This is a genomic window from Enhygromyxa salina, from assembly GCF_002994635.1.
Classification (GTDB): Bacteria; Myxococcota_A; Polyangia; order Nannocystales; family Nannocystaceae; genus Plesiocystis; species Plesiocystis salina_B.
Genome location: NZ_PVNL01000030.1, coordinates 57,672 through 115,342, shown reverse-complemented (window position 1 = coordinate 115,342; position 57,671 = coordinate 57,672). Strand labels below are relative to the sequence as shown.

General features: G+C 70.1%; 23 protein-coding genes and 1 pseudogene (2 of these 24 cut by a window edge). 8 read left to right on the top strand and 16 right to left on the bottom strand.

Annotated features, from left to right (window positions below; translation table 11 throughout):
- The 3 genes from ENSA7_RS05445 to ENSA7_RS05435 form a co-directional block, all read right to left on the bottom strand.
- Positions 1 to 1,267: the 5' portion of a right-handed parallel beta-helix repeat-containing protein gene (locus ENSA7_RS05445; protein WP_106088126.1), read on the bottom strand. 323 nt of this gene lie to the left of the window's left edge; 1,267 of the gene's 1,590 nt are visible here — the first part of the coding sequence; it begins with the start codon at positions 1,265 to 1,267; its stop codon lies beyond the left edge, outside the window.
- A gap of 119 nt (positions 1,268 to 1,386) precedes the next feature.
- Positions 1,387 to 2,589: a hypothetical protein gene (locus ENSA7_RS05440; RefSeq protein ID WP_146157363.1), complete on the bottom strand. Its 1,203-nt coding sequence runs from the start codon at positions 2,587 to 2,589 to the stop codon at positions 1,387 to 1,389.
- Positions 2,590 to 2,700: 111 nt separating this feature from the next.
- On the bottom strand, positions 2,701 to 4,188 hold the full coding sequence (locus tag ENSA7_RS05435; RefSeq protein WP_181233209.1) for a hypothetical protein: 1,488 nt from the start codon (positions 4,186 to 4,188) through the stop codon (positions 2,701 to 2,703).
- Between the two features lie 271 nt (positions 4,189 to 4,459).
- Here ENSA7_RS05435 and ENSA7_RS05425 point away from each other — a divergent pair, with 271 nt between their 5' ends.
- The gene (locus ENSA7_RS05425) at positions 4,460 to 4,756 is read left to right on the top strand and encodes a metallophosphoesterase family protein (protein ID WP_106088123.1); all 297 of its coding nucleotides are present in this window, start codon (positions 4,460 to 4,462) and stop codon (positions 4,754 to 4,756) included.
- Positions 4,757 to 4,765: 9 nt separating this feature from the next.
- Here the strand turns inward: ENSA7_RS05425 and ENSA7_RS05420 are convergent, their stop codons facing one another.
- The gene (locus tag ENSA7_RS05420) at positions 4,766 to 5,548 is read right to left on the bottom strand and encodes an SDR family NAD(P)-dependent oxidoreductase (protein WP_106088286.1); all 783 of its coding nucleotides are present in this window, start codon (positions 5,546 to 5,548) and stop codon (positions 4,766 to 4,768) included.
- 317 nt (positions 5,549 to 5,865) lie between these two features.
- The gene (gene ypfJ, locus ENSA7_RS05415) at positions 5,866 to 6,711 is read right to left on the bottom strand and encodes a KPN_02809 family neutral zinc metallopeptidase (protein ID WP_106088285.1); all 846 of its coding nucleotides are present in this window, start codon (positions 6,709 to 6,711) and stop codon (positions 5,866 to 5,868) included.
- A 90-nt stretch (positions 6,712 to 6,801) separates the two neighbouring features.
- Here ypfJ and ENSA7_RS43230 point away from each other — a divergent pair, with 90 nt between their 5' ends.
- Together ENSA7_RS43230 and ENSA7_RS45290 are read left to right on the top strand one after the other, a co-directional pair.
- Positions 6,802 to 7,101 carry a hypothetical protein gene (locus ENSA7_RS43230; protein WP_106088122.1) on the top strand — a complete coding sequence of 100 codons (300 nt, stop codon included), beginning with the start codon at positions 6,802 to 6,804 and terminating at the stop codon, positions 7,099 to 7,101.
- A 52-nt stretch (positions 7,102 to 7,153) separates the two neighbouring features.
- Positions 7,154 to 8,674 carry a flavoprotein gene (locus ENSA7_RS45290; RefSeq protein WP_181233207.1) on the top strand — a complete coding sequence of 507 codons (1,521 nt, stop codon included), beginning with the start codon at positions 7,154 to 7,156 and terminating at the stop codon, positions 8,672 to 8,674.
- Here ENSA7_RS45290 and ENSA7_RS05395 read toward each other — a convergent pair whose 3' ends face one another.
- The 3 genes from ENSA7_RS05395 to ENSA7_RS05385 all read right to left on the bottom strand — a co-directional run bounded on the left by ENSA7_RS05395 (position 8,675) and on the right by ENSA7_RS05385 (position 13,273).
- On the bottom strand, positions 8,675 to 11,380 hold the full coding sequence (locus ENSA7_RS05395) for a cation-translocating P-type ATPase (protein WP_106088120.1): 2,706 nt from the start codon (positions 11,378 to 11,380) through the stop codon (positions 8,675 to 8,677). It abuts the gene before it with no gap.
- A 130-nt stretch (positions 11,381 to 11,510) separates the two neighbouring features.
- Positions 11,511 to 12,020, bottom strand: coding sequence for an O-acetyl-ADP-ribose deacetylase (locus ENSA7_RS05390; RefSeq protein ID WP_106088119.1), 510 nt, complete (start codon positions 12,018 to 12,020; stop codon positions 11,511 to 11,513).
- A gap of 47 nt (positions 12,021 to 12,067) precedes the next feature.
- On the bottom strand, positions 12,068 to 13,273 hold the full coding sequence (locus tag ENSA7_RS05385; protein ID WP_146157361.1) for a beta propeller repeat protein: 1,206 nt from the start codon (positions 13,271 to 13,273) through the stop codon (positions 12,068 to 12,070).
- A 27-nt stretch (positions 13,274 to 13,300) separates the two neighbouring features.
- Here ENSA7_RS05385 and ENSA7_RS05380 point away from each other — a divergent pair, with 27 nt between their 5' ends.
- Positions 13,301 to 14,998 (top strand): CotH kinase family protein, encoded by a 1,698-nt coding sequence (locus ENSA7_RS05380; RefSeq protein ID WP_106088117.1) that lies wholly within the window; start codon positions 13,301 to 13,303, stop codon positions 14,996 to 14,998.
- 1 nt (position 14,999) lies between these two features.
- On the opposite strand, the gene ENSA7_RS05375 is transcribed toward ENSA7_RS05380, so the two are convergent.
- The 4 genes from ENSA7_RS05375 to ENSA7_RS05360 form a co-directional block, all read right to left on the bottom strand.
- On the bottom strand, positions 15,000 to 15,860 hold the full coding sequence (locus tag ENSA7_RS05375) for a poly(ADP-ribose) glycohydrolase domain-containing protein (protein ID WP_181233205.1): 861 nt from the start codon (positions 15,858 to 15,860) through the stop codon (positions 15,000 to 15,002).
- 57 nt (positions 15,861 to 15,917) lie between these two features.
- Positions 15,918 to 16,415 (bottom strand): hypothetical protein, encoded by a 498-nt coding sequence (locus tag ENSA7_RS05370; protein WP_106088115.1) that lies wholly within the window; start codon positions 16,413 to 16,415, stop codon positions 15,918 to 15,920.
- A gap of 46 nt (positions 16,416 to 16,461) precedes the next feature.
- Positions 16,462 to 21,816 (bottom strand): type I polyketide synthase, encoded by a 5,355-nt coding sequence (locus ENSA7_RS05365; protein ID WP_106088114.1) that lies wholly within the window; start codon positions 21,814 to 21,816, stop codon positions 16,462 to 16,464.
- Between the two features lie 110 nt (positions 21,817 to 21,926).
- Positions 21,927 to 23,585 (bottom strand): hypothetical protein, encoded by a 1,659-nt coding sequence (locus ENSA7_RS05360; RefSeq protein WP_106088113.1) that lies wholly within the window; start codon positions 23,583 to 23,585, stop codon positions 21,927 to 21,929.
- 316 nt (positions 23,586 to 23,901) lie between these two features.
- Here ENSA7_RS05360 and ENSA7_RS05355 point away from each other — a divergent pair, with 316 nt between their 5' ends.
- A complete protein-coding gene (locus ENSA7_RS05355; protein ID WP_106088112.1) occupies positions 23,902 to 25,641 on the top strand; it encodes a glycosyl hydrolase family 28-related protein in 1,740 nt (579 codons plus the stop codon).
- A 19-nt stretch (positions 25,642 to 25,660) separates the two neighbouring features.
- Here ENSA7_RS05355 and ENSA7_RS05350 read toward each other — a convergent pair whose 3' ends face one another.
- The 4 genes from ENSA7_RS05350 to ENSA7_RS05335 form a co-directional block, all read right to left on the bottom strand.
- Complete coding sequence (locus ENSA7_RS05350; protein WP_106088111.1) at positions 25,661 to 25,951, bottom strand: PAAR domain-containing protein; 291 nt, start codon at positions 25,949 to 25,951, stop codon at positions 25,661 to 25,663.
- A 157-nt stretch (positions 25,952 to 26,108) separates the two neighbouring features.
- On the bottom strand, positions 26,109 to 26,369 hold the full coding sequence (locus tag ENSA7_RS05345; RefSeq protein ID WP_106088110.1) for a hypothetical protein: 261 nt from the start codon (positions 26,367 to 26,369) through the stop codon (positions 26,109 to 26,111).
- 185 nt (positions 26,370 to 26,554) lie between these two features.
- Positions 26,555 to 31,672 carry a type I polyketide synthase gene (locus ENSA7_RS05340; protein ID WP_106088109.1) on the bottom strand — a complete coding sequence of 1,706 codons (5,118 nt, stop codon included), beginning with the start codon at positions 31,670 to 31,672 and terminating at the stop codon, positions 26,555 to 26,557.
- Between the two features lie 94 nt (positions 31,673 to 31,766).
- Entirely contained in the window at positions 31,767 to 33,305 is a 1,539-nt protein-coding gene (locus ENSA7_RS05335) for a phage tail sheath family protein (protein ID WP_106088108.1), read from the bottom strand.
- Positions 33,306 to 34,229: 924 nt separating this feature from the next.
- Between ENSA7_RS05335 and ENSA7_RS05330 the strand changes: the two genes are divergently transcribed.
- The 3 genes and pseudogenes from ENSA7_RS05330 to ENSA7_RS05320 all read left to right on the top strand — a co-directional run.
- Positions 34,230 to 47,057, top strand: coding sequence for a type I polyketide synthase (locus tag ENSA7_RS05330; protein WP_181233203.1), 12,828 nt, complete (start codon positions 34,230 to 34,232; stop codon positions 47,055 to 47,057).
- Positions 47,058 to 47,071: 14 nt separating this feature from the next.
- Positions 47,072 to 51,967, top strand: a pseudogene (locus tag ENSA7_RS05325) (type I polyketide synthase); the annotation flags it as partial.
- Between the two features lie 39 nt (positions 51,968 to 52,006).
- A protein-coding gene (locus ENSA7_RS05320; protein ID WP_106088105.1) for a type I polyketide synthase crosses the window boundary here: on the top strand, positions 52,007 to 57,671 show its start. The gene runs 5,747 nt beyond the window's last position; 5,665 of the gene's 11,412 nt are visible here — the first part of the coding sequence; the start codon lies at positions 52,007 to 52,009; the stop codon falls past the right edge of the window.

The window sequence follows — 57,671 nt, the reverse complement described above, 5'->3', positions numbered from 1 at the left end:
CGCGCACGGCCTCGCGGATGTTCGGGTAGTTGATGATCCCCCACAGGCCGTTGACGCTGCCATGGGTCATGCGAACCCGATTGTTGATCACGACGGTGTCGGTGTGTTGCCAGAGCACGATCGGACCATCGGTTTGCTTGTCGTTCTCACACGGCAGCGATTCGTCGTACTCGCCCTGGTCGTCGACCTGGCACTGGGTCATCGTGTTGTCCTCGAGCCAGACGTTGCGGCCGGTCGAGGTGACGAAGTCGCCGCCCACGTTGTCGTGAAAGTTGTTCTGGAAGATGAGAATGTCCTGGTCGCGGCGCTTGACACCCTCGATGTCGATCCCGAACTGCGGCGAGGTGCCCTCCATGTGGTGGATATGGTTGTTCTCGATCACCACGTTGTGGCCACCCACGATCGCAACCCCGTTGCGCCGATTGTGGTGAATCTCGTTGTTTCGGATCGTGATATTGGTGCTCGGCACCTCGGCGTTTGGGTCGTCGTCCTGCGGCGCGGAGCCGACGATCAGCACGCCGTCGCCGGTCAGCTCAGTCAGCTCGGTGTCTTCGATGAGCACCCGATTCACGCTGGTCCACGCACACACGCCGTGGCCCTCGTCGTTGGCCCCGCCGCTGTAGTCGTGGTTTGCGCGATCGCCCCGAATCACGCCGCCGCGGATCGTGATGTCGTCGTTCCCCTCGAGGCTGATGACACAGTAGTTGTGCCGGTCGTTGGGCGTCATCTCGATGACCGCCCCGTCCGAGAGCTCGAGCGTCATGTTGCCCGGCAGCACGATGCCGGCGGCGTAGATGTCACTCGTGAGCTCCCCGACCACGTAGCGGCCGGGCGGAACGATGATCTTGTCGAAGCCCTGCTCCACCGCCCAGGCGATGGCCTCGTTCATGCGCTGACGCGTCTCGACGGGGTCGCCTCCGTCGTTGTCGATCATCCATTGCTGGAGATCGATCGTGTACTCGTTGGTGTGGGTCGGGGGCAGCTCCGCGGTCGGGCGCTCGCCCTGCTCCCACCCGCACGCGCCGTCGCTCGGATCGGGCCCCGGTCCGGTGTCGGTCCCCTCGTCGGTCCCCGCGTCCGGGTCGGTGCCTGCGTCCGGGTCGGTGCCTGCGTCCGTGCCTCCGTCGGGCCCCCCATCTGTCGCTGCATCCGCGGCTGTGCCCGGCCCGTCATCGCCGGGGCAGCCGGCGACGCCGAGCACCACGGCGATCGCCAGGACTCCGCCCCCTCGCCGCCGTATGTTCCTGTTGCTCACACCGTCGTGCATGGGCGCACTTTAGCAAGCTGCCCGATCTCCGCTCAAGCGGAGAACCACTTGGGCGTTGAGATCCAGGCGATAGAGCATCGCTGACGACTCACACCCGAAGCCCGTTCCGGGGTGCTGTACTAGCGCGCCGAGATGCTGGTGCACGAGCTCGAGACCTCGATCTCGCGCGTGTTACCCGAGACGGTCGCGCTCGCCAGGCCGTTGCTGCTGTCGTCGATGATCCACATCGTGTCGCCGGGCTTCATCTGCTGGCTCTGGCGCGAGTTGCCACCGAGCGAGGACTGTCGGCCGCTGCCGAACTTGGGATTGTCGCCGAAGAAGACCTTGACGGTGCTCGAGCACGAGTTGCGGACCGTGACCGAGACGACGCTCGGGGCCGTGCTCGTGCTGCCTCCTCCACCGCCACTTCCGCCTCCGCTTCCGCCTCCGCCTCCGCCGCTACTCCAGCTGTCCTGCGCGGCCCGGTCGTCCTCTTCCTGTCGACGCCTGCGCTCGTCCATGGCAGCGATGGCGGCGGCGTCGGCCGCTTTCGCCTTCTCGAGCCTCGTGTCGAGCTGACCGCCGAGATCGGCCGTGAACGCCTTGAGCTCGCCCTTCGTGGCCCACATGGCCAGATCCTCGCGCCAGGTCTCATAGTGGGGCCACTCGCAGGCGAGCATGATCACGTTGCGCTGATGCTTGGCCTTCTTGGGCATCGCGTCGACGGCCTGGCGGCAGGCAGCCTGCGCGGCCTCGCGCCCGTGCTTGACCTCGAGGTGCTCGAGCACGAAGCCCTCGATGGCGTAGATGAAGCTCGTGTCGTCGTGTATGCGATCGACGGTCAGCATCAGCACGAACTCGGGCGTGATGACATCCAGCTCATCGTTGCGGGCGATCATCCACACCACCGTCAGCCCGTGGACCGAGGTCAGGCTGCTGGTCGGACGCTCGCCCCTCTCTTCGGGCATCTTGCCCTCCAAGCCCTCGACCGCCGCGGTCCAGTACGCGCGCTCGACCTCGATGCGCGCCGCGATCGTGGCGTCCCACTCGGCGAGGGGCAGGTCGGTGGCGGCGTCGGGGTGCGTGATGAAGAGCGAGGCGTACAGATCCGCCTGATTGAAGAGCCCGTCCAGCCTCTCTCGGGATCCCTCGGGGTTGTCCGAGTAGCTCGCGTCGCGCTCGGCCCAACCGTCGAGATAGTCGTCGGCGACGGTCCGCGGCTTGGCCGGCTCCTCGACCGGGGCTGTGGCCGCCGTCTGGGTCTCCTGAGGCATGAAGATCCAACACCCGGTCAGCAACAAGGGAGCCAGACACACGGAGGCGATTGCGGTTCTGATCTGCATGCGCCAGCATGCCCACCGCGGCGGTCGACGTCAATCGACGCTCGACCTGCGCACTGGCGTCAACAAATAGCGGGCGGCACGGGGGCCAGAGGGCCCCAGCGCGCCACCTCATCAGCCGGGCGGAGGCACCGGGCTGACGTCGCCCGGGATCGGCAGCTCGACGTCGCCGTACACGGTCTTGTCCTGCTGCGTGATCTCGTGATCCAGGTCGATGAGCGTGCTGACCTCGATGCCGCCGCCGCCGTGTGGCGTGCCTTGCAGGCCATACACCACGTTGGGTGTATAGAAATCCAGCGCGTCGCCGGTCATCCACACGTAGCCGTTCTCGACGAAGTCGTGATCGACTCCGCCCGCGGCGCTGTAGGGCAGCAGCTCGCCCACGATGTAGGTGGTGCCCTGGAAGATCCAGTCACCGTTTTGATAGTCGTACTCGAAGGTGGTCGACTGGTGCGCGCCGGTCTGCATGTCAGAGCTCATGGTCCGCTGCGCGACGAGCATGAAGCCGTTGTGCGCGAAGCTGAGGTCCGACACCGGCTGGTTGCCCGGCGTCTGGAACTCCATCGTCGCGGTCGCAGCGTCGGGCACACCGTTGTCGTTGGTGTAGGCGACCGACCAGATCGTGTTGCCGCCGCCGCCGGCCCAGATGCTGTAGTAGAGCCGACCGGCGTGCGACTGGACCGCCCACGGCCGCTGGCCGAGCGGAGCGAATGCGCCGTTGGGCTCGCCCTGGTCGTTTGCCGGTCCCATCGTCACGTTGCCGGACGTGTGGTGGTAGGTGCTGACGATGTCGCCGTCCATGTCGATCTGGTAGATGCGGCCGTCTTCGTGGTTGGACACGTAGATGGTCTCGCTCACGCAGTCGTAGTTGAGGTTGCCGAACGCGGGCCCGTTGTTTGGCAACGACGCGAACACGCTGATCTCACCGGTGACCGCGTCGATCTTCTTGATCTCGGATGGGGTCGAGTTGGCGCCCCAGACGGTCGTGGCCGCGAGGTACATGTTGCCGTAGGAATCGAGCGTCAGCCCGAAGTTCTTGCCGAGCGCCCCGGTGAGCGTCCACTCCGGCCGGTGATAGAGCGGCGCGAGGTAGTTCATGTTGGGCGGCGGTGGGTCACCCGAGATGTCGACGATCGTCAGCGAGTAGTTATTGGGCGGGCCGTCCCAGTTGTTGTGGGTGACGATCGCCACGGTCCGGTCGAGGAAGTTCGCGTAGGCCGGGTCCTCGTACATCGGGAAGTTGCCGGAGGCGCCGTAGGTCTCCGACGCCCGGCACGAGCCCGGTCCAGTCCAGCCACCTTGACCGTCGCCGAGGTCACCGAGCGGCGGGAGGTCGAACTTCGTGTTTGAACCGCCGTCGCCTGGATCGCCGTCGCCGTCGCCAGGATCCCCGTCGCCGTCACCGGGATCGCCATCGCCATCGCCGCTGTTGCTGTCGCTGTTGCTATCGCTGTTGCTGTTGCTGTCGCCGCTGGTCTCGACGCCGTCGTTGCTGTCGACGCCTGTGGTCGAGCCGTCAGCACCCCCGTCGGGGGCGCACGCGGTGAGCCAGAGCAGCGGGAGTAACGAGGGAATGAACGAACAACGATGCGATGCGGCCATGGAACGATTCCTCTAGAGAGAACGCGGGACAGTACCACGAAGGCACCCCGCGATGTCACGCCGCGAGTCGGAGCGCCTCAGCTGCCGATCCCGCCCAGGCGAGGTCGGTGCGGCCCTGCCGTGTGGGGAAATGACCCCATGCGGGTCGAGGCAGCGTGAACGTCGCGCCGCCGATGCTCGGCGTACGGATCGACAGGCGAAGCAGGCCGCGCGGGCTGGTCTCGTGGCGAAACCGCCGTCAGCCCGAGGCACGGATCGACCCTCACGGCCGGTGCAGCACTGGCCCGCCGGGACCATCGCTCCCGAGGACGAACAGGAGTTCGAGCAGCAGCGCCGGAGTCTTCACTATGAGCGCGTCGGCAATGAGCCGGCGCGGATACTGGTCGACTTGTTGCAGCCTCGTTTGGTGGTTTGTGGGCACACGCACCGCCGCTATCGGGCGAACCATCGGAGGGACGAGCTTCGTTTGCCTCGCGCACTCTTGAGCGGCGCGGACGCGTTCGCCGTGTTCGAGCGCACCCCCGCCGGCGAGATCATCGAGCTGACGGCAGCTCCAACTGCGCGCTAGTCCGTGAGCTCAGAGCGAGCGGATCAGGCCGCCCTCGACACGGATCGATGCCCCGTTGATCGCAGGATTGGCGACCGCGGTCACCACCGCCTGGGCGACCTCTTCCGGCGCGATGAACCGCTGCAGCAACGAGTCCGGCTCGGTTTGGACGAAGTAGTCCTTCGCGGCCTGCTCTGGCGAGATCCCTTGTTGTTCGGCGACGCCGTTCATGTACTCGTCGACGCCCTCGGTCCAGGTCGGCCCTGGGAGCACGCTGTTCACCGTCACGTCGTGGCCCTTGGTCAGCGCCGCGACACTCTGCGTCAAACCGAGCTGGGCAGCCTTGGTCGTGGCGTAGTGAGCCATCGCCCCGAAGCCACGCACGCCACACTCGCTGGAGATGTTGACGATGCGGCCAAAGTTGCGCTCGAGCATGCCAGGCAGGAAGTGTCGGATCAGCCGCACGTTTCCGACCACGTTCACGTTGAAGGAGTGCAGCCACTCCTCGTCGGTGATCTCCACGAAGGGCTTGACGCCGAAGATCCCGACGTTGTTGACGAGGATGTCGAGCGGGCCGATCCGATCGACGGCGGCCGCGAGCGCCTGCGCCGACTCGCCGTCGGACACGTCCCCCGCCACCACGTATGTTCGGTCGGCGCCCAATTCCTGGTGGACCGCCTCGAGGGTCTCGCTGGTGCGCGCGTTGAGGATCACCCGGGCGCCCTCTGCGACAAACGCCGCTGCGATCGCGCGGCCAATTCCCGCGGACGAGCCGGTGATGAGCACGAGTCGGTCGGTGAGCTCGAGGTCCATCACCGCGTACTGACGCGCGTGGCGATTGTTGTCAAGCAGGCGCGCTGTCACCCCTCAGGATTGACGTCCGAAGACGGGGGCCTTTGGCGGCGAGCATCGCGCGGACATCTCCTCGCTTCATGCATGAAACAGGGGGGAGACATGAGCATCAGCCCCGCCACATCCGGCTATTAGAGGGATCACCAATACGATCAATATTACGATGTCGCCTGCGCACCAGGCCGCCACCACCCGTCGATCACCTCGACTGCTCGGACCGCCCGAGGTCGGAGCGCTGCCCCCTGCGCCTGCTCACCAACGACACCCCCAGCCCAGCATCAGATCGCCCCCGAGAAGCTGTCACACACGCGGGGATCTCCGCGCTCAAACCCACGCCTGAACCACGCCACCCGCTGCGCCGACGTCCCATGCGTGAACGTCTCGGGCGACACCGTCCCGCTCCCCATGCGCTGCAGCCGATCATCCCCGATCGCCGCCGCGGCCGTCAGCGCCTCACCAATATCCCCGACCTCGAGCAGCCCATTTTGCTCGGCGTCGTGCGCCCACACGCCCGCGTAGCAGTCCGCCTGCAGCTCGAGCCGGACCGAGAGCCCGCTCTCGCCCCGCTGCCGTGACCGCGCGGCGCGGTGAACTTGATCGCTGGTCCCGTCGAGGTTCTGCACGTGGTGCCCGATCTCATGAGCGATCACATAGGCCTGAGCAAAGTCCCCACCGGCGCCGAGCCTGCGCTCGAGCTCATCATAGAACGACAGATCAATGTAGACCCGCTGATCCGCCGGGCAATAAAACGGCCCGGTCGCGGCGTCGCCGTACCCACACGCAGTCCGCGTCGAGCTGCGAAACAACACGAGCTCGGCCCGGCGGTAGCCCGGCAGCTTGCGCGCCCAGCTGTCCTGCGCGTGGTCGAGCACGAACCCCACGAAAGCCGCCTGCTCGTCGGTCCCGGCCTGGCCCCGACCATCCACGTCGGCCGCCCGCTGGGCCACACCTCCGACCAACTGCAGCGCGCCGTACCCGAGCAAGACCACGATCACCCCGGCCCACCCCCAGCGACTGCGGACCACGAGCATGAGCAGCGTGAACAACAGCCCGCCACCGCCACCGCCGCCCTGGGAGCGACGGTCGATGAGGTCCGAGCTGCGGTGGCTGGGGTCCCAACGCATGGCGCCAATGGTGAGCCGTCGCGGCGCCAATGCAAGCCCCTCCGTCGATCGGCGTGGCGCTCGGCGCGACCGGACCGGTATGCTCCGGGCGTGGACACGCGCGCGACCAAGCGACTCCTGCTGCCGGCGACGCTGGCGATCACGACCTTCATCAGCGCGAGCTCGTGCAAGAATTTCGAGGAGTACTGCGTGGACATCGAGACCGAGGCCAAGTGCAAGGACGGCTGCGGTTGGAATGAGGCGACGGGCACGTGCCACAACACTTGCCATGAGATCCCCGACCAAGCCGACTGCGAGGCGCTCGAGCGCTGCGAGTGGTCCGAGGGCCTGGACGAGACGGACACTGGCGAGACCGGCGGCGGCGAGTCGTGCCACGAACCGTTCACGTGATAGCGCCGCCGCGCTCCGGTCGGAGCGCCAGTCAGTCCCCCGCAGATCGACGATGACCAACCACGACAGCTCACCCACGAGGCTCCGCCGCGCACCCGTCGTGCAGATCTACGACGTCCGCGACACCATGGTGATCCTCGCGCCCGACGGCGAGGTCCGCGAGCTGTCAGGCCTCTCGGCCGAGCTCGCGCGCGCGGTGCTGCAGTGCTGCCTCACCCCGTGTACGCGCGCCCAGATCGTCACTCGGCTCGAACTGCTGACGGGCGGGCCGATCGAGGAGCAAGAGCTCGGCGTCATCGATCAACTCCTGGCCGTGCTCGTGGCGGCCAAGGTGCTGGTGCCCACGTCCGAGCAACCCGCCCCCGCGCCAAGCCGACCTCGGACCCGGCTGGTGCTGTGCCTGTCCGGAGCGATCGCGTGCTCGCTCGCGCCGGGGCTGATCCAGCGATTGCTCGAGCGCGGCTTCGAGGTTCGCGTGGTCGCGACCGAGGCTGCCCTGCGCTTCGTCCAGCCCGAGGCGCTCGAGGCCCTGGTCCACTTCCCCGTGCTCAGCAGCCTGTGGCCCGAGGACTCCGGCCTGCCGGTCCCGCACATCAACCTGGCGCAGTGGGCCGACGCGGTGCTGGTGTGGCCGGCCACGGCAACCACGATCTCGCGCCTGGCGACCGGCTATCACTCGACCCTGGTGTCGGCGATCGCCCTGTGTACGCGGGCGCCGGTCGTGCTGGTGCCGTCGATGAACGCCGACATGTACAGCGAGCCCGCCGTCGCGCGAAACCTGCAACAGCTCGCGGCCGACGGCATGCACGTGGTGCATCCGGGCAGCGGCACCGAGCTTGCCCACGCCCCCGACACGAGGCTGGCAACGCTCGGACCGACGCCGCCCCACGCGGTCGTGGTCGCGCTGCTCGAGACTGCGCTTCGGATCGAGCGAGCGCGTCGGGCCGACGGCCAGCCAGCGACCCCGCGCGACGCCGACGAGTGGGACCGACTGTTTCGGACTCACCAAGATCACGAGCTGGGCTGGCACCGCGATGCCCTGGACGCCGACATGCTGGCGGTGCTCGAGCGCGCGGCCTCGCCCGGCACCAGCGTGCTCGACATCGGCACGGGTCTGGGGGTCGCCGCGATCGCGGCTGCCCGGCTTGGGTGTCGGGTGGTCGCGACAGACATCGCCGACACCGCGCTGCTTCGCGCCCGCGATCGAGCGGGAGACAGCACGGGAGACACGGGGATCGTGTGGCTGCGCGATGACATCGCCGACACTCGGCTATATGGCACATTCGATCTACTGATAGATCGCGGCTGCCTGCACCTGCTCAGCCCCGAGCAGCTGCAGCCCTACGCGAAGGCGGTCGCGCGACTGACCGCGCCCGGCGGTGCGCTGCTGGTCAAGACCCACGCGCTGTCCGAGGGCCGCAGTCGCGGGACCACACCGTGGGATCGGGGCATGATCGAGGATCTACTCGGGGCCGCGTTCACGCTCGAGACCGACGAGGGCAGCACACTGCCGGGGCCAGCGGTGACCACGGCCGCGCGGCTGTTTGTGCTGCGACGGCGTGACCCGGCCTGATCAAGCGCGCGACCGCTTGCGGGCATGGGCGCGTCGACCGGCCAGGTAGACCTGGCCAACCAGCATCGGCACCATACCCATGCCCACAGCCAGCGCCCAACCACGAGCCGACGGCGGCCGGGTATCGAGCAGATCCGAGAGACCCGGCAGATACACGGCCGCGAACATCAAGAGCACGCACACCGCCACCGCACCCCATATCCAGGGATTGCGGGTGATCTCATTGCGCACGAACCCCGATTTGGGGTCACGCAGGCTCAGCGGAAACCACAGCTGGCAGAGCAACAGGGTCAAAAAGGAGATCGTCACCGCGCCGGGCCGGTCGAGCCCCAACCAACCTTGTGCCAGCTGCAAGCTCACCAAGACGCAAGCCCCCATGACGGCGGCGAATCCTACGATCTCGAGCCAGTGGCGGCGGGTCAGCACAAACTCTCGTGGATCTCGAGGCGGCTCATGCATCTCCTCGCCGCTGCCCGGTCCAACCCCGAGCGCGAGCGCCGGGAACACGTCGGTGAGCACGTTGAGATACAGCAGCTGTAACGGCAGCAAGGGCAGCGTCCAACCGGCCAATGTCGCGGTGGTCACGGCGATGACCTCGGCCACGTTGGTGCAGAGCATGAAGATCACCGCCCTGCGAATGTTGGCGAAGATCACCCTGCCCTGCTCGACGGCGACCACGATGGTCTCGAACGCGTCATCGCGCAGGACCATGTCGGCGACCTGCCTGGCGGCCTCGGTCCCGCGCCGGCCCATGGCCACGCCAATGTCAGCTTGTTTCAGGGCTGGCGCGTCATTGATGCCATCGCCGGTCATGGCGACGATCTCGTGTTGGCCCTGATAGATCCGCACGAGGTTGAGTTTTTGCTCGGGGCTGACCCGCGCATAGATGTTGGCTTCGTGGATACGGTCGCGCCCGGCCGCGTCGAGCCGCTCGGGAGGCTTGAGATCTCGGCCGTGCATGACGACGGCGGCAGGGTCACTCGGATCCCCCACAATCCCGACCGCGGCGGCGATCGCCTTGGCTGTCTCGGGCTGATCACCCGTGACCATCGCAACCCGAATTCCGGCGGCCTGGCACTTGTCGATCGCGGTCTTGACCCCCGCGCGGGGTGGGTCGAGCAGCCCAACCAGGCCGACAAAGCGCAGGTCTCGATAGGGCGGCGCGTCCGCTGACTCGACCTGCTTGTCGGCGAGCGCGAGGACCCGAAGACCCTCGCTGGCGAGCGCGGCGGCCTGCTCGCGCCACTCGCTGCGCTGGCCGTCGGTCAGCGGTGTCGCGCCCTCGCCGGTCTCGGTCACGATGTGGGCACAGACGTCCAGAACGGCCGCTGGCGCGCCCTTGACGGCGACGTAGACCTTGCCTTCAATCGCGTGAAACGTGGCCATCTTCTGCAGGCGCGGCTCGAACGGCTCGACCCGGAGCTCGGGCATCTGCGCGAGCACGGTGCTGCGCTCGAGCCCCAGGCGGCGGCCGGCAGCCAACAGCGCGATCTCGGTTGGATCGCCGCGCGGGTTGTCCTCATCGGCGCCCTGATCGAGAGACGCCCCATTGCAGAACACCGCGACCTCCATCGCCCGCAGCGTGCCGGTGTCGAGCCGCGCCCAGGTCTCGCTGGGGCCCTGCGGATCCAGGTCGATCGTGTACTTGCCCGCGGGCGTCACGACCGATCGCAGGCGCATCCGATTCTCGGTCAATGTCCCGGTCTTGTCGGTAAAGATCACACGCGTGGCACCCAGGGTCTCGACGGCCGTCAGTCGATTCACCAGGGCGTTGCGCTGGGCCAACCTGTACATTCCGCGGGCCAGCGCGATTGTAGCGACGATCGGCAGTCCTTCGGGAATCGCCGCGATCCCCAGGGCCAGGGCGGTCTCGATCACCAGGGTGGGATCGCGCTGCTTCACCCAAAAGCCGTGCCACGCGATGAACAGCGCGACAGCCAGGGTCACCCACGCGAGTCGATGCCCGAGCTGGTCGAGGCCGCGCTGCATCGGCGCGAGGCCCGACTCGGCCTGACCCGCGAGCGCAGCGATCCGCCCGAGCTCCGTGCGGCCACCGGTCGCCACCACCACCCCGAGCGCGTCGCCGTCGACCACGCTGGTGCCCTTGTGCAGCATGTCGGTCCGCTCGGGCAGCAGCGCGTGCTCCTCAACGGGATCCGGCAGCTTGTCCACGGGCACCGACTCACCGGTGAGCGCGGCCTCGTTGACCCGCAGGTGCTCGCCCGCGAGCAAGCGAAGATCCGCCGGGACCAGATCGCCGGCCGCGAGTAATACGATGTCTCCTGGCACCAGCTCGGTTGCGACGATCTCTCGCTCGCGTCCGTCGCGCCGGGCCCGGGTGCAGTGCTCGCCAAGCTTGCGCAATGCGGCCATCGAGCGGGCCGCCCGAAGCTCGGTCACGAAGCCGATCGTCGTGTTGATCACGAGCACCGCCAGCACCGCCGCGCCCTCCGGAATCCGGCCGGTCGCAAACGCGAGAATCATGGCCGCGCCGAGCAGCACCACGACAATGCTGCGCAGCTGAGCAAGCAGGATTTGCGGCCACGGGCGCGCCCCCACCTGCTCGAGCTGGTTGGGGCCGTGCTCGCGACGGCGCTGATCGGCCTCGGCGTCCGTAAGCCCGCGCTCAGGGTCCACGCCAAGGATTTCTAGCGCCTCGCCGGGAGTCTGCGCGTGCCAATTTGGGCTCGCGGTGGAGAGTCGCACTGCGAGTTCGTAGGACCGGCGGAGGGCTGGCGCAATCGCCCAGGGCGCCCAATCATCATGCGAATTCTGCTCGCGGGATTATTTGGAGCCGACGGCGCCGTCTGGCACCGCGAAATCCAATGCGGCGAAGTCAGCGCTGCAGCGCGCGCTCGAACGCCTCGAACACGTCGGCGCGTGCGAGCACGAAGCGAATGTCGTCAACGCTACCCCAGCGGCGCCGGGTGACCTCGACGGCGATCCTCGCGGCGGCGTCGAGCGGGAACCCATACGCGCCGGTCGAGATGGCCGGGAACGCGACGCTGGCCAACCCGTGAGTGGACGCGAGCGCGAGGCTGTTTTCATAGGCCGAGGTCAGCACGAGCTCGGGCTCGGGCGTGCGTCCCCAGATCGGTCCGACGGCGTGGATGACCCAGCGGGCCGGGAGGTCGAAGCCCGGCGTGATGCGGGCCTCACCGAAGGGGCAGCGGATCCCGCCGACGGCCGGGCTCTGACGGCAAGCCTCGAGCAGCCGGGGGCCCGCGGCGGCATGGATCGCGCCGTCGACCCCACCGCCGCCAAGCATCATTGGATTGGCGGCGTTGACGATCGCGTCGACGTCGAAGGTGGTGATGTCGCCTCGCTCGAGCGTTGGCTCTGGCATTGGCTGGGAAGATAGCACCCGACGTTGCGGCGAGCGGCAAGCGTCGCTCAGCCCGCTGGCGCCTCGAATTCACGCAACACATACAGCGACCCGCTGCGCGTACCCAAGTAGAGATCATTGAACAGCAACGCCATCGACACGAACGTCTCCCCCTCGACAGCCATGCTAGCGACCTGCTCCCACCCCTGCGCCCCCGCGCCGAGGTCTTCACTGCGGTGCACGCTCACGCTCCCATCGGCCCGCTCCATCAGCACCAGCAGCGCCTCGCCCCGGTCGCCGTCGCTCTCCTGCCGCGCCCAGGTGATCACCTCCGTCACGCCGTCAGCGTGAACCGGCCACGGTTGATCCTCTACCAGCCCCTGCCCGACCACCCGATAGCTCGCGTCATACTCACTGCGCCCCGGCGTGCCCGCGAATGCACCGATCACCAGCTCGTCCCCCAGCGTAATCGGCACCAGCGACCCGCTCGGCGGCTCGTCGAGCTGCTCGAACGCTGCCTCACCCCGGCGGATCCACGCGAACGCCTGCCCCGGGTCAGGTAGATCGCGTCCGCTCACAAACAGCAACTCCGGGGTCGCGCCCAGGTAGTAGAACCGCGAGAACCGATCCGCCGCAGACTCGCGCCGCAGCACCTCGGCCCAGCTCGCCCCGCGATCTTCGGAGGCCATCAACAACGCGGGCTGCCCGTTGAGCGAGCCGGTGCACGCGTACAGCGTGTCGCCCTGCGCGGCCACGTCGTACACATGAACCCCACCCGGGATCGGCGTCTGCACCGACCACGCCGTCGCGCCGCAGTCCAGCCGATACACCCCGCCCGACTCCTGGTGTCCGTCGGGATCCGTGGCTGGGCTGTACAGAGCGCCGTGCGCCGCGAACAGCCGCTGCACCTCCTCGGTCGGCGCGACGCCGAGATCCACGAAGTCCCCCACCCGCGGATCCCAGGCGTGCATCGCGATCGGCCCGGTGTTGTCGCTGTAGTCGCCGTAGCCGAGGTGCAGTCGTCCATCAAACGCGACCAACACCCCCAGCACTTGCCCGCGCGCGGTCGGCTGATCGGCGAGGCCCGGGATCTGATCACGACTCGCGACCCGCTCGAGCTGCTGCGCTCCCGCGCCGCCGATCACGGGCGTGGCGATCGGCTCGCACGCCTTCAGCTCGCCCTCGTCCTCTCCCGTTTCGCCCGCTGGCGCCCCACAGCCGCTCGCCACGAGCAACAGCGCGAACAGCGAGGGCCCTGGTAGAGTCGAGCGCACGTTGATCTCGTATCATGTTCTCGCCCCATGCCCCTCCCCTCCTCGCCCGCCACTGAGATCCGCCGCGCCTGGGCCGTGACGGCGGCGCTGTGCGGGGTGCTCGGGTGCGGCGACCCGCCCCCCCAATTCGACAACGGCCCGGCGACCAACTCCGACGAGCTGTTCTCGATCGATCGCCTGCCCCGGTTCGACCTCACCTTGGATCCGGACTCCTGGGCAGCGCTCGAGGCCGAGCCCAAGGCGTGGGTGCCCGGCAGCTTCGAGTACGACGGGGTCGTCTACGACAACGTGGGGATCCGGCTCAAGGGCAACCACTCGTTTCGGCCGATCGACGACAAGCCAGCGTTCAAGATCAAGTTCAACAAGTACATCCCGGGTGGCAGGTTCTTACAGCTCGAGGGCCTCACGCTCAACAACATGGTCGTCGACAGCTCGATGCTGCGTGAGTGGATCGGGTATCGGGTGTTCCGGGCGATCGGCGTGCCAGCCCCGCGGGTCGGCTACGCACAAGTGTGGGTCAACGGCGAGCTCTACGGGCTGTACCTCGACATCGAGCCCTACGACGACGAGTTCCTCGAGCGGGTCTACGCGGATCCAAGCGGCAACCTGTACGAGTCCGACAAGAACGCCGACCTCGACGAGCCGCTCGACAGCTGGGACCAAGACGAGGGTGAGGATCTCAGCCGGGACGATCTCCTCGCGTTCTCGCAGCTGGCCCTGCTCGACACGAACGAGGTGTTTTATGCCGACGCGGGCGGCGTCGATCTGCCCCGCTTCCTCGCGTTCATGGCGGGCGAGACGATTCTTGGCCACTTCGACGGCCACATCGGTGGCCATAATTTCTTCGTGTATCACGAGCCCACGCTGGATCAGTGGAGCTACCAGCCGTGGAGCCTGGACCAGGCGCTGGTTCGCAAGGTCACCCCGTTCGAGCACAACGGCTACCTCGGGTACAAGTGCCTGCGTGACTCGCAGTGCCTGGTCGACTACCTGCAGGCCTCGCAGCTGGCGTTGGCGCAGTTTCAGACGGTCGACATCAGGGCCGAGGTCGAGCGGGCGATCGCGCTGACCGACGAGGCCATGCACGCTGATCCGCGCCGGCCGTACTCGGCCAAGAGCGTGGAGTCGGGCCGCAAGCGCTCGCTGGACTTCATCACCGCCCGCGCGGCCGAGCTCGCGCCCCAGCTAGACTGCCTGGTCGACGGCAAGGAGCCCGACCGCGACGGCGACGGCTACGGCCCCTGCTTTCAGGACTGTGACGAAGACGACGCCGCGATCAACCCCGACGCCGAAGAGCTGTGCGACGGGATCGACAATAATTGCAGCGGGTATGCCGATGACGTCCCCGCCTGCGAGTGCCCGATGGTCGAGAGCGAAGGGCGTAATTTTTACCTTTGCTACAATTCGATCACATGGCTCGCGGCCCGGGATTTCTGCGTCGCCCAGGGCCACGTGCTGGCGCGCTTCGACAGCGCCACCCAGATGGCCAAGGTCGCCGACGCCGCGCAGAGCGTGCATTCGAGCTACTGGGCGTTTGGGCTCAACGATCGCGACGTGGAAGCAGAGTACCGCTGGCTCGACGGCAGCGCGCCCACGTTCACGGCCTGGGCCAGCGGCGAGCCGTCCCACCAGCTGGGGTGGTTCGACTGTATCTTCATCAATGACGGGGTCTGGTCCGAGCGCAATTGTATTGAGCAGGCGCCGTTCATCTGTAGCGACGAGTAGCTCATCCGCCCGCGAACACCCGCTCGAACGGCGTAAAGTTGTCGGGCCCGTAGCCAGGGTGGAAGATCGCAAACGCCACCCGATCAAACGCGTCTGGGCGCGCGCGCAGGGCCTCCGCGTACAGCCGCGCGACCTGGTCCGCCGGGTTGGCGAACGCGCCGCAGCCAAACGCGCTGAGCACCGCGTGGCGAACCCCGGCCTCGATCAGGGTATCGAGCTGCGCGCGGATCTTCTCGCTGGCGAGCTCGGGATCGAAGCGACGACCATCCCGCAGATCCATCGCGGCCGCGCGCAGCTCGAAGAACGGGAACACCTCGTCCTCGGGCAGCCACGCGTAGCCAAGATCGCCGCGCTCACGGTCCTCCCCGGCTCGCAGGCACACCCGCGGGCGCTGGGTGTCCAGCAGCACGCGGCCGTGCTCGGCGTTGAGCAGCGCGGTCATCCGCGGCCGGTAGCGCTCGGTCACCGGGTCCATGTCGGCGGCGACGACGGCCAGGTGGCAGTCCGTGCGGCGAAACATGTTCTCTTCTTGCGCGGGTGAGCCCTCGACGTAGCCCCCGCCCGGCACATAGGCGTTGGCCATGTTCAAGACCGCGAAGGTGTGGCCGTGGGCCTTCGTGAGCGCGTGGGTGACCTCGCCCCAGTCGCCGGGGATCACCTCCACGATCGGCCCACTCGCAGGCGACGCCGCGGCCCGCCAGCGCGCGAGGTTGGCCTGGGCGAGGCGATGAAACTGATCGGGCGGCTCGGCCTCGAGCAGCGCGGCCACGGTCTCGCGCAGCACCTCACGTCGACGAACGAACGCGGGCGAGGCGTGCACGCCGAACCCAAACACCTGCTCCGATGGAATCGTGCGGCCCACGGACCGCTGCATAACAAATTCTGGGTGTCGGGGGTCCGGGCCAGCGACCGCGGGCGCTCACTCGGCCAGCGCGACGCTCTCGGCAACGACGACGGCCGCCCACGCCTCCCGACGGTGGGGCGAGCCGCCATCGGTCCGCTCGCGGACCCGGCCCTGCACGCGCACGCGATCGCCCGGCCGCACCAGCTCGACGTCCAGCTCGAGCGCGGCCCCGTAGGTGCCGAGCAGCCGCTGGTGGATCTCACCGACGTCGACCCCAGCGTCGAGCTCGATCAGCGCCGTCCCGCTCGAGTCGCGGAGCACGAACGCCAGAGCCTGGTGAGCCTCGATGCCGGTCCCCATGTCGGCGAACGGGGTCTGTCGATCGATGCGGGCGGTGGGTCGGCCTCGATAGCGGATCACCACCGCGGGCTCGTGGTCGAGCGGACTGTGCAGCTCCCCCAGCGACTCGACCCGACCAACGAGCTCCACGCGGTCTCCGATCTCGAGCAGCTCGTCGACGCGGCGCGGCTGGGGGTCGCGCTCCCGCGTGAACAGTCGCAGCAGCCAGTGCACACGGCAGCGTACAGCGCAGCGGGGCTGGAGGCACGGCAGCGAAGGCTCAGATCGTCAGCTCTTCCCAGTCGCACTCGCTCGGCTGGGCCGCGCGGGCGTCGAGCTGGGCGTCGACGAGCTCGATGAGCCGGGCCAGCGAGATCCCCCGCAGCAGCTCGACGACGGCCGGCGCGGCGCCAGTCTCGGCCTCGACCCGGTTGCGCAGCTCGAGCGCCATCAGTGAGTCGATGCCCAGGCGAGTCAGCGCGGCGTCGGGATCGATCGAGTCGAGCGCCGCGCGGGGGATCTGCAGGACCCGGCCAAGTTGCTCGCGCAGGTACACACCGAGCAGCTCGCGGCGCGCTGCGGCGTCGGCCGAGCGCAGGGCGACGAGCGAGTCGGAGGCCCCAGCGAGCGGGCTCGACTTGGCTTCACCCGCGCGCGTGAGCGACTCGAAGTAGGGCAGCTGCGCGAGCGCGGCGTGGCGAGCCAGCCACGCGGGCCAGTCGATCGCCATCACCCCCACGTGCCCGAGCTCGGCCGCGAGCGGGCGCTCGAGCGCGGCGTAGGCCGCAGCGGGATCCATGTCCTCGAAGCCGTCGAGCTGGCCGCGCTGGGCGAGGTGCTGGCTGGCCATGTCACCGGCCCCGAGCAGACCCCACGACACCGCGGTGACCGGGCGACCGGCTGCGCGAGCCAGCGTCGCAAACCCGTCGAGGAACGCGTTGGCGGCCGTGTACGCGCCGAGCAAGGGTGAGGGCAGCAAGGTCGCGGCCGACGAGAACAGCAGGAAGAACTCGAGTGGATCGTGAAACACCCGCGCCAGCGCGCAGGCGCCCGCGAGCTTGGCCTGCAACGAGTCGCGCAGCTGATCCGCGCTCAGCTCGGCGAGCGCCCCCGGCAGCTGAACCCCCGCGGCGTGGACGAGGCCGCGGATCGCCGGACGCTGCTCGCGGGTCCACTGCTCGGCCCAGGCGCGCAGGCTTGGCTCGTCGGCGACGTTCAGGGCGACCACGTGGACCTCGGCGCCGCGGGCCTCGAGCGCGCGCACGGCCGCGACCTGGGCGTGTGCGCGGGTGCCCGCCGCGAGCTCGTGCCACCGCGCGCGCGGTGGCAGGCCCGTGCGGCCCAGCAGGATCAGGCGACGCGCGCCGTGCTCGAGCAGGTGGCCAGCCATGCGCAGCCCGAGTCCGCCGAGCCCACCCGTGATCACGTAGGACCCGCCGGGATCGAGCCGGTTCAGCGGGCTGACACGACCGCTCGCCGACGCAGGCGGGCGCTGCTCGAGGCGGGCGACCAGGCGCTGACCCGCCCGGTAGGCGACCTCGGTCTCTCGATCGTCGGCCCCGAGCTCGTCGGCGAGCAGCGCGGCCATGTCGACGAGACCCGCGGCGTGATCCAAGTCGACCGAGCGCGCGAACCGGAGGCCGCCCTCGATCTGCATGACCCTGCCGAGGCCCCAGACGGCGGAGATCATGGGATCGACGAGGCCTGCCAAGCTCGGCGCGGCAGCCTGCGTCACCAGCCACAGGCGCTGATCGGGCCGCAGCGATCCCTGGCTGAGCAGCGCGCCCTCACACGCACGCGTGGCGCCCTCGAGCGTGGCCTCGGCGGAGCGATCTGAGCTGGAGGCACCTCGATCTGGGCTCGGTGCAAAATGGACGATGTCGGTCGCGTCGGGGAGGTCGACCTGCTCGACGCCTCGCGCGGTCAAACACTGACTCAGCTCGCGCCGCAAGTCCGCGGCCGCCCCCACCAACGCGAACCGACGCCCCGCGTAGGTGGGCTCCGTCTTGACCGCCGGACGCCACGCGAGCGCGTGGTACCAGCTCGACTGCTGCTCGTGCAGGTACTGGATCCGCAGGCCTTCGATCTCGACGATCGGGGCCCCGTCCGTGTCGACGACGACCACGTCGCCACGCAGGCTGCCGCGACGCTGTTGGTTGTCCACGTGGATCCAGCTGGCGTGAACCTGCTCGGCCGGGCCGTACAGCGCGATCCGATCGATCTTGGCCAGCACGAAGGAGCCGCGATCTCGATCGGCCCCACGCAGCAGCGCCTGCCCGCAGGCGTCGAGCAGCGCGGGATGAAAGCAGTGGCGCGAGAGCTCGTCGGCGATCGGCCTGGGGATCTCGAGATCGACCAGCAGATCGTCACCGTCGCGGGCGACCGCGGCGACGCCCGCGAACGAGGGACCCCAGATGTTGCCTGTTTGGTTGAGCCACGCGTAGAACCCCGGCCCGGTCATGCTCGGTCGACAGCGAGCTCGCAGCGACTCGAGCTCGACCGCAGGCCCACGCTCGCGCAGCTCGACCGCCCAGCCATGAACCCGACGTGTCCACTCGCGCTCGGCCTCCGTGCGGGCCCAGATCTCGAACTCGAGCGTGGTTGAGCGCTCGGCGTCGAGGCGCAGCTGCAGCACGAGCGGCTCGCCTTCGCCAAACACGATCGGCCGCTCGAACTCGACGTCGCGCAGCTCGTGGATCGAGCGACCTTGCTGGGCCAGGGCGCTGAGCACCAGGTCGACGCTGCCCATGCCCGGCAGCACGCAGCTGCCTTCTACGAGGTGGTCACGCAAGAACGGGGCGTGGTCCAGGGTCACGCGGCTGGTGAACACGCGGCTCGGCGCCGCAGGTTGCGAGCCGCGGGCCAGCTCGATCGGCTCACCGAGCAGCGGGTGCGCGCCCGCACTCACGGATGTCCGCGGCTGCGGCAGCCAGTGGCTGCGGCGCTGAAACGGGTACGAGGGCAGCGCGGCGTGGGTGCGGGCGCCTGCGTAGACGCGATCCCAATCGAGCGTCGCGCCGGCTTCGTAGAGCGCCGCGAGCCCGCTGTTCAGCTCGACCTGCTCGTCGCAGTCGCGCCGACCCGAGCCGACCAGCAGCCCCCGCACGCCGAGCGCGTCGAGGCCCTCGCGCACGGCTGGCAGCAACACCGGGTGCGGGCCGAGCTCGATGAAGGTGTGGTGTTCGTCGGCCACCGCGGCCTGGACCGCTGGCCAGAACCGGACGGGCTCACGCAGGTTGCGGCGCCAGTACTCGGCGTCCATGGGCGTGTCGGGACCGAGCAGGCGGCCCTCGAGGGTGGAGTAGAGCGCCACGCCTGCGCCAGCTGGTGGGCTCGCGCCGACGCCCGCGAGCGCGCCCAGCAGCTGCTCGCTCGAGCCGTCGACCGCGGGGCTGTGCGAGGCGACGCCCACCGCGATCCGTCGACAGCGAACGCCGCCCGCCTCGAGCTCGGCGACCATCGCGTCGACCGCCGCGAGCGGCCCCGACAAGACCGCCGCGCTCGGGGCGTTGTCGGCCGCGAGCGACTGGGATCCTGGGCCCGCCAACTCGATCCGCCTGGCCAGCTCGACCGCGGGGAGATCGATCGCAACCATGGCGCCCACGGCTGGCAGCGCGCGCATGAGGGCGCTGCGACGGACGATCACGCGGGCGGCATCCTCGAGGCTCAGCCGCCCAGCGAGGTGCGCGGCCGCGACCTCGCCCATGCTGTGGCCGATCACCGCGTCGGGTTGGACCCCAAATCCACGCCACACGGCGGCGAGGCCGAGGCTCAGCGCGAACAACATCGGCTGGACCACCTCGACGCGCTCGAGATCCAGCCCCGGGGCGCGAAGTGTGTCGATCACCGACCACCCCGCGAGCGGGCGAATCACCGCATCGCACAGCTCGAGCTGCGCCGCGAAGGCCGGCTCGCGCTCGAGCAAGCACCGACCCATGCCCAGCCACTGACCGCCCTGACCCGGACACACGAACACGACCCCGCGCCGGATCGCCTGAGTGGTTGCAGGCAGCGTCTCCACCCGCTCGGCAAGGGCCACACGCAGCGCGGTCGCGCTCACGCCCGCGACCGCCACGCGATGCTGAGGATGATGCGTGCGAGCTCGGGCCGCGCTCGCGCAGTACTCGTGGAGATCGGGGGCCCGCGCCAGGGCTTCGCCGGTCGCGTGGATCAGCGCGCGCAGAGCCGGGCCGTTGTGAGCAGACAGCGGCAGCACGAAGCCGCTTCGCTCGCGCGGGGCCAGTTCGGCTGGTGCGGGCGCTTCGGCCAAAATTACGTGGGCGTTCGTGCCACCCATGCCAAACGAGCTGACCGCCGCGTGGCGTGGCCCGTCGCTGTCCCACTCGCGGTGTCGACTCGCGATCTCGACTCGCGCACCGTCCAAATCCATCGCCGGGTTGAGCGTCTCGAGGTGCAAGCTCGCGGGGATCTGGCGGTGCTCGAGGCACGCGATCGCCTTGGCCACCCCCGCCAGACCAGCGGCGGCCTCGAGGTGACCAATGTTGCTCTTGACCGATCCAACCGCGCACACGGGCGCCGACCGGCTCGCCGCCCCGTACTCCGACACGATCGCCTGCATCTCGATCGGATCCCCGAGGGCCGTGCCGGTCCCGTGCGCCTCGACATAGCCGATCTGCCCCGGCTCGAGCTCCGCGTCGCGCAGCGCCGCGCGGATCAACGCGCGCTGGGCCGCTGCGTTGGGCGCTGTCAGGCCGTTGCTGTGGCCATCTTGATTGACGGCGGTGCCGAGGATCAGCGCGCGGACGCGGTGGCCCTGCGCGACCGCGTCGGCCAGCCGCGCGAGCACCAACACGACGACCCCCTCGCCGCGCACGAACCCGTCGGCGCGGGCGTCGAACGGCTTGCACCGCCCGTCGCTGGCGAGCATCCCCCAGCGCGACAGCGCGATCGACTCTTCTGGCGCGAGCATCAAGTTCGAGGCGCCAACCAACGCGCGCGACGACTCGCCGCTGAGCAAGCTGCGGCACCCCAGGTGCAGCGCGACCAGGGAAGACGAGCAGGCGGTGTCGACCACCAGCGCTGGACCGCGCAGATCCAACAGGTACGCCAGGCGCCCGGCGGCCATGCTGTGGTGGGTGCCCGAGGCCGTGTACGCGTCGATCGCAAACCGGTCGCGGGTCGCGAGCTTGGCGTAGTCGCGCTGGTAGCTGGCCAGGAACACCCCGGTCGCGCTGCCCTCGAGCAGGTCGCGGCGCAGGCCGGCGTCTTCGATCGCCACCCAGCTCTGCTCGAGCAGCAGCCGATGCTGCGGATCCAGGGTCGCCGCCTCGCGGGGGCTGATGCCGAACAATTCCGCGTCGAACTGATCGATCTGATCCAGGAACCCGCCGTAGCGCGAGGCGATCGAGCCGCGCCGGTTTGGATCCGGGTGGTGGTAGTCGCCGATCGACCAGCGCGACGCGGGCACCTGCTCGATCGCGTCGACCGAGTTGGCGAGCAGCTGCCAGTAACCGGCTTGATCGGGGGCCCCAGGCACCCGCAGCGCGAGGCCGATCACGGCGATCGGGTCGTCCGCGAGACGGCGCGGCCCTGCGCTGGCGCGTAGGCGACGAAGCAGCTCTTGCTTGGCCGGCGACAAGCTGTGGGTGCCGGGCGTCTCGACTGCGTCGGTCATGGATGGGCTCGACACTCTACCCCCGACGCATCGAGCCGTCGACCGTTCGAGCCGCTAGCCGCAGTGAACTGGTCGAGCCGGGCCGAGGTGCGGGCGAACGTCGAGAGTTGTCAGAGCCGATCGATCTTCTTCAGCTCGATCGAGATATTGTATCGGTTCTTCTTCATCACTCGAGCGGCGTCCTTCGCGAGCGGGTGCTCGCGGGCGGTGAACACCATCAGTCCACCCACGAGCCGCGCGAACGCGCGCTGTTCGTTCTTCGTATATCGATAATCGCTGATCACCGCATCGAGATAATCGTCCATCGTCGACTTGGACTCGAAGTAGCCCTTGGACTTGTAGGTCACTGTCAGCCGCGCGAGCTGCGTGCTGAGCTCTTTGAACATCTCTTTGTGAATCCGCTGAAATCCAAAGGCCCCATCGAGAAGCGGCTGCACGACATCTGCGCCCAGGTCAAACGGCTCGCTGGCGCATGAGAACACCAGAGATCCGTTGGTCAACACGACCTCGTAGGTGCGACGGCCGGCCGCGATGCTCCACGCCTGATTCGCCCTCGTCACTGACACCGTGCAGAGCCTGGGCAACGTGTGTCCCTGCTCGGCGAACAAGTCGATCAGCTCTGGGCGCGGGATCCCGCTGGTCGGTCGCTTGGCGATCGCGTCGCCGACCGAGAACAGCACGTTCTTGGTGAGCCCGGCCGGGAACACCGCCGCGCGAAGTCGCTTGCTGATCTCCAGCGGCAACAGGGTCCAGTAGTCGTAGTCACCGCCGACGCCCAGCGTACCTTCGATGCGAGGCAGGCCCTTGTCTGGGAAACAGATACCCACATCGGCGTGCCCCATCTGCGGAAACAGCCGCGTGCCTTGGTCGCGCGTGGGGACCTTGCCGCGAGACATCAACAGCGTATTGCACTGCAATTCCTCGCTGAAGATCACGTCCTGATCGAACTTCATCAGCTCGTTGGACTGCGGAAGGTGGGAGACCACGAGCTGCAGCTTGTCCTCTTCGTCGAGGAACGGCTCCATCATCAGGCCCACCGGAATCGGCGGTTTGCCCGACATGTGCGAGACAGCGATGATGTCTGGCTTCGGCACGCTATACAGCGCAGCGAACGAGCAGGAGCTGACGCCGTAAGTGACCAGTCGCTCGAGCACCAGCGCAGGCGGCTTGACGACCCGCCACGTGCCGCGCGTGTCGTCGACGATCGGATCGCCCGCGCTCGGCAACTTCACGAGCTCGTCCACCAGCCCGAAGGCCTTGTGCCCCTCGCCCTCCGTGGCGTAGCAATAGATGCGGTGGACGACGTAGCCATCGGGCGTGTCGAGCATCAGCGCAGCGTGGTTCCAGCCGAGCACCAGCGCGTGAAGCTGGATCGTGCGATGGCCAGCCCGGATCTTTCGAGTCGGCACAAAATAGCTGTCTCGATCGTTGTCAAATGAACTCTTGCCGACCGAGATCTTTTTCTTGTCACCCGCGGTCGCTGGTGCTTGACGGAGTTTGTTGACCGGGGGCGCGTTCGGCTCGAGAAACCCGCAGTTGATGAGCTTGGGATCCGCGCCTGGGAGGCTCTGGTGCGTGAGCGGGCTGGGAAGGATCACCCGCCGCGGCGCGAGCGTCAGCGGGCGCTCGGGGCTGACCACCAGGTCGCGGGCCGAGGGCATTGAGCGGTAGGCCCCGCTCAACCTCACGTCGACGGGCAACGTCTCCAGCTCCGACCACGGACGGTCAGTGAGCATCAGCGGCTCTTGTTTGTCCTGGGAGCCGGGCACGACGGTGATATCTCCAGCTCGCCCACGATAGGAGCCAAGTCGGCTCGCATCCAAATTTCAGGACGACGACGGTCCCTCCAACCGCGCCTCGAGATTACGCAGCTGAAACGCTCATTTTGCCGGTGTTTTCGCGCGGAAACAGGCTCACCCGCGGTCCGCTACGGCAGGTGCATCTCCAGCGCCAGGCAGCCGGGCACCGCGAGCTCGCCGTGCAGCTCCCACTTTCCCTCGTCACCGCCGACCTCCCTGGGGCCGCAGCCGAGCGCGAGCGAGCACAGACCGACGACCTACGGCCGTCCGCGGGTAGACTCCGGCCATGCGACGGCTCGCCATCACTTCGGTCACACTGCTCGCGCTCGGCTGCCAGGCGAGCTCGCCCGGGACCGAGGCGGCCGGCGACGAGACGGCGACGACCACCACCGAGTCCGGCTCGAGCACGGGGACCGAGTCGGGGACCAGCTCCGAGACCGAGACCGGTACGGAGACCGAGACCGAGACCGAGACCGAGACCGGCACCGAGACCGACACCGACGGCCCCGACACCTGGCGCAGCTCGCTGTACCCCGACGACTGGACCCCCGGGTTTGGCGACGACGCCGGCCGGTTCCTCCATGACTTTTCATGGGCCGGCTACCACAACGGCGAGGCTCCGATCCCCGACGCGATTGCGGGCGTCGAGCGCTCGGTGCTCGAGGATGGCGCCGATCCAACCGGCGCCGCCGACAGCACCGCGGCGATCCAGGCCACGATCGACAGCGTCAGCCAGGCCGGCGGCGGCGTCGTGTCTGTGCCTGCGGGTTCGTATCGCTGCGACGGGCTGCTCACGCTGACCACCAGCGGCGTGGTGATTCGCGGGGCCGGACCCGACCAGACCTTTGTGTGGTTCACGCGCGATCAAGGCATCACCGACGTCGATCACCTGACGGTCCGCGGCGCGGTCACGAACGGAGACGAGCTCGCGTTGACACAAGACGGTCAGGCGCTCGCCTCCGAGGTCTGGGTCGCCGCCGCGGAAAACTTGAGCGTGGGCGACGACGTCGCGGTGGGCTGGGTAATCACCGACACGTTCGTGGAAGACCACCAGATGACCGGCACCTGGATGAGCTTCAACGGCCAGTGGAAGGCGTTCTTTCGGCGCGAGGTCGTGGCGATCGAGTGCGGCGGTGAGGGCTGCCGCGTGACCCTGGACGTACCGCTTCGCTATCCCGCGCTGATCCGCGACCAGGCCAGCTTGCGGGTCGAGACCGGCTACCTGCGCGAGGTCGGGGTCGAGGATCTCTCGCTGTCGACGGTGGGTGACTGGGACGCGGCCTGGCAGAACAACCGCAGTCACGCGCTCGCGCTGATCGGCGTCGCCGATGGCTGGGTCCGGCGGGTGCGTAGCTTCGAGTCGCCACATTCGAGCGATGATCGAGAGCGGCACCTGAGCTCGGGTGGGATCCTGATCCGCGACGCCAAGCGGGTCACCGTCGCAGACTCGAGCATGGCCCGACCGCAGAACCGCGGCGGCGGCGGCAACGGCTATCTGTTCGAGATCTCGCGCAGCAGCGAGGTCCTGACCCGAGACTGCGAGGCGCTCGCGGGCCGCCACAACTTCATTCAGAACTGGGACTTTGGGACCAGCGGGTGCGTATGGGTGCGGACTCACTCGGCGGGCGGCGTCGCCTACACCAGCGCCAACGAGACCATCAGTACGCTGGGGCTGAGCGAGTATCACCACTCCCTGGCCATGGCGAACCTCGTCGACGACAGCGAGGTCGACGACGGCTGGCAAGGGGCGAATCGTCTCGGGTACAGCAGCGGCGCGGGGCACAGCGCGACGCAAAACGTGTTTTGGAACCTGCGCGGGCGCGGTCAGATTCGTAGCTTTCAGTATGGTTGGGGTTACGTGATTGGCACGGTGGGGTTGGCTGTATATCGAGAATTGGCCGAGGCGACGCTGCTGGGATCGCTGTATACCGAGCCAGTCGATTGGGTCGAGGGCGAGGACGAGGGCGCGACGCTGGAGCCGAGCTCGCTGTACGAGGACCAGCTCGCGCGGCGGCTCGGCGGCTGAGCGAGAGGTCTCGGCCCGCTCACCCGCCGATCAACACCGTCGAACAGCCGGCGACCACCTTGCCCCCGTGGGCGGTCAGGTCACCCACGCGCGCGGCGGCCTTGCTGCCGATCACCACGGTCGTGGACCCGGTGACGATCGAGTTGGGAAGACCGAGCGCACACACGCAGGCGCCCCCTTCGGTCGCGGCCGCCAGATGCCCGATCAACACGGTGGGGACGCCGGGCGCCTGGATCACGCCACCCACGTGGGGCACTGGGCCGGTGATCGGGCAGACGTGGGGGTCGAGGATGCGTGCGGCGGCGGGCATGATCTCACTCGCGGGGGCTACTCTACCGCGTCCAGCAGCCTGTGGGGCAATACATCGCGGCTCCTCGCGCCGGAATTTTCGCCAACCGAGGCGGCGCGAGGCATTGCACCACGGGCGGCAGGCCCGGGTCTACGCTTGGGACTGCGAATGGTCACGGTCACTCGCAGGCCACCTTCCCCTCGCTCTTCGCCCACATCTCAGGGCAGTACAACACGTTGCTGCATGCGTTGATGGTCTCTTTGCTGATGGCGGTACAGCCCTCGCCGGTGAAGTTCTCGAGGTCGACGCTGGCGCAACAAAAGTGCTGATCCTCCTGGACATCTTCTTCAGGCGGCTGCTTCTCGTTGGGGCTGGTTGCGGGGTTGGAGGAGACGCCGCAAGCGGCGAGGAACGCCATGAGCATGGTTTTGGTGAGCATGGCTACAGCATGAACTCGCTCGCAGGATTCCTCCATCATCGCGCATCAATTGCAGGACTCGCGCACCCATATTCTGTCGAGGTGCACCCATGCGTAACTCGCAGCTCCTGAGCTGTCGGTTGGCAGCGGCTGGCACTCGCACGCGTGGGCTCGACAACACTGCCCTCGGCGAACAGGCCAAGTGCTCAAGAGACGCCTCGAGACGAACCGGTCGACGCCGGGGCGATCGCTCGCGTCATCGCCAGGACGTCTTCCTCACTGAGTTCGTCGAGCTGCGCGACCAGGGGGTCGGGCTGATCGGCAGCGCCACGCGGTTCAGCGACGACGCCCGGCTCGGCGAGCTCGTTCACAAAGTGCTCGACCAGCGCGTCGACGCTGGGGTGACGCCAGATCAGGGTCGGGTCGGTGGTCACCCCGAGCACCCGCGCGAGCCGTTCGGCGAGCTCGACGGACATCAGCGAGTCGAGGCCCAGATCCTTGAGCGGCCGCCCCACGTCCACGCGCTGCGGCTCCTCGCGCAACACCGCGGCGACCTCCGCGAGCACGCGATCGCCCACGACGACCCGGCGCCGGGCGGGCACCAGGGCGCGCAGCTCGGCGAGCCGGTCATCGGCGTCGACCGACGCGACCTCTGCAACCTCGGCCGGCGGCATCACGGCGACGACCGGCGCCGCGTCGCTGGTGAGCAAGTGGTCGAGCAGCGAGAGCGCCCGCTCGGCGTCCAGCGAGCCGATCCCGTCGGCGGCCAGGCGGTCGAGCGAGGCCGCCCCCCCAGCGCTGCGGGCAAACCCGAGCCCTCGCCAGCCACACCAGCCGACGCTCACGGCCGGTAGCCCGAGCGCGCGGCGGTGCTCGGCGAGACCATCGAGCGCCGCGTTGGCGGCCGCGTAGCTCGCCTGCCCGGGCAGACCGATCCAACCACCGAGCGAGCCAAACATCACAAAGAACGCCAGCTCGCGCGCCTCGGTGAGCTGGTGCAGGTTCCAGGCGCCGAGCAGCTTGGGTCGCAGCGCCGCGTGCAGCTGCGCGGCGTCGTGCTCGAGCAGCGGCGCGTCGGTGAGCACGGCGGCGCTGTGGATCACGCCGATCACCTGCGCCAGCTCGTTTGCGAGTGCGTCGCGCAGCGCCGCTGCTTCGGCGACGTCGACCGCGAGGTAGCGAAGCTGCGAGTGACCCCCACTCACGAGTTCGTCGATGAACGCTGCGCCTGCGTGATCGAGCGTGCGGCGACCGAGGATCACCACTCGCTCGACCCCGCGCTCGACCAGCCAGGTCACGACCGCGCGACCGATGCCGCCCAGGCCGCCCGTGACGATCACCGCGCCCGCGCGCGGTGGCGCCCACCCGTGACTGGCCACCGGTTCTGGCTCGAGCGTGGCGACGAGGCGGGCGAGCCCGTCCACGCCGGGGCGCAGCGCGAGTGAGCGCTGTCGGTCCGCGCCCGGACCAGCCAGGAGTTCATCGACGAGGCCTGCTCGCTGCGCGGGGTCGCGGAGGTCTCCGAGGTCGAGCGCCCGCAAGCGCAAACCCGGGTGCTCGGCGACGGCCACCCGGGCCAGACCCCACAGCGCGGACGCGCCGATCGTCGCGGGTGCGTCTTCGGTGATCCAGTGCGCGCGCTCGGTGACCACGACCAGCTCGAGCGAGACGCCGCGCTCGACGCAAGCTCGAGCGGCGGCGATCAGCCGCTCGCACGCTGCCACCGTGGCTGCGTGACAGGTGTCGGCACTGCCGAATACGACGATGATCCCCGCGAGCTGCTCAGCACGATCGAGCGAGAGCGCAGCGTCGCCGCGGGCCGGCACACCACGAGCTGCGAGGGCGTCGAGCACCGCCGCGCGCGAGGGCTGATCGGGACCCCACACCACGTAGCCCAGGGTCGAGCTGACCCGCGGCGCCGGGGTGATCGGCCCGAGCGGCCGCCAGCGGCGACGTCGGAGCACGCTGGTCTCGCTGGGCATGAGCGCGAGCCGGATCCCGCTGAGCTCGGCCACCACCGCGCCGTGCGAATCGAGCAACCACGCGTGCCCCTCGAGCTGCCCTGCCCCACCACCGCTGGCGACCTCGGCACGGATCTCGCGCGTGGTCGTGAGCCTCGCGCTGTCCAGCTCGGCCACCCCGAGCGCCGCGGTCACGAACCGGCCGTCCTCACCAACGGCGGCGAGCACAGCTTGAAACGCGGCGTCGAGTAGCGCGGCGCGGGTCTGCTTGCGAGCCACCCTCGCCCGCGCCGAGCCTCGCCCGAGCTGGACCGACTCGACCGCCCGCAAGCTCGGCTGATAGTCGACCCCGCGCTCGGCCAGCGCCCGGTAGTGCTGCGCGGCGTCGTGCTCGGTGACGAGCTCGAAGGACGCGGGCGCGCTCCGGACAGCCTGGTGTGCCGACTTGGCGACACGCCCGAACACGCTCCCCGCAGGCCCCAGCGAGAGCGCCGACCCCCGCAGCTCGAGCCGCACTCGCCGGTCACCAGGGATCGGCGCGGCGAACTCGAGCTGCTCGATCTTCACCCATACATGCGAATCCGACTCGACCATCGCCCAGGCACGCAAGACCAGCTCGAGCACGACCCCGGCCGCGACGATCGACCGCCCACCGACAGCGTGGCCCGCGAGCGCGGCGATCCGGCTCGGCTCGAAGCTTGCGACCACGTCCGGCTCGGCCGCCCGGCGATCCGCGGGCTGCGGCAGCGCGCGCGGCCGCGGCCAGAACCGCCGACGCTGCCACGGGTAAGCCGGGAGCTCGACGAGGGCGCCCGGCTGCTCGAGCGCGACCGTCACCCCACGATTGTGCAGGGCGGCCAGCGCCTCGAGCAGCACCTCGTGATCCGGCCGAGCGCGCCGCATGCTGCCGACTACCGTGACAGGTTCGAGGCCGCGGGCCTTGGCGATCTGCCGCAGCGGCCAGGTCAGCAGCGGGTGCGGGCTGACCTCGACAAACACCGAGTGGCCAGCCTCGAACAGGTGATTCGCGGCTTCGGCAAAACGCACACGATTGCGAAGGTTGCGAACCCAATAGGCCGGCTGCAATTCACGGTAATCCACCTCGCCGCCCGTGACCGAGGAGATCATTCGAACATCGTTCTCGCGCGGGCGAATGTGGGCAATTGCGGCGAGCAGCTCGTCGGCCAGCGCGTCGATCTGCGGGCTGTGAGCGGCGACATCGACGGCGACCGACCGACACTCGATCCCGCGGGCCTCGAGATCTTCACGCAGTCGCGCGAGCGCGTCGAGCCCACCCGACACGACCGTCGAGCCCACGCCCGCGTCCACTGCGACGCCCAGGCCCGCGTAGCGTTGCGGCGACTCGGCGAGCAGTTGCTCGGTCGCGGTCGCTCCGATCGCGACCGAGAGCATGCCCCCTCGCCCGCTGATCCGCCGCAGCAAGGCCGCGCGCGAGCAGGTGATCAAGGCGCCGTCGCTCACGGTGATCGCCCCAGCGGCGACGGCCGCCGCGACCTCGCCCATGCTGTGCCCGACCACCGCGTCGGGGATCACCCCGAGCCCGCGCCAGGTCTGCGCGAGCGCGACCTGCATCGCGTAGATCGCCGGCTGGATGCCGTCTACGTGACGCAGATGGGCTTCGAGCTGATCGTGCTCAGTCAGCTCGATCAGGGACCACCCCAGCATCGGCTGCATGATCGTCGAGCACTCGGCCAGCGCCGCGCGAAACACCGGCTCGACCCGCAGCAGCTCGCGGCCCATGCCGAGCCACTGCGAGCCCTGCCCCGAGAACACGAACGCGAGCTTGAGTCGCGGGTCCGCGGCGCCGAGCTGGGCCCGCTGGGGCTCACCCAACCGCTCGTCCAGCTGGGCGAGCGTGCGCGCGACCACGACCGCGCGATGCTCGAGGTGCGCGCGGCGATGCCACAGCGTGTGGGCGAGATCCGCGACGCACAGCGCCCCCGCCTGAGCGAGCTCCCGCAGCTGTTGAAGGCGCGCGTCGAGGGCCGCAGCCGATCGAGCCGAGACCGCGATCAGGTAGTGCCGATCGGGCTGATCGAGCTCCTGGGGACCGGCCGCGCGCTCGAACCCCGACACCACCAGGTGGCAGTTCGTACCGCCAAACCCAAACGAGTTGACCCCCGCGAGCTGCACGCCCGGCCACGGCTGCGCCCGCGTGGGCACCCGCAGCTGCAGCGCGTCAAATTCGATCGCGGGGTTCGGCTGGGCAAAGTTCAGGTTCGGCGGGATCACCCCCGCGCGCAGCGAGAGCACCACCTTGATCAGCGAAGCCACCCCCGAGGCGGCCTCGGTATGCCCGATATTGGGCTTGATCGAGCCGAGCCACAGCGGGCGCTGGCGACCGCGACCGAGCTCGCTACCGATCGCGCGGGCCTCGATCGGATCACCGATCGCCGTGCCGGTCCCGTGCCCCTCGACGTATGAGACCGAGCTTGGGTCGACGCGCGCGCGCGCGTAGACGTCACGCAACAAGCTGCGCTGGGCCGCCTCGCTGGGCACGGTCAAACCTTCGCTGTGACCGTCGTTGTTGACCGCGCTCGCGCGGATCACCGCGAGGATCGGATCCCCACTGGCGACCGCGTCTTCGTAGCGCCGCAGCGCGACCACGCCGCCCCCCTCACCGCGCACGTAGCCGTTCGCCCGGGCGTCGTACGCCGAGCAGCGCCCGGTCGCCGAGGTCCCGCCAAACTTCGACATCGCCACGCCGACGTGTGGCGTCAGCATCAAGCTCACGCCGCCCGCGAGCGCCAGCGAGGTCTCGCCCGCGAGCAGGGCCTTGCAGGCGAGGTGGACGGCGACCAGCGACGACGAGCACGCGGTGTCCACGGCCATGCTGGGCCCGCGCAGGTGTAGGGCATGCGAGACGCGGCCCGGCACCACGCCGAGGTGCCAGCCGGTCCCCGAGTGTTGCTCGATGTCCTCGATCGCGTGAAGCTTCTCGTAGTCGTTCCACATCGCGCCCATGAACACGCCCGCGTCCGAGTCGCGCAGGTGATCGGGGGCGACGCCCGCGTGCTCGAGCGCCTCCCAGCACAGCTCGAGCGCCAGCCGCTGCTGGGGGTCGATCTGCACCGCCTCGCGCGGGCTGATGCCAAAGAACTCGGGATCGAAGCCGTCGACAGCCGCGAGGAACCCACCGACGGCCGTGACCATCTTGCCGGGCGCGCGGCGGTCGGGATCGACGTAGTCGGTGGCGCGCCAGCGATCCGGAGGAACCTGGCTCATCGCGTCCTGGCCGCTGATCAGCAGCTGCCACAGCGCGCGCGGATTGGGGGCGCCGGGGAGCCGGCAGGCGAGCCCGATGATCGCAACGAGGCCCTCTGTGAAGGGATGGTCACTCATCCGCTGCCGTTCCACGGTACCCGAGCGACCCTCGCTCGTACACCGTCAAACGAAAGCGTCTACCCAGCCACCGCCAAGTCCGCCCAGTCGCCGCTCAAAGCCCCGCCAGCTGTTGAAAGTAGAGGACCACGAACTCCTCGGGCTTGGTCGGCGCGAATCCAACGATCACGTTCACGACGCCGTACTCGATCTCGGTCGGCGAGGTCGTCTCGGCGTCGCACCGCACGAAGAACGCCTGTCGAGCGGACGCGCCCTGGAACGCGCCCTGGCGAAACAACCGGGCGAGAAATGCCTCGATTTGCTCGCGCAGCTGCGCCCACAAAGCCTCGTCGTTGTGCTCGAATACAGCCCAGCGCGTGCCCCAATACAGGCTCTCCTGGATGAACAGCGCCAGCCGTCGGACGCCGAGGTGCTTCCACTGCGAGACCAGCACGTCGGCGCCACGACCCGTCCGCGCGCCCCAGATCTTCGGCTGGTTCTTCGGCTGGTTCTTCGGCTGGTTCTTCGGCTGGTTCATGGGCTGGCCCACCAGGGCGTTCACCCCCGCGGCCTCGAGCGTGTCGAGCTCGTCCGGCGTGAGCGCGACGTCGAGCTCGGTCACCCCGACCAGCGTAGCCTCGGGCCCCGCGGGAGCCGCCCACACGCCGCGCTCGGCGTCGGTCCGCGCGATGACCCCCGCCACCGCGCCGCTCGGCGCAAACGCTCGCGGACCATGCACGGGATCCGGACAGATCAACCGAGGATAGTAAAATGCAACATTGGGCGTGCGTAAGAACGTGAGCCCGTCCAGGCTCACCGCGTCGTCGAATCTCGTCCACGCGAGCGGTGGGTCGACCAGCAACATTGCGCGATGGTTCTTACAAAAGCTGGCCGCGCTGGCGAGCACGCGGGGATCCGTGTCGAGCGTGCGGCTCTTGGGCGGGATCACCAGCAGGTTGATCATGTCGACCTGCTCGAGTCGGCTGATCGCGGCCTCGTAGTCGCTGACACCACCGTTGCGGCCGTCATCGCCACCTGCAAAGCTGGCCCGCGTGACCGGCATGGGCCGCTGATCCGACAGCTGGGACACGCGCGCGAGCTCCGAGCGCTGGGCCAGGATTGTCTCGATGTAGCGCGGGTGGTCGGGCAGCAACGACAGGTGATCGAACAATTCCGTGACGATCGCCGGGTTCGAGGGCCCGCAGGCGCGGGGGTCGATGACCTCGAGCGTCAGGTGAAAGCCACCCATGGTCACCGCATTCGCAGGCCCCAGCGTTTCCCACGACACGCTCGCGCGAAGGTTGTCACCCCAGGCCCCGGGGTTGGCGGCCTCGAGCTGCAATGGCACGCCGTCCGCAACGGCCAATTCCACGGTCGAGCTGCTCGCCCCGGTCGCGACACGGGAGATCACCGCGTGCGAGCCCCCGTTCTCGAAGAACTGGCAGACGGCGTAGCCAAGCTCGCTGTCAGCCCAGATCCCACCGCAGCGACGCTCGAAGTCGGCGTAGCTGAAGCAGCGGATCGGCGCCCGCACGTCGCCCCGCTCGGTTCGTCCGACAAACGCGGTGATCGACGTCGGAACGCCGCTGATCGCCCGCGCGTCGGCCCGCGGCGGTTCCAGGTGGACATTCGGAGAGCTGATCACGACCGGCATGGGGTCTCCCTGCGCGTTGATACGGCGCAATTGCAGTCTACCCAAAGTTTGTTCCGGGCCCTGTTGAAGCTCAAATGACGCAAAAGCAGCGGACGTGCTGGCGCCGCGATGTCGCGCGATGGCGTCGGCCTCGCCGGATGTCCGCGCGCCTGCGGCTCGCGAGGCGGCCCGGTGTCAACCGCCTCGCACCCGAGCGCGTCCACGCCGAGCGCCGCATCGACGCGTCGCTCGACGAGCCCGACGCCCGCGCGAAGACGCCGAGCGAGCGCACCACACCCGAGCCGTGCAGCTCCCGATCGGCCCGCCGCTCGAGCGACCGAGGTGTCGCTTCGAGATCGCCAGCACCAAACGGGAGCGGCGCCGATCTCCGGATTTGGCTGGGTGTCAAGTCAGACTTGAGGGCGTGTCGATGACCACGATGAGCCGAGTGCGATGCTGCGCATCTGTGTTGTTTCCGCGCGACCGCAGGGGCGTCGACGAACCACGCGGGATCCGCGATCGATCGTGGAGTCTCAGCTACGAACGCGATCGCGGGTGTTCGCGAAGCATCGTGATCTTTAGCCCGGGCACGGCGAGCAGGCGATGATCGAGCACGTCGGTCCCGCGACCGCGCAGATCACCCGGCAGCCGGTCGGTCACGCTCGCTACACCCGACCATTTTCGTGATCCGCGACGCGCCGCAAATGAGATCGACAGGGGCCGAAATCGTGGTGCAACGCCGCCCCTGGCGGCGGTATGGTGTACCCCCTCAGCCGCTTCGCGGCTCGACCGCTGGTCGCAAAGGTGGCATGCCCAGCCTCCACGACACTCCCCGTTCATCGATCTCCGCTCGCGCGCTGCAGGACCTCCGGCTAGTCGGAGCTGTCCTGGGCCGTGAAGCTTCGCGAGATCATGCGCAGACGAACCGCTCCTAAAGAGACCGCGATGATTCAAGGTCCACGAGATCCCCGCTCCAAGGGCTCCGACGAAGATCACGAGCCGGTGTTGACGTGGCTCATGGACGCCATGAGTCGGACCCTCGGCATCGAGCCTTCACGCGTCGATCCCAACACTCGGTTCCGCGAATTCGGCCTCGACTCCGAGCAGATCACGGGGCTCGTGGCTCGGCTCGCCAGCCACGTCGGCCACCCGCTGTCCCCGGTCGCGCCGTGGGAGCACCCGACCCCGCTCGCGCTCGCCCGCCACGCGGTTGCGATCCAGGCGTCGGCCTCGCCCACGCTCGGGAGCCCGAGCCTGGGCGGGCGCGCGACCAACCCCGGCGCGTCGATGAGCAGCGAACCCATCGCTATCGTTGGGATCGGCTGTCGGCTGCCCGGCAGCGTCTACAACCCCGAGCAGCTGTGGGAGCTGCTTTGCAGCGGGGGCACGGGCGTCAAGCAGGTCCCGAGCGATCGCTTCGACGTCAAGGAGTACCTCGACGTCGATCGGGCCGCGCCCGGCAAGATGACCACCCGTTGGGGCGGGTTCCTCGATCAGGTCGACCAGTTCGACGCCACGTTCTTCGGCATCTCGCCGCGCGAGGCCCAGCAGATGGACCCGCAGCAGCGCATGGGCCTCGAGCTGTCGTGGGAGGCGCTCGAGGACGCGGGCGTCGATCCGCTGTCGCTGCGCGGCGGCAACGTCGGCGTGTTCGTGGGCGCGATGTGGTGTGACTACGCCCGCCTGACCTCCGACGAGCTCACGGACATCGACCAGCACACGGGCACGGGCGCGGACACGTCGATCATCTCCGGCCGGATCTCGTACACGCTCGGGCTCGAGGGCAACAGCCTCACGGTCAACACCGCCAGCTCGAGCTCGCTGGTCGCCGTCCACCTCGCGTGCCAGAGCCTGCGCGCGGGCGAGACGACCATGGCGATCGCCGGCGGCATCAACTTGATCCTCACGCCACACGGCACGGTGGTGATGACCAAGCTCGGGACCCAAAACCCGGCCGGCCAGTGCCGGGCGTTCGACGCGGCCGCCAACGGCTACGTCCGCGCCGAGGGTGGCGGCCTGGTGATCCTCAAGCCGCTCAGTCGGGCGATCGCCGACGGCGATCGGATCTACTGCCTGATCCGTGGCAGCGCGGCCAACAACGACGGGTTCTCCAACGGCCTGACCGCGCCCAACCCCAAGGCCCAAGAGTCGGTGCTGCGCGCGGCCCTGGCCAACGCCCGGGTCAACCCGGCGAGCGTCCACTACGTCGAGACCCACGGGCCCGGCACGATCCTCGGCGATCCGCTCGAGGCCAGCGCGCTCGGGGCCGTGATCGGATCGGCCCACCCCGCCGACCGGCCGCTGCGCCTGGGCTCGGTCAAGACCAACCTGGGTCACCTCGAGGCGGCGGCCGGCATCGCGGGTCTGATGAAGACCGCGCTGTCGCTCTACCACCGCATGCTCGTGCCCAACCTGCACTTCGAGCAGCCCAACCCGCACATCCCGTTCGAGCAGCTGCACCTGTCGGTCCAGACCGAGCTCGAGGGCTGGCCGGCCGGCAACGAGGTCCCGCGCGCGGGCGTCAGCTCGTTCGGCTACGGCGGCTCCAACTGCCACGCGGTGCTCGAGGCCGCGCCCAAGTCCGAGGCGCTGTTGTTGCCGCTCGGCTCGGTCACCGCGGCGGGTCTGCGGCGGCAGGTGCTCGCGGCCCTCGACTTCGCGTTCGAGCTCACGACCTGGAACGAGACCGCGGCGCTGTGTCGGGCGCTCTCGGAGCGGACCGGCCCGGGCCAGCACCGCGTCAGCTTGATGCTCAACGCGCCCGAGCAGCTGGTCGACGGGCTCTCGGCCCTCTTGGCCGGCGGCCTGCGCAACCTCGACGCCGCACCCGAGCGGCCGCGCCTGGTGTTCGTGTGCTCGGGCCACGGCTCGCAGTGGTTGGGGATGTCGCGCACGCTGCTGCTCGGCGAGCCGGTCTTCCGGGCCGCGCTCGAGGCCGTCGATCGTGAGGTCGAGTCGCTGTCGGGCTGGTCGGTGATCGACGAGCTGCTCGCCGACAGCATCCGCTCGCGGCTCGACGAGGCGGCGATCGTGCAGGTCGTGCTGTTCGCCGTGCAGGTCTCGCTCGGCGCGCTGTGGAAGTCGTGGGGCGTCGAGCCCGACGCGATCGTCGGCCACAGCGTCGGCGAGGTCGCGGCCGCCCACCTCGCGGGGATCCTGTCGCTGCCGGACGCGACCCGGGTCGTCGTCGAGCGCGGCCGGGTCGTCGCTCACCTCGCAGCCGGACGCGGCGCGATGCTGGCGGTCGCGCTGCCCGAGGCGATGCTGCTCGAGCGGCTCGGCGACGCCGCCAAGGACCTGGTCATTGGTGCGTTCAACAGCCCGCGCTCGACGGTGCTCTCGGGCCCCCGCCAGGCGATCGAAGACGCGGAGTCGCTGCTGGCCCAGCGCGGGGTTCGGATCCACCGGGTCGACATCGACTTCGCGTCGCACAGCCCGGAGATGCTGCCGCTGGTCGGCCCGCTCGAGACCGCGCTCGACGGCATCAGCCCGCGCCCGGCCCGGATCCCGATGATGTCGACGGTCCTGGCCCAACCCCTCAGCGGGCCCGAGTGCACGCCCTCGTACTGGGGCCGAAACCTGCGCAGCCCGGTCCGGCTTCGCCAGGCCATCGAGCTGCTCGCCGACGCCGGGCCCACGGTGTTCGTCGAGCTCAGCTCGCACCCGACCCTGCTCAAGTCGATCGAGCAGACCTTCGACGGCAGCGCGCTGCGGTTCTGGGCGCTGCCCTCGTGCTGGCGCAACGAAGACGAGCGCGGGAGCATGCTCAAGAGCCTCTCGCAGCTGTTCGCGCTGGGCTTCGATCCCGAGTGGCCAGCGGTGTGGAGCCACGCGCCGCAGCTCAAGATGCTGCGCCCCGAGATCGAAGAGCGCATGCACGATGCGGTCGGCGATCACGAGGTCGAGATCTGGGAGGTCGAGAGCCGCTACCGGGTCCCGCTGCTGATCTCGGCCAAGGGGGAGCTCGCGCTGCGGGCCCAGGCCGAGCGGCTCCACGCGTTCTTGCTCGCCCACGGCGACGTGACGCTCGCCGATCTCTCGCACTCGCTGGCGACCACCCGCGCGCACTTCGAGCGGCGCGCGTCGGTGACCGTGACCGACATCGCCGATGCGCTCGACGCCCTCGACATGCTGGCTCGCGGCGCTTCGGACTCGCGCACCGTAGAGGGCGAGGCGCGGGTCAGCGGCAAGGTCGCGTACGTGTACTCGGGCCAGGGCTCGGAGTGGCCGAACATGGCCCGCTCGCTCGCGCAGATCTCGGATCGTTTCCGCGAGCAGCTCGAGGCGTGTGACCGCTCGCTGTCGGAACACCTCGACTGGTCGGTGCTCGACGTGCTCAACGGGGTCGAGGGCGCCCCTGCCCTGGATCGCACCGACGTCGTGCAGCCCGTGCTGTTCGCCGTGAGCGCGGCCTTGACCACCCTGTGGCGGCTGCGCGTCGGCATCGATCCCGACGGGATCGTCGGCCACAGCCTCGGCGAGGTCACGGCCGCCTACGTGGCCGGCGCGCTGAGCCTCGACGACGCCGCGAAGATCGTCGCGCTGCGAAGTCGCGCGCTGGCTCGGCTGACGGGTCGCGGCGCGGTCGCTTCGGTCCCGCTGTCCGCGTCGGAGCTCGAGGTCCACCTCAAGCCGCACGGCGAGCGAGTCTCGATCGCCGCCTACGACGGGCCCAACGCCACGCTCATCGCGGGCGACCCGGAGGTCATCGACGCGCTGCTCGCCGAGCTCGAGGTCGGCACGCGCCTGCCGATCAACTATGCGATCGCGACCCCGCAGATCGAGGGCGTGCGCGACGAGATCCTCGCCGCGCTCGACGGGCTCAAGCCGCGCGCCGTGGTCACGCCGCTGTACTCCACGGTCCGCGCCGAGAAGCTCGTCGGCCGCGAGCTCGACGCCGAGTACTGGTATCGCAACGTGCGAATGCAGACCCGGTTCGCCGACACGATCGCCAAGATGATCGCCGACGGCTACCGGTTCTTCATCGAGGTCAGCCCCGACACGATGCTGCGCGAGGCGCTCGACGCCTGCTTCCTCAAGGCCGAGATCACCGGCGTCGCGGTCGGCTCGCTGATGCGCAACGAGGGCGGCCCGGCCCGGCTCATGCGCTCGCTCGGCGAGCTCCACACCCGCGGGCTCGAGATCGACTGGACCAAGATCTCGGCCGGGCGCCGGATCACGCTGCCCACCTACGCGTTCCAGCGCAACAGGTTTTGGGTCGAGACCAAGCAGCAGCGGCGCCCCACCGCAGACGCGACCACGGTCGAACTCCCGGCCGCCGACGTCGGGTTTTGGAGCGCGGTCGAGACCGGCGATCTCGACACCCTCGCCAACGCGCTCAACGTCGACGACGAGCTGCACCGCAACTCGCTGGCGTCACTGCTCCCGGCCTTGACCTCGTGGCGGCGCAATCACCAAGAGCGCACCACGCTCAACGCGTGGCGGTATCGGGTCGGCTGGAAACCGATGCAGACCGCGCCCGCGCTGGGCAGCCTCACCGGGGTCTGGATGCTGGTCACCGCCTCCGAGCCCGATGATCCCGAGCTGGTCAACCTGGTCAGCATGGGCATCACGGGCGCGGGCGGCACGGTCGTGCGGGTGCCGGTCGACGAGGACGAGCCCGATCGCGAAGACATGACCAACCGGCTGCTGCGCGCGGGCCTCGAGAGCTCGCCGCCACGCGGGGTGGTGTCGCTGCTCGGCCTGGTCGAAGATCCGCTGCCCGAGCAGCCGACCCTGCCCGCCGGGCTCCCGCTCAACCTGGTGCTCACGCAGTCGCTGGGCGACGCCGGGATCGAGGCCCCGCTGTGGCTGCTGACCCGCGGCGCGATCTCGATTGGCCGGGCCGACGCGCTGTCCAACCCGCTGCAGGCGATGGCCTGGGGTCTGGGCCGGGTGATCGCGCTCGAGCACCCCGATCGCTGGGGCGGGTTGATCGACCTGCCGCTCACCCTCGACCCCAAGGCCACGCGCCGACTCCTGGCGATCTTGAGCCAAGAAGAGCGCGAGGATCAGCTCGCGATCCGCAACACTGGCGTGTTCGTGCGTCGGCTCGAGCGCGCGCCGCTGACCGAGCTGGCCGACGGCAAGCCCTGGAAGCCGCGCGGGACGATCCTCGTGACTGGCGGGACCGGGGCGCTCGGCGCTCGCGTGACCCGCTGGCTGGCCGCCGCCGGGGCCGAGCACCTGGTCCTGACCAGCGGCCAGGGCCCCGACGCCGAGCTGATGGAGCTCGGCACCCGCGTGTCGCTGGTCGCCTGCGACACCACCGACCGCGACGCGATCGCGACCTTGCTCGATCAGCTCGACGCCGACGGCGAGCACCTCAGCGCGGTCATCCACGCCGATGGGGCCAGCCAAAACAGCTCGATCAACGACACCACCGTCGACGAGCTCGCGCGCGTGGCCGGGGCCAAGGTCGCCGGCGCCCGCTACCTGCACGAGCTGCTCAAGGAGCACGAGCTCGACGCGTTCATCACCTTCTCGTCGATCGTCGGGGTCTGGGGCAGCGCCCGCCAGTCCGGCTACGCGGCCGCCAACGCCTACCTCGACGCGTTCGTCGAGCAGCGCGCGAGCCTGAACCTGCCGGCGATGTCGGTCGCCTGGAGCGCGTGGGCGACGGGCAACGCCGACGACGCCTCGCAGCACGAGCTGCGCCGACGCGGGCTCGAGCCCCTCGATCCGCAGCTGGCGTTTCAGGCCCTGCAGCAGGGCCTCGAGCACGGCGACGTGAACCTGACGGTCGCCGACGTCGACTGGGCCCGATTCACGCCGAGCTTCGCCGCCGCGCGCCCGCGACCGCTGCTCGACGACATCAGCGAGGCCCGGGCGGCGCTCGACACCTCGAGCTCGTCATCGGAGCCCGACGAGGCCCGGCTGCTCGCCCGCCTGCGTGGGCTGTCCGAGACCGAGCGCCTGCGCGCGCTGGTCAACCTGGTGCTCGGCGAGACCGCGGCGGTGCTCGGCTACCACGACGCCTCGCGGCTCGACCCCAACACCGGCTTCGTGGATCTCGGGCTCGACTCGCTGATGGCCGTCGAGGTCCGGCGTCGCCTGCAGCGTGAGACCGGCCTCAACCTGCCGGCCACGCTGGCCTTCGATCACCCCTCGCCGCAGCACGTCGCCAATTTCCTGCTCGAGGGCCTGGCCGCCGCGCTGGGCATGGCCGCCGAGCTCGACGACGATCACCGCGATCGCGCGGAGGCCCCCCCGACCCACGAGCCGGTTGCGATCATCGGCGTCGGCCTGCGCATGCCCGGGCAGATCGTGGATCTGCGCTCGATGTGGAAATTCCTAGCGTCCGGTCGCGAGGCCGTCGGCCCGCTGCCGCCCTCGCGCTGGAACGTCGACGAATTCTTCGACCCCGATCCCGAGAGCAAGGGCCACAGCTACGTACGCGAGGGCTCGTTCCTCGACGACATCGATCAGTTCGATCCCGCGTTCTTCGGCATCAGCCCGCGCGAGGCCAAGAACATCGATCCCCAGCATCGCAGCTTGCTCGAGGCCGCGTGGCAGGCGCTCGAGAACGCGGGCGTGGTGCCCAGCTCGCTGCGCGACTCGAAGACCGGCGTGTTCGTGGGGCTCGGGCCCAGCGACTACGACCACCTACGTCAGGATCTCGGCGAGGCCTACACCTTCACGGGCACCCAGACCTCGTTCGCGGCCGGGCGCCTGGCGTTCACGCTCGGCCTGCAGGGCCCGGCGCTGGCCGTCGACACCGCCTGCTCGTCCTCGCTGGTCGCGTTCCACCTGGCTTGCAGCGCGCTGCGCAACCGCGAGTGCGAGCTCGCGCTCGCGGGCGGCGTGCAGATCATGGCCGCGCCCGACGTGTTCGTGCAGCTGTCGCGGACCCGCGCGCTGGCACCCGACGGCCGCTGCAAGACCTTCTCGGCCAACGCCAACGGCTACGGCCGCGGTGAGGGCGTGATCGTGTTCACGCTCGAGCGCCTGTCCGACGCCCGCAAGAACGGCCACGAGGTGCTCGCGCTGGTCCGCGGGACCGCCGTCAACCACGACGGGGCCAGCAGCGGGATCACGGCCCCCAACGGGACCTCGCAACAAAAGCTGCTGCGCCAGGCGCTCGAGGACGCCAAGCTCGCGCCGACCGACATCGACTACGTCGAGTGTCACGGCACCGGCACCTCGCTCGGCGATCCGATCGAGGTCCAGGCGATCGCGGCGGTCTACTGTGAAGATCGGACCCCGGACAACCCGCTGCAGCTCGGCGCGGTCAAGACCAACATCGGGCACCTCGAGGCCGCGGCCGGGCTGGCGGGCGTCGCCAAGCTGGTCGCGTGTCTGCAGCGCGAGGCGATCCCCGCGTCGCTCCACACCAAGCCCCGCAACACCCACATCGACTGGCAGAGCCTCACGGTCGAGGTCACCGACAGCCACCGCAGCTGGCCGCGCCGCGAGGGCGGCTCACCGCGGCGCGCGGGCGTGTCGTCGTTTGGGATGTCGGGCACCAACGCCCACGCGATCCTCGAGGAGGCCCCGCTCGACGACGCTCACGTCGTGACCCCGGAGATGCCCGTGCCGCCCGAGCTGCCGCTGGTGCTGTCGGGCCGGACCAACACCGATCTCGTCGCCCAGGCCAAGGCGCTCGCGGCCCACGTGCGCGAGCTCGGGCCCGACAACGCCTGGGCGATCTCGGTGCTCGACCTCGGCTACTCGCTGGCGACCACCCGCTCGCACTTCCCGGTCCGACTCGCGCTCACGATCGACAGCGACGCGCCGGCCGACCTGCTGCTCGACATGCTCGACGGCTTCGCCAAGATCGGCGCCGAGCCGCGCAACGGCGCGATGACCCCTCGCGAGCACCGCAAGGGCAAGCTCGCGTTCATGTTCACCGGCCAGGGCGCCCAGCGGCCCGGCATGGGTCGGGATCTCTACAACCGCTACCCCACGTTCCGCGACGCGCTCGACACCGTGTGCGCGCACCTGGACTTCCACCTCGATCGCCCGCTGTTCGAGCTGATGTTCTCGGAGCCCGACACGCCCGAGGCCGCGCTGCTCGACGAGACCGGCTACACCCAGCCGGCCCTGTTCGCGCTCGAGGTCGCGCTGTTTCGGCTGTGGAGCGCCTGGGGCGTGACGCCCGACATCTTGATCGGCCACTCGATCGGCGAGCTCGCGGCGGCCCACGTCGCGGGGGTGCTGTCGATCGAAGACGCGGCGACGCTGGTCGCGGCCCGCGGTCGCCTGATGCAGGCGCTGCCCCGCGGCGGCGCCATGGTCTCGCTGCAGGCCGCCGAAGACGAGGTCCGCCCGCTGCTCGACGCCCGGATCGGGATCGCCGGCATCAACGGCCCGATGTCGATCGTGATCTCGGGTGACGAGCAGGCCGCCGCCGACATCGCGACCCACTTCGAGGCGATGGGCCGCAACGTGCTGCGGCTCGCGGTCAGCCACGCGTTCCACTCGCCGCGCATGGAACCGATGATGGACGAGTTCCGGCGGATCGCGAGCCGGCTCGACTTCAAGCCGCCCAAGATCCCGATCGTGTCCAACGTGACCGGCGAGCGGGCGACCGCGGAGGAGCTGACCTCGCCCGACTACTGGGTCCGCCACATCCGCCAGGCGGTCCGCTACCTCGACGGCGTGCACACCCTCGAAGCCGAGGGCGTGACGACCTTCATCGAGCTGGGCCCGCACGCGGTGCTCTCGGGCATGACCCCGCCCTGCCTGTCCGACAAGGTGTTGCGCCGCGCGGTCGTGCTTCCCACCCTGCACAAGCGCAAGCCCGAGGTCGAGACCCTCAACATGGTCGTCGCCGGGCTCCACGTGCACGGCTACAGCTTTGACTGGCAGGCGTTCTACGCCCCCTACGGGCCCAAGCGGGTCGAGCTGCCAACCTACGCGTTCCAGCGCCAGCGGTTCTGGATCGATCGCAGCGACGGGCGCTCCTCCAACGTCAGCTCGGTCGGGCTGACCGACGCCGAGCACCCGCTGCTCGGCGCCGCGATCCGGCTCGCCGACTCCGACGCGATGCTGTTCAGCAGTCGGCTGTCGCTGTCCGAGCACGCCTGGCTCGCCGATCACGTGGTGTTTGACGCGACCTTGCTGCCGGCCACCGCGTTCTTGGAGCTCGCCCAGGTCGCGGCGCTGCGGGTCGGCCTCGATCGCGTCGACGAGCTGACGATCGAGCGCCCGCTCGCGCTGCCGAGCAAGGGCGGCGTGCTGCTGCAGCTCTCGGTCGGCGTGCCCGACGAGACCGGGCGCCGATCGCTGGCGTTCTTCGCCCGCCCCGACGCCGAGGCCGACGCGCCGTGGCGCCGCCACGCCTCGGGCTACATCGGGCAGGGCCCGCGCATCGCCGACTTCGATCTTCACTCGTGGCCGCCGCCCGGGGCCGAGGCGATCAACTTTGGACCGGGCCTGCGCGAGGGCTACGCGACCCTCGAAGAGGCCGGGCTCGCCTATGGTCCAGCGTTCCGCGGGCTGGTTGGCGCGTGGACCCACGGCAACGAGCTGCTGGTCGAGGTGCGCCTGCCCGAGGCCCCGGCCCGCGACGCCGAGCGGTTTGGCCTGCACCCCGCGCTGCTCGACGCGGCCCTGCATCCGCTGGTCCTGCAGTTCCTCGGGCAAGACCGCCCGGCGCTGCAGCTCCCGGTCACCTGGGAGGGCGCGGAGCTCTACGCCACCAGCACCACGGCGCTGCGGGTCCGCTTCACCCCCAAGCCCAGCGAGGGTGCGGTCAGCGTCGCGGTCGCCGATCAGAGCGGCGAGCCTGTCGCGTTCATCGAGACCCTCGTCACCCGCCCGGCCACCGCCGAGCACGTGCGCGAGGCCCTCGTCGCCCAGCGCTTCGACGGGCTGTACGCGGTCGAGTGGTCGATCCCCCTGGACACGGGCGCGGTCGACTCGAGCGGAGAGTGGTCGGTCGTCGGTCACGACGGCGGCCTCGAGCTCGCCAGCACGCTCGCGCGGGCGTCGGTCAGCGTGCGCGAGCACCCGAACCTCGCGGCGATCCAGGCCGAGCTCGACGACGACCGGCCCGCGCCCGAGGTCGTGGTGATCCCGTGGATCACCGACGTCCACGCTGGCGAGCGTGTCGCCAACCCCCACGACGCGACCCACCGCGCGCTGGCGGCCCTCCAGACCTGGCTCGGCGACGCGCGGTTCCAGGACAGTCGGCTGATCTTCTTGACCCGTCGGGCGATCTCCACGGAGGCCCGCGAAGACACGCTCGATCTCGCCGCCGCCCCGCTGTGGGGGCTGATCCGCACCGCCCAGGTCGAGAACGCCGACCGGGCGATCACGATCGTCGATCTCGACACCGAAGAGGTCTCGCTGTGGGCGCTGCCGGCCGCGCTCGCGTGTGACGAGCCGCAGCTGGCCCTGCGCGAGGGCATGATGCTGGCGCCGCGCCTGGCCCGGCCGCCGGCTGTGGAGCGCCTGACGCCGCCAGCTGGGTCCGCGAACTGGCAGCTCTCGGTCTCGACCAAGGGCTCGCTCGACAACCTGATCCTGGCCGAGCGCCCGCTCGCAACTGGCCCGCTGGGGCCCGACGAGGTCCGCGTGGCCGTGCGCGCCGCGGGCTTGAACGCCCGCGATGTCCTCAACGCCCTGGGCATGTACCCGGGCGAGGCCGACGCGCTCGACACCAAAGTGGGCCTCGACCTGGGGATCGAGGGCGCCGGGGTGATCACCGGGGTCGGATCGCAGGTTCAGCACCTCGCCGTAGGCGATCGCGTGATGGGCGTGATGCCCGCCGCGTTTGGGCCAGTCGCGGTCGCCGACGGGCGGCTGCTGGTGAAGGTGCCCGAGCGCTGGAGCTTCGAGCAGGCCGCCGCGGTGCCGATCGTGTTCCTCACCGCCTACTACGCGCTCGTCGAGCTGGCCAAGCTCGCGCGGGGCCAGCGGGTGCTGATCCACGCGGCGTCCAGCGACATCGGCCTGGCCGCGGTCGCGCTCGCCCAGCACCTGGGCGCGGAGGTGTTCGCGACCGCTCCGGAGCGCAAGCTCGCCGCGCTGCGCCAGCTGGGGCTCAAAGACGATCACATCGCCAGCTCGGAGACCCTCGGCTTCGAGCAGAAATTCCTGTCGGCCACCGGCGGTCGCGGCGTCGACGTCGTGCTCGACAACCTCGACGCCGAGTTCGTCAACGCGTCGCTGCGCCTGCTGCCGGAGGGCGGCCACTTCGCGGAGCTCGGGATCCGTGACATCCGCGACCCCGCGCGCGTCGCCTCCGAGTATCGCGGCGTCAGCTACCACGCCGTCGACATCACGCGGCTCGCCCCCGAGCTGATCCAGGACATGCTGGTCGAGCTCCTCGCGCTGTTCGAGGTTGGCGCCCTGCTCCCGCTCACGACCTCGACCTGGGACCTGCGCAACGCTGGCGAGGCGTTCCGCTCGCTCAGCAACGGCGGGCACGTTGGAAAGTACGTGCTCGAGCTGCCTCGCGGGTTCGATCCCGACGGGACCGTGCTGATCACGGGCGGCACCGGGGCGCTCGGTTCGCTCGTCGCCAAGCACGTGATCGAGCGCCACGGCGCGCGCAACCTGCTGTTGGTCTCGCGGCGCGGCGACGAGTCGCCCAACGCCAAGCGGCTGGCCGTGGAGCTCGAGCTGCTCGGCGCCGTGGTCACGCTCGCCGCGTGCGACGTCGCCGACCGCGACGCGCTCCGCCAGCTGTTGCTTGGGATCCCGCAAGCGCACCCGCTGACGGCCGTGTTCCACATCGCCGGGGTCCTCGACGACGGCGTCCTCGCTTCGCTGACCCCCGAGCGGATCGATCGCGTGTTCCACCCCAAGGTCGACGCCGCGCTCGCGCTCCACGAGCTCACCGTCGAGCTCGGCCTGGAGCTGGCCGCGTTCGTGATGTTCTCGTCGATCGTCGGAATCATGGGCAACGCCGGTCAGGCCAGCTACGCGGCCGCCAACACCTTCCTCGACGCGCTGTGTGCACGTCGCCACGCCGCCGAGCTGCCCGCGACCAGCCTCGCGTGGGGCCCGTGGGGTGGTGAGGGCATGGCCGCGCGGCTGTCGGACGCCGACCGGGCCCGCATGCGTCGCCGCGGCATGGTCCCGCTCGCGCCCGTCGACGGGCTCGCGCTGCTCGACACCGCGCTCGGCCGACCCGACGCCATGCTGGTCCCGGTTCACCTCGACACCAGCTCGGTCAGCACCCACGGCGAGGCGCCCCCGACCATGCTGCGTGGCATGGTCCGCGCCGCACCGCGTCCGCGCGCGACCGCCTCGGTCGCGGCGACCTCGTCGTCGACGAGCCTGCAGCAGCGCCTCGCCCCCATGAGCGACGCCGAGCGTGATCGGGCGCTGCTCGACCTGGTCCGCTCGGAGATCGCCTCGGTGCTCGACCTCGGTCGGCCCGAGAGCCTCGGCCCCGATCGTCCGCTCAAGGATCTCGGGCTCGACTCGCTGGTCGCCGTGGAGCTGCGCAACCGCCTGCAGACGGTGACTGGCCTGCGGCTGCCGTCGACGCTGCTGTTCGACTATCCGACACCTGGCGCGCTCGCAACCATGATCCACGGCGAGCTCTCGCTCGCGGATGTCGGCGCGACAATCAGCCCCGCGGTGAGCACCGAGCTCGATCGGCTCGAGACCATCCTCCGAGCGATGGCGTCCAGCTCTGCGCAGCACACCGGGATCACCGATCGGCTCCGCAAGCTGCTCGGCTTGTTCGGGGTCAAGACGCTCGAGGCTGCCGACGACGATGACGACGACGACGGCGACGAGGAGAGCTTCGACGAGCTCAGCGATGAGGCACTGTTCGACATGATCGACAGCGAGATCGAGGGCATGAATTCGTGACCGAGGCCGACGACCAAAAGAAGCTTCGCAGCTACCTCGAGCGGGCCACGGCGGCCCTCAAGCAGACCAAGCGGCGACTCGACGAGGTCGAGTCGCGGCAGCGCGAGCCGATTGCGATCATCGGGATGGGCTGCCGCTACCCCGGCGGCGTCGGGAGCCCCGCGCAGCTGTGGGAGCTCGTCGCCAGTGGACACGACGCGATCTCCGAGCTGCCGGTCGATCGCGGGTGGGACACGGGGGCGCTCTACGACCCGGACCCCGACAACCCCGGCACGTCTGTCTCCAAGCACGGCGGCTTTTTGCATGACGCGGCGCTGTTCGATCCGAGCTTCTTCGAGATCAGCCCGCGCGAGGCCCCAGCGATCAGCCCGCAGCAGCGCATGCTGCTGGAGGTCTCGTGGGAGACGCTCGAGCACGCGAGAATTCTGCCGAGCTCCCTGCACGGCAGCCAGACCGGTGTGTTCGTCGGTCTGATGTACTACGACTACGGCGCTCACCTGGTCACCAACCCGGCCGCCCTGTCCGGCTACACCTGGATCGGCAGCTCGGGCAGCGTCAGCTCGGGTCGGATCTCGTACACGCTGGGGCTGCAGGGTCCCTCGATCACCGTCGACACCGCCTGCAGCTCTTCGCTGGTCGCGGTGCATCTCGCGTGTCAGTCGCTCCGCGCGGGCGAGTGCTCGATCGCGCTCGCGGGCGGCGCGACGGTGATGGCCACGCCGACGATCTTCGTCGAGTTCTCGCGCCAGCGCGGGCTCGCGCTCGACGGCCGCTGCAAGGCGTTCTCCGCCAGCGCCGACGGCGTGGGCTGGGGCGAGGGCGTCGGCATGCTCGCGCTCGAGCGGCTGTCCGACGCGCAGGCCAACGGCCACCCGATCCTCGCGGTGATCCCTGGATCCGCGATCAATCAAGACGGGCGCAGCCAGGGCCTGACCGCGCCCAACGGGCCGTCGCAGCAGCGCGTGATCAAGGCCGCGCTCGAGTCCGCCGCGCTCGCGCCCAACGACATCGACGTGATCGAGGCCCACGGGACCGGGACCCGGCTCGGCGATCCGATTGAAGCCCACGCGCTGCTCGCTGCGTACGGGCGCGAGCGCGACCCCGACCAGCCCCTGTGGCTGGGCTCGATCAAGTCGAACATCGGCCATACCCAGGCCGCGGCCGGAGCCGCCGGGATCATCAAGATGGCGCTCGCCATGCAGCACGAGCAGCTGCCGCGAACCCTGCACGCGGACGCGCCGTCGCCCGAGGTCGACTGGTCCGACGACAAGATCCGCCTGCTGCAAGCCCCCGTCGCCTGGGCCCGGGGTGACCGACAGCGACGCGCGGCCGTGTCCTCGTTCGGCATCTCGGGCACCAACTCCCACGTCATCGTGCAAGAGGGTCCGGCAACGGCGACACCGCCCGACCGCGAGACGCCGAACGACGCCCACACGCCGCTGCTCGTGTCGGCCAAGAGCCTCGCGTCGCTGCGCCTGCAGGCCGGGCGCCTGCGCGACCACCTCCTGGCCCACCCGGACCTGGCCCTGACCGACGTCGCGTTCTCGCTGATCACCACGCGCACGCAATTCAACCACCGCGCCGTGGTCGTCGGTCGAGATCGCGCGGGCGCGATCGAGGCCCTGCAGGCGCTCGCCGACGGTCGGCCGGACCCGCGCTACATCGAGGGGGTCGCCGCGGTCGAGGGCAAGCTGGTGTTCGTGTTTCCGGGCCAGGGTTCGCAGTGGCCACAGATGGCCCGCGCGCTGCTGGCCGAGTCCGCCCCGTTCCGCGCCCAGATCGAGGCCTGCGCCGCCGCCTTGGACCCGCACACCCAGTGGTCGTTGCTCGCCGTGCTGCGCGGCGACGACGCTGCCCCGCCGCTGCAGCGGGTCGACGTCATCCAGCCGGTGTTGTTTGCGATGATGGTGAGCCTGGCCAGGCTCTGGGAGTCGCTCGGGGTCGTCCCCGACGCGGTGATCGGGCACAGCCAGGGCGAGATCGCGGCCGCCCACATCGCGGGCGCGCTGACGCTTCAGCAGGCCGCCAAGCTCGTGGCCAGGCGCAGCCGCGTGCTGCTCGACATCGCGGGGACCGGCGCGATGGCGGTCGTCGCAATGGGCCCCGACGCGGTCCGCGAGCGCCTGGCCGCCTACGATGGCCGCCTGGATCTCGCGGTCGACAACGGGCCCAACGCCACGGTCGTGGCCGGGGACGCAGACTCGGTGACCGCGTTCGTCGAGGCGGCCTGGGCCGAGGGGGTGTTCGCGCGCCAGGTCGACGTCGACTACGCCTCGCACAGCGCTCACGTCGACCCGCTCGGACCCGAGCTCGCGCTCGCGCTCGAGGGTGTGGTCGCCAGCGCGTGCACGATCCCCATGATGTCCACGGTCACGGCCACGTGGGTCGACGGTGCCCAGCTGGATCACGACTACTGGCATCGGAACCTGCGCAACACCGTCTCGTTCGCGCGTGGCGTCGAGCAGCTGCTCGAGTCGGATCACCGCTTCTTCATCGAGATCGCGCCGCACCCCGTGCTCTCGGTCGCGCTCGCGTCCCTCGTCGACGACCACGCGGCGGTCATCCCGAGCTTGCGTCGCGACGACGGCGGCCTCGATCGCATGTTGCTCTCGCTCGGCAGCCTCTACGCGCGCGGCGTCGCCTACGACTGGACCCGGCTGCTCCGTGATCGCGCCCCGCGGACCGTCGACCTGCCCACCTACGCGTTCGACCATCAGCACTTTTGGATCGACGGTCCGCTCACCGCCGCGGTCGCACGCCCGAGCCCGAGCAGCGCGCTCGACTCGTCGTTTTGGTCGGCGGTCGAGCAGCGAGACGCGGCGTCGCTCGGGCAGCTGCTCGCGCTCGACGACGGCGGCGTCGCGGCCCTCGACGCGCTGCTGCCCTCGCTGCAGACCTGGCGACGCGACGGCGAGCGCCAGGCTGCCCTGTCATCGTGGCGCTACGAGGTGGTGTGGCGCGAGTCTCGGGCGCCCCGAGCGGGCCTGGCCGCGGGCACCTGGATCGTGCTCGCGCCCGCCAGCGACGACCCGATCCCCAGCGCGCTGGTCCGCGCGCTCACCCAGGCCAGCGGCTCCGCCGAGCTCATCGTCGTCGATCCCGGCGCCACCCAGGCACAGCTCGTCAGCCAGCTGCGCGACCGCAGCCCCAGCCCCGGCCCCAACCCCGGCCCCAACCAGGGTTTCGCGGGCGTCGTCTCGCTGCTCGGCCTCGACGAATCCCCCTATTCCAACGCACCCGCGATCCCGACCGGCACCGCCCACACGCTCGCGCTGGTCCAGGCGCTGATCGCCGAGTCGATCGACGCCCCGCTGTGGCTCGTGACCCGAGCCGCCGTCGCGGCGGCGAACCAGGCCGTGCTCGCGCCGACCCAGGCGATGGTCTGGGGGCTCGGGCGGGTCATCGCGCTGGAGCGACCGGGCGCCTGGGGCGGACTAATCGATCTTCCTGACGCGGGTGAGGCCGACGCCCAGGCGCGGGCGCTCGTCGGCATGTTCGCCCGCGGCGACGGCGAGGATCAGCTCGCGCTGCGCGGTGGTCGAGTCTACGTCCCCCGACTGGTCCACGCGCCAGCGGCCCCGGCCGCGAGCTTCGTGGCCCGCGGCACCGCGTTGGTCACGGGCGGCACCGGGGCGATCGGATCCCACACCGCCCGCTGGCTCGCGCGTGAGGGCGTCGAGCACCTGGTCTTGACCAGCCGCCGCGGCATGGACGCGCCCGGTGTCGAGCAGCTGTGCGCCGAGCTCGGCGAGCTCGGGCCCAAGGTCAGCGTCGTCGCCTGCGACACGGCAGACCGCGGCGCGATCGAGCGATTGCTCGCGCAGCTGCAGGCGAACGAGGCCCCGCTCAGGTCGGTGTTTCACGCCGCGGGCGTCGCGGGCGAGCTGACGGCGCTGGCCGACGTCACGCTCGAAGAATTCACCGCCGTGCTCGCGGGCAAGGCGTCCGGGTTTCGCGACCTGCACGAGCTCACCCGCGACCTCGAGCTCGACGCGTTCGTCGCCTACTCGTCGGTCTCGAGCGTGTGGGGCAGCGGTCAGCAAGCTGCGTACGCGACCGCGAACGCGTACCTCGACGCGCTCACGCTGCATCGATCGCACCTGGGCTTGCCGGCGACCTCCGTCGCGTGGGGTGCGTGGGCCGACGCGGGCATGGCGACGGGCAGCATGGGCGAGCACCTCGAGCGACGCGGGCTTCGCCCGATGGATCCGCAGCTCGCGATCTCGGGCCTGAGCCAGGTCATCGGCGGCCAGCCAGCGACCGTGATGATCGCCGACATGATCTGGGAACGCTTCGCCCCCACGTTCATGTCGAGTCGCCACCGCCCGTTGCTCGACGAGCTCACCGAGGTCCAGGCCACGCTCACCCCCGCAGCCGAGCCGTCCGAGCGCGAGCGCGACGAGCTGCTCGAGCAGCTGCGCGCGCTGCCCGACAGCGCCCGTGCGCGCCAGGTGCTCAGCCTCGTGCTCAGCACCGCCGCCGGCGTGCTTGGCTTCTCGGACGGCTCGTCCCTGGATCCACGCACCGGCTTCTCGGATCTCGGGCTCGACTCGCTGATGGCGGTGGAGCTGCGCGAGCGGCTCAAGCAAGCGACCGGCATCCCACTCCCCTCGACCCTCGCGTTCGACTACCCGACTCCCGAGCGGGTGACCGAGCTGCTGCTGAGCGAGCTCGCCGAGGCGATCGCCGGCCCGACCGCTGCCGCGCGCGACCACGCCGACGACGACGAGCTGTGGTCGGTGATCAGCCAGATTCCGCGCGAGTCGCTGCGTGAGTCGGGGCTCTACGAGCAGCTGGTGGCGCTGGCCAACGCGCAGCAACCTGCGCCCGCGCCGACAGCGGAAGACGACTTCGACGCGCTCGATGATGCTGACCTGCTCAGCGCAGCGCTCGACTTGCTCGACGTGTAGCGTGTCGCTGGTACGGCGTGGCGACGCCATCGATCTGAAATGTCCCAGCCCGACCCCAAAGAACTTCGCGCGACGCTGGTCCGCGCCATGCGGGAGATCGAGCGATTGCGCAAGCAAGTCGCCGCGCTCGAGTCCGCTGGTGTCCCCATTGCGATCGTCGGTGTCGGCCTGCGTCTGCCCGGAGGGATCTGCGATCTGACCGGGCTGTGGCGCGCGCTCGAAGCCCAGCTCGACGCCATTGGCCCGATCCCTGCGGACCGGTGGAAGCTCGACGACTTCTACGATCCAGACACCGAGGCCGCGGGCAAGAGCTACGCCCGTGAGGGTGGGTTCGTCACCAACATCGATCGCTTCGATCCGGGCTTCTTCGGCATCAGCCCACGCGAGGCCAAGTCGATCGATCCCCAGCATCGGCTGCTGCTCGAGACCGCCTGGGAGGCGCTCGAGCACGCGGGCATCGTCCCTGGTTCGCTGGCGGGTACGCGCACGGGTGTGTTCGTGGGGATCGGCGCGAGCGACTACGGGTCGCTGATGCGCGACGCCGTCGACGGCGACGGCTACGCGATCATGGGCAGCCACGTCTCGTTTGCGCCGGGCCGGATCGCGTTTCACCTGGGCCTGCAGGGTCCCTCGATCGCGCTCGACACGGCCTGCTCGTCATCGCTCGTCGCGCTGCACCTCGCGTGCGCCTCGCTGCGCGCACGAGAGTCGACGATCGCGCTCGCGTGTGGTGCCGCGGCCATGACGGACCCGCACACCTTCGTGCAGCTCTCGCGGACCCGCGCGCTGGCGCCCGACGGGCGGTCCAAGGCCTTCTCGGATCGCGCAGATGGCTACGGGCGGGGCGAGGGCGCGATCGTCTTGGTCCTCGAGCGGCTCTCGGACGCGGTCGCGTCGGGCCGCGAGGTGCTCGCCGTGATCCGCGGCAGCGCGGTCAACCACGACGGGGCCAGCAGCGGGCTCACGGCGCCGAACGGCCTCGCCCAGCAAGCGGTCATTCGTGCGGCGCTCAGCGACGCCAACCTCGAGCCCAACGAGATCGACTATGTCGAGTGCCACGGGACCGGGACCATCCTCGGCGATCCGATCGAGGTCGGCGCGCTGGCAGCCGTGCATGCCAAGGGTCGCACGAACGATCGACCGCTGCTGCTCGGCACCGTCAAGTCGAACCTCGGCCACCTCGAGGCCGCCTCGGGGCTCGCGGGCGTCGCCAAGCTCATCGCCTGTCTGCGCCACGCCAAGCTGCCCGCGAGCCTCCACGCGCTCCCGCTGAACCGCCACATCGAGTGGGAGTCGCTGCCGCTCGCGGTCGTGACCGAGTCGGTGAGCTGGTCCGCCCAGGCCCAGGCGCCGCGCCGCGCCGCGGTCTCGAGCTTTGGGCTGTCCGGCACCAACGCCCACGTCATCCTCGAGGGCCCGCCACCGCCGCCAGCGCCACGCGCACGCGCGCACGCGGTCGCGTCCCCCGTGCCCTTGCTGCTCTCGGCCCGCTCGCAGCCAGCGTTGCGCCACCAAGCCCAGCAGCTGCTCGCACACTTGCGAGCTGAACGCGCGAGCGCTGCGCTCGGCGACGTCGCGTACTCGTTGGCGACGACGCGCTCGCATCTCGAGCATCGCGTGGCGTTCGTGAGCGCCGATCTCGAGGGCGCCCTCGCCACGCTCGAGTCGATCGCTGCTGATGGTGGTTCGCGGGCACCGATCGGCGATCGCGTACGCGCCCGGCCGCTGCTCGCCGTGATGTTCACCGGCCAGGGCTCCCAGCTACACGGCATGGGTGGCGCGCTGATCGACGCCTATCCAGTGTTTCGTGACGCCTTCGAAGCCTGCGCGAAGCTGTTCGACGCCCAGCTCGAGCACGACCTGCGCGCGGTCGTCCGGGGCGACGAGCCTCACGCCGAGCTCCTCGATCAGACCGCGTACACCCAGCCCGCCTTGTTCGCGCTCGAGGTCGCGCTGTTTCGCTTGTTCGAGTCATGGGGCCTGACGCCCGACCTCGTGCTCGGTCACTCGATCGGTGAGCTCGCGGCCGCCCACGTCGCGGGGGTCGTGTCGCTCGAGCACGCGTGTGCGCTGGTCGCCGCGCGCGGGCGGCTGATGCAGGCGCTGCCGTCGGGCGGCGTGATGATCTCGATCGAGGCCAGCGAGGCCGAGGTCCGCGAGCAGCTCGGGCGCCGGCCCGGCGCGGTCGACATCGCCGGGATCAACGGCCCGCGGTCCACGGTCATCGCGGGCGACGACGCGGCCGCGCGGGCCGTCGCCGCCGAGTTCGAGCAGCTCGGGCGCGCGGTCAAGCACCTGACCGTCAGCCACGCCTTCCACTCGCAGCACATGGACGCCATGCTCGCGCCGCTCGAGGCCGTCGCGGCGGGGCTCGAGCTGCGGCCCCCCACCCTCGAGCTCGTCTCCAACGTCACCGGTCGGCTCGCGACCCCGGCGCAGCTGAGCTCGGCCAAGTACTGGGCCGATCACGCCCGTCGCGAGGTCCGGTTCTTCGACGCGATCAGGACGCTCGAGACCCTGGGCACCACCGTGGTGCTCGAGCTGGGTCCGCGCGGGGTGCTGACCTCGATGGCGGCTGGCTGCCTGGCGCCCGACGCCGCCAAGCCGATGACCCTGATCGCCTCGCTGCGCGGGGACCGGCCGGCGATCGAGGCGCTCGCGTCGAGCGTCGCGGAGCTGCACTGCCACGGCATCGCGCTGAACTGGAGCGCCTACTACGAAGGCCGCGGCTGCCGTCGCGTGCCGCTGCCGACCTACGCGTTTGCGCGCGAGCGACACTGGCTCGACGCCCGGCCGCCGCGCGCTGGCGTTGGATCGTCAGGCCGACATCCGCTGTCCGGCGTTCGCGTCGAGCTGCCCGACGACGGCGCGATTCACAATGTCGAGCTCGGGCCCGCCGTCCAGCGCTACCTCGCGGACCATCGGGTGTTCGAGACGATCGTGGTCCCAGGCGCGTTCTATCTGGCGATCATGCTCGCGATCGGCGAGAGCTGCTGGCCCGGGCGGGCGATCGAGCTGCGCGACGTCGAGTTCGTCCGCGCGCTCGGGTTCGAGGGCCCCGACGACCGCGTGAGCCTCCACGTTCGCCTGACGCCGGTCGAGCGTGATCAACTGGCAGCCAGCCTGCACTCGCGCGACAGCGAGGGCGTGTGGACAACCCACGCCAACGCGATCCTGCGTGCGATCGAACCACCGCAGCTCGAGCCGAGCCTGGATCTCGACAGCCTCGAGTGGTCCGCGGACCAGGCCGACTTCGCCCAGATGCTCCAGACGATGCAGATCGACTGGGGCCCGAGCTGGTGGTGGTTGACGCAGACCAGCGCGACAACCGACGCGACGGTCGTGGGTCGGCTCGTCGCGCCCGATCAGGCCCAGATCCAAGACGCGCCGATCCCCGGCGGGCTGATCGACAATGCCTTCGCGCTGGTGTTCTGGACGCCTGGCTTCGTCTACGACACGACCCCGCGCTTGCCGTTCGCGGTCCGCCGCATGGTCTGGTCCGGCGCCCCGACACAGCCGCACTACGCCGCGCTGACGGCCGTCGAGAACGCGCTCGAGCAGACCACCTCCAACATCGGCTTGTTCGATGATCGGGGCCGGCCGCTGGCCGTGATCGAGGGCTTCGTCACCCGCAGCGCGCCGCCCGAGCGGTTCTTGGCCCGTCGGCCGGTGCGCGACCTGTACACGGTCGACCATGAGCGGGTCGCCGCGCCCGGACCCCGGGCTGCGACCTGGACTCGCCTCGGCGCGCCGATCGACGGCCTGCCTGGGCCCGCAGCCCAGTTTGACGATGTCGAGGCGCTGCAGCTGGCGCGGGCCGAGGCCGGACTCGAGCTGGGGCTGACGCTGTCGCTGTGTGACCCCAACGCCACCGCGCTCGAGCTCACGCTCACGACGCTGGCCATGCTGCGGACGTGGCTGCGGTCGACGCAGCTCGCCGGGCACCGCCTCGTCGTGATCACGCGCCAGGCGATCGCGGCCAAGCCCGGCGATCCGGTCGAGCACCCGGCCCAGGCGAGCGTGTGGGGGTTGCTGCGCACCGCTCAGACCGAGCATCCAGAGTTCTCGCTCACGGTCGTCGACGTCGACGAGGACCCACGCTCGACCGCGGCCCTGTTGTCCGTCCCCGACCGGCCGCAGCTGCTGATCCGCGGCGGCGAGTACCTCGAGCCGAAGCTCGCCGCCGCGAGCCTCGGCCGCGAGCCGCTCGCCAACCCACTGTCGGCGCTCGCGGGCACTGTCTTGATCACGGGCGTCACCGGGGCGCTGGGCTCGATCGTCGCTCGCCACCTCGTGCACGAGCACGGCGTCCGCCACCTCCTCGGGCTGTCGCGCGCGGGCGCGCGCTCCCCCGGCGCGACCGAGCTGTGCACCGAGCTCGCGCTGGCGGGCGCCGAGCTCCGGATCCTGGCCTGCGATGTCGGCGACCGCGAGGCGCTCGAGCACGCGCTCGCCACCGTCGCGCCCGCGCAGCCGCTGGTCGCCGTCATGCACATCGCGGGTGCGCTCGACGACGCCGTCATCGAGGATCTCCGGGTCGAGCAGGTCGAGCGGGTGTTCGCGGCCAAGGTCGACGGCGCGCGCCACCTCGACGAGCTGACTCGCGCGCGCCCACTCCAGGCGTTCGTCCTGTTCTCGTCGTACTCGGGGATCATCGGCACCGCTGGCCAGGCCAACTACGCCGCCGCCAACACCTACCTCGACTCGCTCGCGGCCCAGCGGCGCGGCCTCGGCCTGCCGGCGACGAGCCTCGCGTGGGGACCCTGGGCCGAGGGTGGCATGGCCGCGCGGCTCGGTGAGCGCGACCGCGGGCGGATGCGGCGTCAGGGGGTCGAGCCGTTCTCGTCGGCCGACGCGCTGGCCCTGCTCGACGCCGCCGTGCGCCATGACGCGAGCGTGTGCGTGCCCGTTCGGCTCGACCTCGCCGCGCTCGCGGCCGCCGACGCTGAGCCACCGTCGATCCTTCGCGGGCTGGCACCGCGCCCGCCAACCAGCTCCAGCCCAGCCCCGTCGCTGCCCGCGTCGCTCGCCCAGCTCGACGCGACGCGCAGGGACGCGGCCACGCTCGCGCTCGTGCTCGACGCCACCGTCGCGGTGCTCGGGCTCGCTGGCGCGTCCGAGCTCGATCCCGAGCAGCCCCTCAGCGAGCTGGGCCTGGACTCGCTGATGGCGATCGAGCTGCGCAACCGGCTGCAGCGCGCGACCCAGCTCCGGCTGCCCTCGACCCTGCTGTTCGATCACCCGACCCCCGCGAGCCTCCGCGACCGACTCCTGACCGAGCTCAGCGAAGTCGCCGCGACGGTGCCTGCGGCCGCGGCCCGGTCTTCGACTCAGCGGCCGCACACCGACGACGACGACGCGATTGCGATCGTTGGCATGGCCTGCCGGTTCCCCGGCGGCGTGCAGGATCCCGAGCAGCTGTGGGCGCTGTTGCAGGACGGCCGCAACGCCACCGGACCGATGCCCAGCAACCGCGGCTGGGATCTCGACGCGCTCCACGACCCCGATCCGCGGGCGCCCGGCAAGTCGGTGACCCAGCGCGGCGGCTTCCTGCACGACGCCGCCGACTTCGACCCGCTGTTCTTTGGGATCAGCCCGCGAGAGGCCGAGGCGATCGATCCCCAGCAGCGGTTGCTGCTCGAGACCTCATGGGAGGCGATGGAGGACGCCGGGATCCGGCCAGCGAAGCTGCGCGGCAGCAACA

Excerpts from the sequence above, each read along its gene's own strand:
- ENSA7_RS05440 (WP_146157363.1), bottom strand. The coding sequence starts at position 2,589 with ATGCAGATCAGAACCGCAATCGCCTCCGTGTGTCTGGCTCCCTTGTTG.
- ENSA7_RS05435 (WP_181233209.1), bottom strand. The coding sequence starts at position 4,188 with ATGGCCGCATCGCATCGTTGTTCGTTCATTCCCTCGTTACTCCCGCTG.
- ENSA7_RS05420 (WP_106088286.1), bottom strand. The coding sequence starts at position 5,548 with ATGGACCTCGAGCTCACCGACCGACTCGTGCTCATCACCGGCTCGTCC.
- ypfJ (WP_106088285.1), bottom strand. The coding sequence starts at position 6,711 with ATGCGTTGGGACCCCAGCCACCGCAGCTCGGACCTCATCGACCGTCGC.
- ENSA7_RS45290 (WP_181233207.1), top strand. The coding sequence starts at position 7,154 with ATGACCAACCACGACAGCTCACCCACGAGGCTCCGCCGCGCACCCGTC.
- ENSA7_RS05390 (WP_106088119.1), bottom strand. The coding sequence starts at position 12,020 with ATGCCAGAGCCAACGCTCGAGCGAGGCGACATCACCACCTTCGACGTC.
- ENSA7_RS05380 (WP_106088117.1), top strand. The coding sequence starts at position 13,301 with ATGCCCCTCCCCTCCTCGCCCGCCACTGAGATCCGCCGCGCCTGGGCC.
- ENSA7_RS05365 (WP_106088114.1), bottom strand. The coding sequence starts at position 21,816 with ATGACCGACGCAGTCGAGACGCCCGGCACCCACAGCTTGTCGCCGGCC.
- ENSA7_RS05355 (WP_106088112.1), top strand. The coding sequence starts at position 23,902 with ATGCGACGGCTCGCCATCACTTCGGTCACACTGCTCGCGCTCGGCTGC.
- ENSA7_RS05350 (WP_106088111.1), bottom strand. The coding sequence starts at position 25,951 with ATGCCCGCCGCCGCACGCATCCTCGACCCCCACGTCTGCCCGATCACC.
- ENSA7_RS05345 (WP_106088110.1), bottom strand. The coding sequence starts at position 26,369 with ATGCTCACCAAAACCATGCTCATGGCGTTCCTCGCCGCTTGCGGCGTC.
- ENSA7_RS05340 (WP_106088109.1), bottom strand. The coding sequence starts at position 31,672 with ATGAGTGACCATCCCTTCACAGAGGGCCTCGTTGCGATCATCGGGCTC.
- ENSA7_RS05335 (WP_106088108.1), bottom strand. The coding sequence starts at position 33,305 with ATGCCGGTCGTGATCAGCTCTCCGAATGTCCACCTGGAACCGCCGCGG.
- ENSA7_RS05330 (WP_181233203.1), top strand. The coding sequence starts at position 34,230 with ATGATTCAAGGTCCACGAGATCCCCGCTCCAAGGGCTCCGACGAAGAT.